The 57671-nt window shown below is 74.3% G+C and carries 47 protein-coding genes; 15 read left to right on the top strand and 32 right to left on the bottom strand.

What is annotated here, in order from left to right; translation table 11 throughout:
* Positions 1-156: 156 nt before the first annotated feature.
* Both ACLE50_RS20645 and ACLE50_RS20640 read left to right on the top strand, forming a co-directional pair.
* A complete protein-coding gene (locus ACLE50_RS20645; RefSeq protein ID WP_410945268.1) occupies positions 157-447 on the top strand; it encodes a DUF485 domain-containing protein in 291 nt (96 codons plus the stop codon).
* Positions 444-2078, top strand: a complete 1635-nt coding sequence (locus ACLE50_RS20640; RefSeq protein WP_410945247.1) for a solute symporter family protein — start codon at positions 444-446, stop codon at positions 2076-2078. The genes ACLE50_RS20645 and ACLE50_RS20640 overlap by 4 nt, the downstream gene beginning before the upstream one ends.
* A 164-nt stretch (positions 2079-2242) precedes the next feature.
* Here ACLE50_RS20640 and ACLE50_RS20635 read toward each other — a convergent pair whose 3' ends face one another.
* The 3 genes from ACLE50_RS20635 to serS form a co-directional block, all read right to left on the bottom strand.
* Complete coding sequence (locus ACLE50_RS20635; RefSeq protein ID WP_410945246.1) at positions 2243-5686, bottom strand: ATP-dependent helicase; 3444 nt, start codon at positions 5684-5686, stop codon at positions 2243-2245.
* Positions 5687-5753: 67 nt separating this feature from the next.
* A complete protein-coding gene (locus ACLE50_RS20630) occupies positions 5754-6611 on the bottom strand; it encodes a glycoside hydrolase family 16 protein (protein ID WP_410945267.1) in 858 nt (285 codons plus the stop codon).
* 429 nt (positions 6612-7040) lie between these two features.
* Positions 7041-8291, bottom strand: coding sequence for a serine--tRNA ligase (gene serS / locus ACLE50_RS20625; protein ID WP_410945245.1), 1251 nt, complete (start codon positions 8289-8291; stop codon positions 7041-7043).
* 160 nt (positions 8292-8451) lie between these two features.
* Here serS and ACLE50_RS20620 point away from each other — a divergent pair, with 160 nt between their 5' ends.
* Positions 8452-9144, top strand: coding sequence for a phosphatase PAP2 family protein (locus ACLE50_RS20620; protein WP_410945244.1), 693 nt, complete (start codon positions 8452-8454; stop codon positions 9142-9144).
* An 18-nt stretch (positions 9145-9162) separates the two neighbouring features.
* Here the strand turns inward: ACLE50_RS20620 and ACLE50_RS20615 are convergent, their stop codons facing one another.
* Positions 9163-12672, bottom strand: coding sequence for an ATP-dependent helicase (locus ACLE50_RS20615; RefSeq protein WP_410945243.1), 3510 nt, complete (start codon positions 12670-12672; stop codon positions 9163-9165).
* Positions 12673-12716: 44 nt separating this feature from the next.
* Here ACLE50_RS20615 and ACLE50_RS20610 point away from each other — a divergent pair, with 44 nt between their 5' ends.
* Positions 12717-12998 carry an MGMT family protein gene (locus ACLE50_RS20610; protein ID WP_410945242.1) on the top strand — a complete coding sequence of 94 codons (282 nt, stop codon included), beginning with the start codon at positions 12717-12719 and terminating at the stop codon, positions 12996-12998.
* Between the two features lie 317 nt (positions 12999-13315).
* Here ACLE50_RS20610 and ACLE50_RS20605 read toward each other — a convergent pair whose 3' ends face one another.
* From ACLE50_RS20605 to ACLE50_RS20545, 13 genes are all read right to left on the bottom strand, one after another.
* The gene (locus ACLE50_RS20605) at positions 13316-14239 is read right to left on the bottom strand and encodes a class I SAM-dependent methyltransferase (RefSeq protein ID WP_410945241.1); all 924 of its coding nucleotides are present in this window, start codon (positions 14237-14239) and stop codon (positions 13316-13318) included.
* Between the two features lie 19 nt (positions 14240-14258).
* Positions 14259-14972, bottom strand: a complete 714-nt coding sequence (locus ACLE50_RS20600) for a sirohydrochlorin chelatase (RefSeq protein WP_410945240.1) — start codon at positions 14970-14972, stop codon at positions 14259-14261.
* A complete protein-coding gene (locus tag ACLE50_RS20595; RefSeq protein ID WP_410945266.1) occupies positions 14969-16108 on the bottom strand; it encodes a uroporphyrinogen-III synthase in 1140 nt (379 codons plus the stop codon). Before ACLE50_RS20595 ends, ACLE50_RS20600 begins: the two co-directional genes overlap by 4 nt.
* Positions 16109-16272: 164 nt before the next feature.
* Positions 16273-16770 carry a nitrite reductase small subunit NirD gene (nirD, locus tag ACLE50_RS20590; RefSeq protein ID WP_410945239.1) on the bottom strand — a complete coding sequence of 166 codons (498 nt, stop codon included), beginning with the start codon at positions 16768-16770 and terminating at the stop codon, positions 16273-16275.
* Positions 16767-19385, bottom strand: a complete 2619-nt coding sequence (nirB, locus tag ACLE50_RS20585; protein WP_410945238.1) for a nitrite reductase large subunit NirB — start codon at positions 19383-19385, stop codon at positions 16767-16769. Before nirB ends, nirD begins: the two co-directional genes overlap by 4 nt.
* Before the next feature lie 11 nt (positions 19386-19396).
* Positions 19397-20827 carry an FAD-dependent oxidoreductase gene (locus tag ACLE50_RS20580; protein ID WP_410945237.1) on the bottom strand — a complete coding sequence of 477 codons (1431 nt, stop codon included), beginning with the start codon at positions 20825-20827 and terminating at the stop codon, positions 19397-19399.
* Positions 20828-20951: 124 nt separating this feature from the next.
* Complete coding sequence (locus tag ACLE50_RS20575; protein WP_410945236.1) at positions 20952-21320, bottom strand: hypothetical protein; 369 nt, start codon at positions 21318-21320, stop codon at positions 20952-20954.
* Positions 21321-21452: 132 nt separating this feature from the next.
* Positions 21453-23612: a molybdopterin oxidoreductase family protein gene (locus tag ACLE50_RS20570; RefSeq protein ID WP_410945265.1), complete on the bottom strand. Its 2160-nt coding sequence runs from the start codon at positions 23610-23612 to the stop codon at positions 21453-21455.
* On the bottom strand, positions 23609-24982 hold the full coding sequence (locus tag ACLE50_RS20565) for a nitrate/nitrite transporter (protein ID WP_410945235.1): 1374 nt from the start codon (positions 24980-24982) through the stop codon (positions 23609-23611). Before ACLE50_RS20565 ends, ACLE50_RS20570 begins: the two co-directional genes overlap by 4 nt.
* A gap of 156 nt (positions 24983-25138) precedes the next feature.
* Positions 25139-25966: a TIGR02569 family protein gene (locus ACLE50_RS20560; RefSeq protein ID WP_410945234.1), complete on the bottom strand. Its 828-nt coding sequence runs from the start codon at positions 25964-25966 to the stop codon at positions 25139-25141.
* Positions 25967-26271: 305 nt separating this feature from the next.
* The gene (locus ACLE50_RS20555) at positions 26272-29745 is read right to left on the bottom strand and encodes a hypothetical protein (protein ID WP_410945233.1); all 3474 of its coding nucleotides are present in this window, start codon (positions 29743-29745) and stop codon (positions 26272-26274) included.
* Positions 29746-30003: 258 nt separating this feature from the next.
* Positions 30004-31176, bottom strand: coding sequence for an adenylyltransferase/sulfurtransferase MoeZ (gene moeZ, locus ACLE50_RS20550; protein ID WP_410945232.1), 1173 nt, complete (start codon positions 31174-31176; stop codon positions 30004-30006).
* A 76-nt stretch (positions 31177-31252) separates the two neighbouring features.
* Positions 31253-32302, bottom strand: a complete 1050-nt coding sequence (locus ACLE50_RS20545; protein ID WP_410945231.1) for an alpha/beta fold hydrolase — start codon at positions 32300-32302, stop codon at positions 31253-31255.
* Between the two features lie 153 nt (positions 32303-32455).
* Here ACLE50_RS20545 and ACLE50_RS20540 point away from each other — a divergent pair, with 153 nt between their 5' ends.
* Genes ACLE50_RS20540 through ACLE50_RS20530 form a run of 3 tightly spaced genes read left to right on the top strand, consistent with a single transcriptional unit; the run spans position 32456 to position 36173 of the window.
* Entirely contained in the window at positions 32456-33364 is a 909-nt protein-coding gene (locus ACLE50_RS20540; protein ID WP_410945230.1) for a hypothetical protein, read from the top strand.
* Positions 33328-35508: a hypothetical protein gene (locus ACLE50_RS20535; protein WP_410945229.1), complete on the top strand. Its 2181-nt coding sequence runs from the start codon at positions 33328-33330 to the stop codon at positions 35506-35508. Before ACLE50_RS20540 ends, ACLE50_RS20535 begins: the two co-directional genes overlap by 37 nt.
* Positions 35509-35543: 35 nt before the next feature.
* Positions 35544-36173, top strand: coding sequence for a TetR/AcrR family transcriptional regulator (locus ACLE50_RS20530; protein ID WP_410945228.1), 630 nt, complete (start codon positions 35544-35546; stop codon positions 36171-36173).
* A 63-nt stretch (positions 36174-36236) separates the two neighbouring features.
* On the opposite strand, the gene ACLE50_RS20525 is transcribed toward ACLE50_RS20530, so the two are convergent.
* Both ACLE50_RS20525 and ACLE50_RS20520 read right to left on the bottom strand, forming a co-directional pair.
* A complete protein-coding gene (locus tag ACLE50_RS20525; RefSeq protein ID WP_410945227.1) occupies positions 36237-37142 on the bottom strand; it encodes an alpha/beta fold hydrolase in 906 nt (301 codons plus the stop codon).
* Between the two features lie 167 nt (positions 37143-37309).
* Entirely contained in the window at positions 37310-38233 is a 924-nt protein-coding gene (locus ACLE50_RS20520) for an AurF N-oxygenase family protein (RefSeq protein WP_410945226.1), read from the bottom strand.
* An 82-nt stretch (positions 38234-38315) separates the two neighbouring features.
* Here ACLE50_RS20520 and ACLE50_RS20515 point away from each other — a divergent pair, with 82 nt between their 5' ends.
* Both ACLE50_RS20515 and ACLE50_RS20510 read left to right on the top strand, forming a co-directional pair.
* Positions 38316-39032, top strand: a complete 717-nt coding sequence (locus ACLE50_RS20515) for a TetR family transcriptional regulator (RefSeq protein WP_410945225.1) — start codon at positions 38316-38318, stop codon at positions 39030-39032.
* The gene (locus tag ACLE50_RS20510) at positions 39025-39387 is read left to right on the top strand and encodes a DUF4873 domain-containing protein (protein ID WP_410945224.1); all 363 of its coding nucleotides are present in this window, start codon (positions 39025-39027) and stop codon (positions 39385-39387) included. Before ACLE50_RS20515 ends, ACLE50_RS20510 begins: the two co-directional genes overlap by 8 nt.
* Before the next feature lie 162 nt (positions 39388-39549).
* Here the strand turns inward: ACLE50_RS20510 and ACLE50_RS20505 are convergent, their stop codons facing one another.
* Both ACLE50_RS20505 and ACLE50_RS20500 read right to left on the bottom strand, forming a co-directional pair.
* Positions 39550-39780, bottom strand: a complete 231-nt coding sequence (locus tag ACLE50_RS20505; RefSeq protein ID WP_410945223.1) for a DUF3107 domain-containing protein — start codon at positions 39778-39780, stop codon at positions 39550-39552.
* 84 nt (positions 39781-39864) lie between these two features.
* Positions 39865-40527: a ferritin-like fold-containing protein gene (locus ACLE50_RS20500; protein WP_410945222.1), complete on the bottom strand. Its 663-nt coding sequence runs from the start codon at positions 40525-40527 to the stop codon at positions 39865-39867.
* A 398-nt stretch (positions 40528-40925) separates the two neighbouring features.
* Here ACLE50_RS20500 and ACLE50_RS20495 point away from each other — a divergent pair, with 398 nt between their 5' ends.
* The 4 genes from ACLE50_RS20495 to ACLE50_RS20480 all read left to right on the top strand — a co-directional run bounded on the left by ACLE50_RS20495 (position 40926) and on the right by ACLE50_RS20480 (position 46116).
* Positions 40926-42737, top strand: a complete 1812-nt coding sequence (locus tag ACLE50_RS20495; protein WP_410945221.1) for a DEAD/DEAH box helicase — start codon at positions 40926-40928, stop codon at positions 42735-42737.
* 2 nt (positions 42738-42739) lie between these two features.
* A complete protein-coding gene (locus ACLE50_RS20490; protein ID WP_458788563.1) occupies positions 42740-43993 on the top strand; it encodes an Rv3212 family protein in 1254 nt (417 codons plus the stop codon).
* A gap of 55 nt (positions 43994-44048) precedes the next feature.
* Positions 44049-44654, top strand: coding sequence for a PadR family transcriptional regulator (locus tag ACLE50_RS20485; RefSeq protein WP_410945219.1), 606 nt, complete (start codon positions 44049-44051; stop codon positions 44652-44654).
* 103 nt (positions 44655-44757) lie between these two features.
* Positions 44758-46116, top strand: a complete 1359-nt coding sequence (locus ACLE50_RS20480; protein ID WP_410945218.1) for an FAD-dependent oxidoreductase — start codon at positions 44758-44760, stop codon at positions 46114-46116.
* Between the two features lie 26 nt (positions 46117-46142).
* Here ACLE50_RS20480 and ACLE50_RS20475 read toward each other — a convergent pair whose 3' ends face one another.
* The 5 genes from ACLE50_RS20475 to ACLE50_RS20455 all read right to left on the bottom strand — a co-directional run bounded on the left by ACLE50_RS20475 (position 46143) and on the right by ACLE50_RS20455 (position 49739).
* Positions 46143-46634, bottom strand: a complete 492-nt coding sequence (locus ACLE50_RS20475) for a hypothetical protein (RefSeq protein WP_410945217.1) — start codon at positions 46632-46634, stop codon at positions 46143-46145.
* A gap of 95 nt (positions 46635-46729) precedes the next feature.
* Positions 46730-47611, bottom strand: coding sequence for a RecB family exonuclease (locus ACLE50_RS20470; RefSeq protein WP_410945216.1), 882 nt, complete (start codon positions 47609-47611; stop codon positions 46730-46732).
* 27 nt (positions 47612-47638) lie between these two features.
* Complete coding sequence (locus ACLE50_RS20465) at positions 47639-48514, bottom strand: PHP domain-containing protein (RefSeq protein ID WP_410945215.1); 876 nt, start codon at positions 48512-48514, stop codon at positions 47639-47641.
* 507 nt (positions 48515-49021) lie between these two features.
* A complete protein-coding gene (locus tag ACLE50_RS20460) occupies positions 49022-49582 on the bottom strand; it encodes a PH domain-containing protein (RefSeq protein WP_458788562.1) in 561 nt (186 codons plus the stop codon).
* A gap of 4 nt (positions 49583-49586) precedes the next feature.
* Entirely contained in the window at positions 49587-49739 is a 153-nt protein-coding gene (locus tag ACLE50_RS20455) for a hypothetical protein (protein ID WP_410945213.1), read from the bottom strand.
* 103 nt (positions 49740-49842) lie between these two features.
* On the opposite strand from ACLE50_RS20455, the gene ACLE50_RS20450 reads away from it, so the two are divergent.
* A complete protein-coding gene (locus tag ACLE50_RS20450; protein WP_410945212.1) occupies positions 49843-50259 on the top strand; it encodes an NUDIX hydrolase in 417 nt (138 codons plus the stop codon).
* A gap of 55 nt (positions 50260-50314) precedes the next feature.
* Here ACLE50_RS20450 and ACLE50_RS20445 read toward each other — a convergent pair whose 3' ends face one another.
* Entirely contained in the window at positions 50315-50818 is a 504-nt protein-coding gene (locus tag ACLE50_RS20445; RefSeq protein ID WP_410945211.1) for a MaoC family dehydratase, read from the bottom strand.
* 345 nt (positions 50819-51163) lie between these two features.
* Between ACLE50_RS20445 and corA the strand changes: the two genes are divergently transcribed.
* Positions 51164-52279, top strand: coding sequence for a magnesium/cobalt transporter CorA (corA, locus tag ACLE50_RS20440; RefSeq protein WP_410945210.1), 1116 nt, complete (start codon positions 51164-51166; stop codon positions 52277-52279).
* Between the two features lie 88 nt (positions 52280-52367).
* Here corA and ACLE50_RS20435 read toward each other — a convergent pair whose 3' ends face one another.
* The 5 genes from ACLE50_RS20435 to ACLE50_RS20415 all read right to left on the bottom strand — a co-directional run bounded on the left by ACLE50_RS20435 (position 52368) and on the right by ACLE50_RS20415 (position 57590).
* Positions 52368-53345 (bottom strand): class I SAM-dependent methyltransferase, encoded by a 978-nt coding sequence (locus tag ACLE50_RS20435; RefSeq protein WP_410945209.1) that lies wholly within the window; start codon positions 53343-53345, stop codon positions 52368-52370.
* A gap of 90 nt (positions 53346-53435) precedes the next feature.
* Positions 53436-53951, bottom strand: coding sequence for a general stress protein (locus ACLE50_RS20430; protein ID WP_410945208.1), 516 nt, complete (start codon positions 53949-53951; stop codon positions 53436-53438).
* Positions 53952-54256: 305 nt separating this feature from the next.
* Positions 54257-55453, bottom strand: coding sequence for an acyl-CoA dehydrogenase family protein (locus ACLE50_RS20425; RefSeq protein WP_410945207.1), 1197 nt, complete (start codon positions 55451-55453; stop codon positions 54257-54259).
* 64 nt (positions 55454-55517) lie between these two features.
* Positions 55518-56492 (bottom strand): HpcH/HpaI aldolase/citrate lyase family protein, encoded by a 975-nt coding sequence (locus ACLE50_RS20420; RefSeq protein ID WP_410945206.1) that lies wholly within the window; start codon positions 56490-56492, stop codon positions 55518-55520.
* A 153-nt stretch (positions 56493-56645) separates the two neighbouring features.
* Positions 56646-57590, bottom strand: a complete 945-nt coding sequence (locus tag ACLE50_RS20415) for a PhzF family phenazine biosynthesis protein (protein ID WP_410945205.1) — start codon at positions 57588-57590, stop codon at positions 56646-56648.
* Positions 57591-57671 lie beyond the last annotated feature (81 nt).

The raw sequence follows: 57671 nt of genomic DNA, 5'->3' as shown, positions 1-57671 counted from the left end.
CCGAACGTGAGCACGACCGAGTCCGACGACGGCGGGGAGCAGATCCCCGCAGGCGCCGCGGGCGCAGTGCCGGCAGGCACGCCGGGCGCAGTGCCGCCGGGCACCCAGGGTGCGGGAACTCCGGCGGTCGCCGCCGGTGAGACCGACTGGGGCGCCGTGCAGTCCGGTGCCGACTTCCAGCGGCTGCGCAAGCTGCTGCGCGGGTTCGTCTTCCCCGTCACGGCGGCGTTCCTGGTCTGGTACCTGCTCTACGTCGTGCTGGCGAGCTTCGCTCCCGGCCTGATGGCGACGCCGGTGCTGGGCAACATCAACCTGGGCCTGATCTTCGGCCTGCTGCAGTTCGTCACCACGTTCGCGATCACGGTCGCCTACGTGCGGTTCGCGGGCAACACGCTGGACCCGCTGTCGTCCAAGATCCGCGACGAGGTCGAGGGAGGCCGTTCGTGAACCTGGCCGCTGGGGTGGCGGGGGCCAGCCCCGTCCTGAACATCTCCATCTTCGTCGCGTTCGTCGTGGTGACGCTGGCGATCGTGCTCTATGTCAACAGCCGCAACGCGAAGAAGACCGCCGCCGACTTCTACACCGCGGGCGGCGGTTTCTCCGGTGTGCAGAACGGGATCGCCATCTCCGGGGACTACCTGTCCGCGGCGTCGTTCCTCGGCATCGCCGGTGCCATCGCGCTCAACGGCTACGACGGCTTCCTCTACTCGATCGGCTTCCTCGTCGCCTGGCTGGTGGCTCTGCTGCTGGTCGCGGAGCTGCTGCGCAACACCGGCAAGTTCACGATGGGCGACGTCCTGGCGTTCCGGATGAAGCAGCGCCCGGTGCGGGCAGCGGCCGCGGTCTCGACGCTGGCGGTGTCGTTCTTCTACCTGCTTGCCCAGATGGCGGGTGCGGGCGGCCTGGTGTCGCTGCTGCTCAACGTCGAGGGCGGCTTCTCGCAGGGTCTGGTCATCGCGGTCGTCGGCGTCGTCATGATCGTCTACGTGCTGGTCGGCGGCATGCGCGGCACCACCTGGGTCCAGATGATCAAGGCGGTGCTGCTGATCATCGGCGCGGTCGTCATGACGGTCTGGGCGCTCGCGCTGTTCGGCTTCAACTTCTCCGCTCTGCTCGGTGCGGCGGCCGACCGGGCCGGGGACACCGGCAGGGCGCTGCTGGCGCCGGGCCAGCAGTACGGCAAGAGCACCACGTCGAAGATCGACTTCATCTCGCTCGGCATCGCGCTGGTGCTCGGCACCGCGGGCCTGCCGCACGTGCTGATGCGGTTCTACACGGTCCCGACGGCGCAGCAGGCGCGGAAGTCGGTCGAGTGGGCGATCTGGCTGATCGGCCTGTTCTACCTGCTCACCCTGGTCATCGGGTACGCCGCGGGCGCCCTGGTCGGTCCGGAGACCATCAAGGCTGCGCCCGGCAAGGCCAACTCCGCGGCGCCGCTGCTGGCCTTCGAGCTCGGCGGCCCGATCCTGCTGGGCGTGATCGCCGCGGTCGCGTTCGCGACGATCCTCGCCGTCGTCGCCGGCCTGACGATCACCGCGTCGGCGTCGTTCGCGCACGACGTCTACATCAACGTGATCAAGAAGGGTGAGGTGCAGGACGAGGCAGGCACCCAGGTCAAGGTCGCGCGCCGGACCGCGGTCGTCATCGGCGTCATCGCGATCGTCGGCGGCATCCTGGCCCGCAACCAGAACGTCGCGTTCCTGGTGGCCCTGGCCTTCGCGGTCGCGGCGTCGGCGAACCTGCCGACGATCCTGTACTCGCTGTTCTGGCGGAAGTTCAACACCACGGGCGCGCTGTGGAGCATCTACGGCGGCCTGGCGAGCACGATCATCCTGATCGTCTTCTCGCCGGTGGTGTCCGGCAAGCCGCCGACGGCGACCACGCCCTCGATCATCAGCGGGGTGGACTTCGCCTGGTTCCCGCTGGAGAACCCGGGCCTGGTCAGCATCCCGCTGTCGTTCGTGCTCGGCATCGTCGGCACCTACGTCGGTCAGAAGGGCCACGACCACAGCAAGTTCGCCGAGATGGAGGTCCGGTCGCTGACCGGCGTCGGCGTGGAGAAGGCGCTCGACCACTGAGCCACACCTGATCCGTCGCAGGTCCACGGGCCCGCGTCCCCTCCCGGGGCGCGGGCCCGCTGCATGTCCGGGTCCGCTGCATGTCCGGGTCCGCTGCACCGTGGCGCGCCCGGGGGTTCGCGGGGTACGGCGGCGCGCGGGGTGCGGCGCGCGCGGACGGGAGGTCAGCCGGTCGGTACCCCGGCGACGAGCTCGTGCAGGCCGGCGGCGTCGAGCAGGTCCGCGGGGCGCAGGGTGACGCCGTCGCGGACGTAGTGGAACGCCGCCCGCACCCGCTCCGGCGGCACCTCCTGCAGCGCCGCCCACGCCAGCCGGTACGCGGCCAGCTGCACCCCGACGGCCTGCTCCCGGTCGCCCTCGGGCAGCGCGCCGGTCTTCCAGTCCACGACGGTCCAGCCGCCGTCGGGGTCGGCGAACACCGCGTCCATCCGGCCGCGCACCGCGACCCCGGCCAGCACCGTCTCGAACGACACCTCGACGTCGACGGGCATCCGGTCGGCCCACTCCGAGGCCAGGAACGCCTCCTGCAGCACGGCGAGGTCGTCGGCCTCGGCCGCACCGGCGGACTCGTCGGCGGCGCCGGGCAGCTCGTCGAGGTCGAGCAGGCGCTCGGCGCCGAAGCGCTGCTCCAGCCAGGCGTGGAACGCGGTGCCGCGCCGGGCGTGCGGGTTCGGCGGGACCGGGACCGGGCGGCGCAGCCGGGACGCCAGCCCGCCCGGGTCGTCGGCCAGCTCGACCAGCCGGCTCACCGAGAGCCGGTCCGGCAGGGCGACGGTCGGGCGGGCCGCGGCCGCGGCCCGCTCGGCGAGCAGGACGTCGACGTCGGCGGCCCAGCCCTCCGGGTCCGCGTCGGGCTCCGGCGGCTCCCCGGGGTCCAGCGGCGACCCGGGTGGCGGCTCGGGCGGCGGTTCCGGCGGGGCGACGTCGAGCAGGGTGAGCTGGTCGGCGTCGCCGCGACGCGGGCGGCGCGGCCGCCGTGACGACGGACGGGTGCGCTCCCGCAGCGCGGCACGGACCAGCGCGGCCCCGGCCCGGACGTCGTCGGCGCGGCTGCCGAACGGCTCCGGTGGCCAGGACGCCGTCCGTTCCTGCCCGCTGATCGGGTTGCCGGTGTCGAGCTCCGGCGGTGGCGCCCAGCGCTCCAACACCCCGATCTCGGAGCCGCCCGGGCCCTCGAGGATCTCGGCGAGCTCGGTGAGGAACACGCTCGGTTCCTTCGGCTTCTCGCCCGTCGCGGGCCAGCGGTGCCCGGAGACGAGCAGGGTGTGCTCGGAGCGGGTGAGTGCGACGTAGAACAGCCGCCGCTCCTCGGCCATCCGCCGGTCCTCCAGCGCGGCGTCGTGCGCGTCCAGGGCGGTCTCGACGGCCTTGCGGTCCGCGCCGGCCGGCGGCAGGTCGAGTCCGGGCAGGTCGTCGGCGTCGCCGCGCAGCGGGACGGGCAGCTCGGAGGGGTCCTTGAGCCAGCTCCCGGACATCTTGCGGCCCGGGAACACCTGGGAGACCAGGTGCGGGACGGCGACGATCTCCCACTCCAGGCCCTTGGCGGCGTGCACGGTGAGGATCTGCACGGCGTCGCCGGAGACGTCGACCTCGGGCTGGGCCAGGCCGTTCTCGGCGCGCTCGGCGGTGTCGAGGTAGTCGAGCAGCGACAGCAGCGACGGGACCTCGGCGCCGCTCGCGAACTCGGCGACGACGTCGGCGAACGCGTCGAGGTGCGCGCGGCCGGTGGCGTTCGGGCGGGACACCGTCTCGACGTCGAGCAGCAGGGTGCGTTCGACGTCGGCGACCAGGTCGGTCAGCGGCGCCGACGCCCGCGACCGCAGCTGCGCGAGCTCGCGGCCGAGCCGGCGGATCCGGTCGAACCCGGCCGGGGAGTAGCGCTCCGGGCCGCCCGGGTCGTCGAGCGCGTCGACCAGGCCGGCCTGCTGCGCCTCCTCCCCCGGCAGCGCGCCGAGGGCCAGCTCGGCGGCGGTCAGCGGCCCGGCCCGCGACGGCCGCGGCGGCACCAGCTCGCGGGCCCGGTTCCACAACGCGGCCAGGTCGGCGATGCCCAGGCGCCAGCGCGGGCCGGTCAGCAGCCGCACCGCCGACGGCCCGGCCAGCGGGTCGGACACCACGCGCAGCGCCGAGACCAGGTCGCGGACCTCCGGGGTCGAGAGCAGCCCGCCGAGGCCGACGACCTCGACCGGGACCTGCCGGTCGCGCAGCGCGGAGGCCAGCGCGTCCATGTCCCCGCGGCGCCGGACGAGCACGGCCGCGGTCGGTGGCGTGCCCCGGTCGTCGTGGATGGCGTGCCAGCGGGACGCGACACCGTCGGCGACCCAGTCGATCTCGGCGGCGACGTCGGGCAGCAGCGCGGCCCGCACGTCACCGGGACCGGCGGTGGGCAGCGGCCGCAGCTCGCCGACCCGGACGGTGCCCGGTGCGGTGCGCAGCGGCTCGGAGATCCGGTTGGCCAGGACGAGCACCTCGGCGGGGTTGCGGAAGCTCGTCAGCAGGCCGTGCACCGGGGCGGGGTCGCCGCGCGGGGTCGGGAAGTCGGTGCGGAACCGGGCGAGGTTGCCTGCGCTCGCGCCGCGCCAGCCGTAGATCGACTGGCAGGGGTCACCGACCGCGACGACCGAGCGGTGGTCCTCGGTCGCCGGGTCCGGCGCGAGCCCGGGCGGGGTGCCGAACAGTGCTCGCAGCAGGACGCGCTGGGCGTGCCCGGTGTCCTGGTACTCGTCGAGCAGGACGGCGTGGAACTGGCCGCGCTCGATCCGCCCCACCTCCGGGTCGGCCTCGGCGATCCGGGCGGCGAGCGCCATCTGGTCGGCGAAGTCCATGGCCTGCTCGGCCTGCTTGCGGCGGCCGAACTCGGCGATCAGCGGCAGCAGCTCCAGCCGCATCCGCTGCGCGGCGACCCGGGCCTTGTACCCGGCCGACGGCTCGGCGCGCTGGCGCTTCCCGGGCGGGGCGTGCTCGAGCACCGGAAGCATCCGCTCGGTGAGCGCCTCGATCTGCTCCGGGTCGACGAGGTGCTCCCCCAGCTCCCCGGCCAGCGCGAGCAGGTACTCGGTGACGGTCGCCGGGACCCGGTCGACCTCCAGGTCCGCTGCCCAGGTGGAGACGACACGGTGCGCGAGCTGCCAGGTGGCGGTGGGGCTGAGCAGCCGGTTCGCCGGTTCGGCCGGCAGCCGCAGTGCGTGCTCACCGACCAGTCGCCCGGCGTAGGCGTGGTAGGTGGACACGGTGGGTTCGCCGGCGAGCAGGTGCGCGCGCCGCGCCCCGGAGGGGTCGAGGTCGTCGAGCAGGCGGGAGCCGGCGAGGCGCCGCAGCCGGGACCGGACACGGGTGCCGAGCTGCTGCGCGGCCTTGCGGGTGAAGGTGAGCCCGAGGACCTGCTCGGGCAGCACCCGCCCGGTGGCGACCAGCCAGACGACGCGGGCGGCCATCGTCTCCGTCTTGCCCGCCCCCGCCCCGGCGACGACGAGCGCGGGGCCGGGCGGTGCGGCGATGACCGCGGCCTGTTCCTCGGTCGGCGGGTGCAGGCCGAGCGCGACCGACAGCTCGGCGGGTGAGAGCTCGCCCACCTGTGCGCCGGGCGGGGCGGCCGGGGTCGTGGTCACGCGGACCGTTCTACCGGCACCCACCGACAGGAATCCGCGCAGGCCGCCCTCCCGGGACGGGCAGGCGTCAGCGGGCGGCCTTGTAGATCCGGGCGTGGTCGACCTGCAGCCGCACCTTGTCCGGGGTGGAGGCGTCCGGCGCGGGAATCCAGTTCCGGGCGGGACCCTGGTCGAGCTGGATGCACAGGTGCATCGGCTTGGTCGGGATCACCTTCTTGTCCCGGACCTCCCACTTCTTGACGCCGTCGACGTACCAGGTGATCCGGTCCGGCAGCCACTCGAGCGCGAAGTCGTGGAAGCGGGTGAAGTCGCCCCGCGTCGCGCTCTGGACGAGGTCGTTGCGCTTGCCGTAGTGCACGAAGGCGTGGGCCGCGGTCCGGGCGGCGGTGGGGATCTCCATCATGTCCACCTCGCCGTCGTCGGGGAACTTCTCCGAGTCCGGCCAGAGCAGGATGGCGGGGCTGTAGCCCTTGCCGGCGTCGGTGCGGGCGCGGAACTCCCAGCGGCCGTAGAGCTGCCCGGGGGCCTTCATCGCGATGCCGCCGGAGACGCCGACCTTCTCCGCGCGGGGCTGCGCGGTGATCGTCAGCAGGCCGCCGCCGACGCCGACCGCGGACGGGCGCCGCAGGCCGTGGCCGAAGCCGCCTGCGGAGTTGTAGACGTTCCAGCGGGCCGGGTCGAGGCGGTTCCCGGCGAACTCGTCGCCGCCGGCCGGGACCCACTTCACCGCGGGTGCGGGCGCCTCGGGGCGGACCTGGTTCTGCAACGCCGACGTGGCCGACTCCGACGCCGCAGCGCGGCCGGTTCCGCCGGTGCCGGGCGGGACGAACAGCGTCCAGGACAGTGCGGCGACGGCGGTGAGCGCCAGGGAGGTCATCCCGATGCCGCGTGCGGCCCGCTGCCTCCGGTGGTGCTTGCCGTGCATCGTCTTCACGTCTCCCGTCACGGTTGGTCGACGTCCGGTCCGCGGCGGGGTTGCGCCGGGGTGATCCGCGTCCCTGCGCACCGGAGGCCGGTGGTCGGCACACGCACCGTATCCGCAGGTCCCGGGAGGAGTGAGTCCCGATCACCCGGTCGTGGTCGTCACTGCACGGATCCGGCCGTTCACCGATACGGACGGCGCAGGACTCTTCCCGTTCGTGCCGGCGTCCGGGCGCGCAGGTCGGCGGCGCCGCGGACGGGCCCGGGCGCCGGACGCGACCAGAACCGGGCCGCGGCCCGGAACTGTTTCAGTTGCTGAGGCACTTCCCGGATGTGGCACCCCGTGCCGTGCTGGGCCGTGCCGTGCTGTGCCGTGCCGTGCTGAGCCGTGCCGTGCTGAGCCGTGCCGTGCTGAGCCGTGCTGCGACCGCGCTCAGGCGCGCGGCGCCCCCACGGTCGCGGGCGCGCCGTGGCGCTGCAGCACCTCGGGCACGGTGACGGTGCCGTTCGCGTCCTGGAAGTTCTCCATCACCGCGAGCATCGCGCGCGCGGTGGCGCCGGTGCCGTTGAGGGTGTGGACGTTCTCGGTCGGGGCGCCGGCCTCGCGGCGGAACCGGATGTTCAGGCGTCGTGCCTGGTAGTCGGTGGTGTTGGAGCAGGAGGTGATCTCCCGGTAGCGCTCCTGCACCGGGAACCAGGCCTCGATGTCGTACTTCTTCGCGGCCGGGTTGCCGAGGTCGCCGACGGCGATGTTCTGCACCCGGTACGGCAGCCCGAGGGCCTGCACGATCGACTCCTCGTGCGCGAGCAGCCGCTCGTGCATGTCCTTCGAGTCCTCGGGCAGGCAGTAGACGAACATCTCGACCTTGTCGAACTGGTGCACCCGGAACATGCCCTTGGTGTCCTTGCCCGCGGCCCCGGCCTCGCGGCGGAAGTTCGTGGAGAACGCGACGTACTTCGCCGGGAGCTCGGCGACGTCGACGATCTCGTCGGTGTGGATCCCGGCGAGCGCGACCTCGGAGGTGCCCGTGAGGTACAGGCCGTCCTTCTCCAGCTGGTAGAGGTTCGACTCCTCGGTGGGGAGGAAACCGGTGCCGTACATGGTCTTCTCGTTGGACAGCACCGGGCCGAGCACCGGCATGAAGCCCTCGCCGACCAGGGTGTCCATCACGTAGCGGAACATCGCGATCTCGAGCATCGCCACGTCACCGAAGCGGTAGGCGAACCGGGATCCGGCCATCCGCGCGCCGCGGGCCATGTCGACCCAGCCGGTCGGCGAGCCCAGGTCCAGGTGGTCCTTCGGCTCGAAGTCGAACGACGGCGGCTCGCCCCAGGTCCGGACGGTGATCGCGTCCTCGTCGGCGACGCCGTCGGCGGCGGTGGGGTCGGGCAGGTTCGGGATGCGGGCGAGGAGCTCGGTGCGCTCGGCGTCGGCGGCGGCGAGCTCGTCCTCGGCGCCGCGCAGCTCCTCCTTCTCCTTCTTGAACTGCTCGACCTGCTCCGGGGTCGGCTTGCCCTTGGGCCGCTGCTTGGCCGCCGCGCGCAAGCCTCCGACGCGGTCGGTCAGCTCCCGCCAGCGGGTGTCGACCTCCAGCAGGGCGTCGAAGTCCGCGGACGCGCCGCGGCGGGAGAGCGCCGTGCGGTACGTGTCCGGGTCCTGCCGGGCCGCCTTGAGGTCGATCACTGCACGTCCAGCCTTTCGAGGTTCGCGGAACCGCCATCGTAGAACCGGGAATGATCGCGCCCGCGCGGTGGTGGACGCCACCGGCTCCCCGGTGGCCGACACCGGGATCGTGAACGCGTGACCGGCCGCCGGTCCGCGCGACGCGGTTAGCCTGGGACGCGTGCGACCCGCCCCACCCCCGCCCTCCCTGCTCGGGCCGCTTCGCCGGCCCGCCCCGGTGATCATCGCGGTGGCGGTGCTGGTGTTCGCCGTGCTGGCCTGGCGCTACGCCGGTGACGCCGGGGCCGGGCGGGTCGACGCCCGCGCCGACTCCGCGGTCGACGCGGTCACCGGCGGGCGGAAGGCGCTGCTGATGCGGGTGACGTCGTTCGGGTCACCGCCGTCGGTGGTGCTGTGGGCGGCGCTGCTCGCCGGAGCCGCCCTGCTGCTGCGCCGGCGGCGGCTGGCCCTGCTCGCGGTCGTCGGCCCGGGGCTGACAGGGCTCGCGACGACGGTGCTCAAGCCACTGATCGGCCGCACGATCGGCGGCGGCGCCGGTGAGGCCGGGTACGCGTTCCCCAGCGGCCACACCGGCGGGGCGTCGTCGATCGGGCTGGTCGTGGCGTTGCTGCTGGTCGGGCTGATCCCGGTGGCGCGCACCGGACCCGCGGTGGCGATGGTCGCCGCGATCGCGCTCCTCGCCGGGGGCGCGGTCGGCGCCGGGATGGTGAGCCTCGGCGCGCACTACGCGACCGACACCATCGGTGGGTTCTGCGCCGCCGTCGCGATCGGGCTGGGATCGGCGATGGTGATCGACCGGATCGCGGCGACGCGGACGGCGAAGCAGACGCCCCGGCCGCCGAGGGTCCGCTAGTCGGTCCACGGCGATCAGTCAGTCCACGACGGTCCGGCCGGTCTCGACGGCGGGGCAGGCGATCCGCACCGGGCAGCGGTCGCAGTCCGGCCCCGCGCGGGCGACGAACGCCGCACCCGCCGAGTCCTCGGCGCACTGCATGAGCACGTCGCGCCAGTGCCCCATGTCCTCCGGGCGCAGCGGGTCCTGCTGCGGCTCCTTCGCCTCGCCGTTCGCGCGCCGGTCGGCCAGGAACAGCAGGCGCGCACCGCCGGGCTCGGCACCGGCGCCGACGACGTCGTCGAACGCGCCCAGGGCGGCAGCCAGCTGGTAGACGGCGAGCTGGTGGTGCTCGGCCGTCGCGCGGGTGGTGGTGGCGGTCTTGCCGGTCTTGACGTCGACGACGACCGGGCGGCCCTCGGCGTCGCGTTCGAGCCGGTCGACGCGCCCGCGCAGCCGCACCCGGCGGCCGGGCTGCTCGCCCGGGGTCTCGTCGGTGGCGTCGCCGAGGGTCTCCGCGGCGGCGCCCGGGTCGTCGTCGGGCGGGGTGTCCGGGGGCGGCTCGCCCTCCAGGTCCAGCTGCATCGGCTGCTCGACCTCGACCAGCTGCAGCCCCTCGGCGCGGCTGCGGCGCACCCAGTCGTCGAACGCGGCGAGCATGTCGCGCACCCGTTCCAGCTCACGGCGCCCGAACCAGGGCGCGCCCGCGTCGAGCCGCTTCCACGCCGAGCGCAACGCCTCCTCCAGCTCGACAGGGTCGGCGCCGGCCGCGCGGGCCTGCACCAGTGCGTGCACCAGCGTCCCGGTGACCGCGGACAGTGCGCCGGTCTCGTCGCCGCCGTTGCGGGTCAGCACCCAGCGCAGCGGGCAGCCGGCGATCGTCTCGACGTCGGACGGGGAGATCGGCACCAGCTCGCCGTCGGCGCGCAGCGGGGTGAGGTCGGAGACCTCGGGCAGGCCGTACCAGTCGTCGGGGCCCGCGCCGGGGACTCCGTCGGCGGCGAGCCGGGCGAGCTGGGTCGCGGCGCGGCGCCGCCGGTCGGCGAGCACCGGGTCGCCGTGGTCGGGGGCGGTGACGGCGCGGCGCAGCTCCCCGACCAGCTCGGCCATGACCAGTGACCGCTCGGGGCGGTGCACGGGGCGGGCCTCGGCGGCGTCGGCGGGGCGCGGGTCGAGCTCGTCGAGGAACCGGGACGGCTGTTCGTCCTCCCCCTGCACCGCGCTGACCAGCAACGTCCGCTCGGCGCGGGTGCAGGCGACGTAGAACAGGCGGCGTTCCTCGGCGAGCAGCGGCGCGGTGCGCGAGACCGCGTCACCAGGCGCGGCGACGCCGGCGACCAGGTCGACGAGCTGCTCGTGCCCGAGCAGCGAGCCGCGCAGCCGCAGGTCCGGCCACAGCCCCTCCTGCACACCCGGGACGGCGACGACCTGCCACTCCCGGCCGCGCGCGGCGTGCGCGGACAGCAGCTCGACCGCGCCCTCCCGCGGGGCCTGCGGGGCGAGCGTGTCGCCGGGCAGCTGCTGGTCGGTGAGGTACTCGAGGAAGCCGCCGACGTCGGCGCCGGGCAGCCGGTCGGTGTAGCGGGCCGCGGCGTCGAACAGGGCGAGGACGGCGTCGAGGTCCCGGTCCGCGGCCGCACCGCCCGGGCCGCCGCGGGCGCTCGCCTCGCTCCACCGTTTCGCCAGCCCGGTGCGCCGCCAGATCCGCCAGAGCGTCTCCTCCACCGAGTCGCCCTCGCCGATCGAGCGGGCCGCGTCGGCGATCAGCCGGGCGACGTCGCGCAGCGGCGCGGACTCGGCGGGCGACAGCAGCGTCAGCGGGTCCGGGCGGCCGCCGACGGCGTCGCGCAGCACCTCGACCAGCAGCGGGTCGCTGCTCGCGGTGGCCGGGTCCTGCACCTCGTCGGGCGGGGGCTCGGTGTCGGGGAAGGTCCGGACGTCGTGCCCGGCGGCGGCGTGCATCCGCAGCAGGCCGCGGCGCAGGCGGCGCATCCGCATCGGGTCGCCGCCGCCCAGCGGGGAGGTGAGCAGCGCCGTCGCCAGGTCCGCGTCGATCGAGGACGGCCGCGACGCCGCCCGCAGCACCAGCAGCAGCGGGACGACGGCGGGCTGCCGCGGCAGCGGGACCTCGTCCGGCGGGGCGGTCAGCGGGACCCCGGCGGCGGCCAGCGCCCGGCGCAGCGCGGGCAGGGTGCGGCGCGCGGAGCGGGACAACACGGCCATCTCCGCCCACGGGACGCCGTCGACGAGGTGGGCGCGGCGGAGCCGGTCGGCGATCCAGGCGGCCTCCTGCGACGGCGACGCGAACACCCGCACCTGGACGGGATCGCCGGTGCCCGGGTTCGCGTCGGGCGGGACGGTGGTGCTCGCGGGGGACGCGACGTCGTCCGGTTCGGCGCGGTCCGGTTCGGCGCGGTCCGGTTCGGCACCGTGCGGGGTGGCCGCGCCGGGGCCGTGCCGGTCGCGCGTCACGCCCGCGCCGGGCAGCTGGTGCGCGAGCCGCAGCCCGGCGGCCCGCACGGCGTCGCTCTGCCGGTGGTCGACGGTCAGCACCTCGGTCGGGGCCTCGACCGACTGGAGGCCGCGCGGGTCGGCGCCGCGGAACGTCAGCACGGCCTGGTCCGGGTCCCCGGCGAGCACCGTGGAGTCGGCGTCCTCGGCGAGGGTCGCGACGAGCTCCATCTGCTGCGGGTCGAGGTCCTGGGCGTCGTCGACGAACAGATGCCGCACGCGGTGTCGTTCCTGGTCGCGCAGGTCGGGGTCGGCGGCGAGCACGTCGAGCGCGGCCGAGACGAGCTCCGCGGAATCCAGTGCGGGCGCGGTCGCCTGCGGGGCGCTGCTGCCCGCGGCCCCGCGCAGCAGGGTGACCTGTTCGTAGGTGCGGAAGAAGCGGGCGGCGGCGATCCACTCGGCGCGGTCGTAGGTGCGGCCCAGCTCGTCGAGCTCCTCGGGGCCCAGGCCGCGTTCGGCCGCTCGGAGCAGCAGCTCGCGCAGCTCGGCGGCGAAGCCGGGCAGCCCGAGCGCCGGGTCGAGCTGCTCGGGCCAGCCGGAGCCGGGCACGGAGGCGTCCTCGATCTCCCCGGCCAGCAGCTCCCGGACGACGACGTCCTGCTCGGCCGAGGCGAGCAGCCGCGGCGGCGGGTCGTCGTGGTGCGCGGCGTAGAGGCGCAGGACGCCGAACGCGTAGGAGTGCACCGTGCGGACCAGCAGTTCCCGGGTGGTGCGGACGCCGAAGTCCTCGGCGAGCCCGCGCCCGGCGTCGGTGAGCAGCGCGGTCAGCCGGGCACGCAGTTCCTCGGCGGCGCGCCGGCTCCCGACGAGCACCAGCACCGACCCCGGCGCGGCTCCGTCGCGGATCCGCCGGACGACGGCGTCGAGCAGCAGGCTGGTCTTTCCGGTCCCGGGGCCGCCGAGCACCCGCAGCGGGCCGCGCTCGTGGGCGAGCACCCGCGCCGCCGCACCGGTCCACACCCGCTCCGGCGCGGCCTGCTCCGCGGCGCGCACCAGCCGCGGGCCTGCGGCCTCGGCGGGGGTGCGGGACGTCGTCATGCACCGATTCGACCACGGCCCACCGACAGCGGGAGGATCGGCGGGTGGACGAGGAGACCCTGGAGCGGGTGCGCGACGTCGTGGCCGCGATCCCGCCCGGTGAGACCAGCACCTACGGCGACGTCGCCGCCCGCGCCGGGATTCGTTCGGCCCGCCTGGTCGGCCGCATTCTCGCCGAGGACGGCGCCGACCTGCCCTGGCACCGCGTGCTGCGGGCGAACGGAACCCCGGCCCCGCACATCGCTGCCGAGCAGGCCGCGCGGCTGCGCGCCGAGGGCGTCCTGCTGGTCGACGGGCGCCTCCCGAAAGATCATCGCCGCCGCTGAGCGAGGGGCCGGGGCGCGCGGTACCGGGGCACTCCGTCCTGCCTTTGCTCTGCTCACTCCCACGCATCACCCCAGCTCGGAGAGGTTTCAGGGCCTCGCCGGCGGGGTCGGACGGAACCGGCGCCGGACCGCGGATGTGTAGCTCCACGCGGAGCACTGCGCCGAGGTGAGCAGAGCCGGACCGCCCCTGTCCGACGGGTGCTGCGTATAGGTGAGCAGAGCAAAGCCTGGTTCCTGACCTGGGGTGATGCGTGGGGGTGAGCAGAGCAAAGGGGCCTCACAGCGCCCCTGCCCGAGCGCTCCCGCGATCAGCCGGGTTAGGCCGTTCGGGTGAGGCAGCCGGTGACCCAGGTTGCGTCCCGGTCGTCGTCGGAGCCGATCTCGGCGCGGAGCCCGTGCCGGGCGAGCTCCTCCGCCAGGACGGGGGCCTGGGCGGCGCCGGTCTCGATCAGGACGGTGCCGCCGGGCGCCAGCCACGCGGCTGCCCCGGCGGCGACGCGGCGAGCCGGGTCGAGGCCGTCGGTGCCGCCGTCGAGGGCGAGGCGGGGCTCGTGGTCGCGTGCCTCGGGCGGCATGCCGGCGATCGCGTCGGCGGGCACGTAGGGCGTGTTCGCCACGAGTACTCCGACCCGGCCTCGCAGCGATCCGGGCAGCGCGTCGAACAGGTCGCCGGTGTGCACGGTGCCGACGCCGGCGAGGTTGGTCGCGGCACACGCGGTCGCGACCGGGTCGACGTCCGCGGCGTGCAGCTCCACCGGCCCGGCCCCGGACCACGCGGACCACGCGGCGGCGGGCTGCGCGGCCTCGGCGGACGGTGCGGCCTCGGCGGGATGCGCCACCCCGGCGGGACGCGCGACCTCGGCGGGACGCGCAGGCCACGCGGCCCCCGCGGCCCGGCGGACGACGGCGAGCCCGATCGCGCCGCAGCCGCAGCACAGGTCGACCACGACCGTCCCGGGCACGGTGAGCGCCGCGGCGGCGTGCACGAGCGCCTCGGTACGCCGGCGCGGGACGAACACCCCGCCGGTCACCGCGACCCTCAGCCCGTCGAACTCGACGTGCCCGAGCAGGTGCTCCAGCGGTTCCCCGGCGGCCCGGCGTGCGACCAGCTCCGCCAGCCGGGCGCCATCGGCGGCCGCGGTCAGCAGGCGGGCCTCGTCCTCGGCGAACACGCACCCGGCCCGGCGCAGCCGCGCCACCACGGGCTCGACCGGCGGAACCGGCTCCGCGACGGGATCCATCCCGCCGATGATGCCCCGCTCAGGCCGCGTGCGGCAGGGCGGCCAGCCCCGTGCGGTACCGCTCGACCAGGGTGTCGACGACGTGGTCGTGCACCCCCAGCGGCTCGGCGACGACGTCGGCCCCCGAGGCGAGCAGCCGGTTCTGGAACACCCCGGGCGCGAGCAGCCAGGACGCGACGGCGACCCGCTCCTCCCCGGCGGCGTGCAGGCTCTCCACCAGCGACGTCACCCCGGGGGTGCCGGTCGCGGCGAACCCGACCCGCACGCGTCGCCCGACCAGCGGGGTCAGCATCTCCGCGGCGCGGTGCACCTCGACCATCGCGTCCGGGTCCGACGATCCGGCTGCGGCGAGGACGACGGCGTCACCGGGGCGCCATCCGGCGTCGACGAGGCGGGCGTGCGCGGCGCGGGCCAGCAGCGGGTCCGGGCCCATCGCGGGGGTCGCCCGGAACATCTCGACGTCGGCGCCGGACTCGTGCAGCTGTTCGGGCAGGTCGGTGCGCACGTGGTAGCCCGACGCCAGGAACGCCGGCACGACGACGGCACCGCCGTGCCCGCGGTCGCGCAGCGCGGCGACGGCGTCGACGACCTTCGGGCCGCGGACGTCGACGTAGCAGACCTCGACCTGCGGACCGCGCTCGGCGACGGCGTCGGCGAGCGAGCGGATGACCGCGTCGGCGGCGTCCGAGCGGGACCCGTGCGCCACGAGCAGCAGCGGCGGGGAGCCGGTCATCGCTCCTCCCCCGGCACGTCCAGGCAGTGCCCGCCGTGCCCGGGCTCCAGCGCCAGCCGGTACCCGCGCCGGACGACGGTCTGCACCAGGTCCGGCACGCCCAGCGCGGCGCGCAGCCGCCCGATCGCGTTCTCGACGGCGTGCTCGTCACCGGCACCGCCGGGCTGCGCGGCGAGCAGCTCGGCGCGCGACACGACCCGGCCGGGCCGCTTCGCGAGCGCCTGCAGCAGCGCCATCGGCGTCGGCGGCAGCGGGCACAGCTTCCCGTCGACGAGGACGGCGTGACCGCGCAGCTCCAGCTCGTGCCCGGCGACCGGCAGCCGTCGCGCCCGGCTCGGTGCGACGGCCTCGCAGGTGCGCACCATCGCCCCCAGCCGGGACCGCTTGGGCTGCACGGTCGGGATGTCGAGGTCCTCCAGCGGCGCGGCGGTCACCGGGCCGACGCACAGCGCCAGCACCGGCCCGCGCAGCGCGGCCAGCAGCTCCTCGCGCACGCCGCGCTCCTCGGCGCGCGAGAGCAGCCCGGCCGCCGCGGGCGCGGAGGTGAACGACATGATGTCGATCCCGCCGGCCAGCGTGGTGTCGATCAGCCGGTCCAGCGGGGCGATGTCCAGCGGCGGCGCCCAGCGGTACACCGGCACCGTCACGACCTCGGCGCCGGCCATCTCCAGCGCCTCGACGACGTCGGGCAGCGGCTCGCCGTGCAGCTGCACCGCGATCCGGCGGCCCTCGACGCCCTCGTCGAGCAGGTGCTCGAGCACCTCGGCGGTGGACTCCGACTCCGGCGACCACGCGTCGACCAGCCCGGACGCGCGGATCGCGCCGCGCGCCTTCGGGCCGCGGGCCAGCAGCTCCGAGCTGCCCAGGGCGCGCAGCAGCTCTTCGCCGAGACCCCAGCCGTCGGCGGCCTCGATCCAGCCGCGGTAGCCGATCCCGGTCGTGGCGACGGTGATGTCCGGCGGCCGCGCGACGAGCTCACGGGTACGGACCTCGAGGTCGGCGTCGTCGGCGAGCGCGACGATCCGCAGCGCGGGCCCGTGCTGGACGGTGGCGCCGCGGCGCTCCAGCATCGTGGCGAGTTCCTCGGCCCGGCGGGCGGCGGTGATCCCGACGGTGAACCCGGCGAGCGGGGGCACGGGGCGCTCGTCCGGCTCGGCCGAGACGTCGCGCGAGGTGTCCTCGGTGGCGGTGGGCCGGGTCACCGGTCCTCCGTTCCTACGGGTGCGCGGTGCGGGCCGGCGGTGCGTGGCCGGCTGCCCGGAAGGCCCGTTCGTGGTGGTGGCGGGTCGGGTCGGGCTCCTCACCGTATCCCGACCTGCACCTCTCCGCCCACGTCGCGGACGTGGAACGCGGGCAGGCTCACAGTGTCGTCGTCGAGGCAGCGCCCGTCGCGCAGCGCGAACTTCTGCTTGTAGATCGGCGACGCGACGGTCGGCTCGCCGCCCCGGTCCCCCACGAGTCCGCGGGACATGACGCCCGCGCCGCTGAACGGGTCGATGTTGCCGACGGCGAACAGCGCGCCCGCGTAGCCCTCGGGCGCCTCGGGCCCGGTGGGCAGCCGGAACACCGCGACCTGCACGTCCCCGACGAGTGCGGCGGCGCCCCGGTTGGGCTGGAGCCGGTCGAGCGCGCAGATCGGCAGCCAGTCGCGGACGTCCTCGCCGAGGGTCGCGGGGGCATGCGTGCCGGGGCCGGTCACGTCACCGGGCAGGGCCTCGGCGGCGAGCTCGGCCGGGGCCGCGGTGTCGGCGGGGTCCGCGGTGTCGGCGGACTGCGTGGTGGGCAGCGAGCGGGTCATCGGGCGGACACCTCCGGGAGTCCGATCAGCACGGGTTCGTCGGGCCGGCCGGGTGCCGGCACGTTCTGCCCGCGCTCCTCGACGAACCGGACGGTCGGGTCCGGGGCGTCGGGGGCGTTGACGAAGGACACGAAGCGGGACAGCTTCTCCGGGTCGTTCAGGACACCGGCCCACTCGTCGGCGTAGGACTCGACGTGGCGCTGCATGGCCGCGTCGAGCTCGGCGCAGATGCCGAGCGAGTCCTCGACGATCACGGCGTACAGGTGGTCGAGGCCGCCCTCCATCGCCTCGATCCACGGCGCGGTGCGCTGCAGCCGGTCGGCGGTGCGGACGTAGAACATCAGGAACCGGTCGATGGTCCGGATCAGCGTCTCGGAGTCGACGTCGGAGAGCAGCAGCTCGGCGTGGCGCGGGGTGAACCCGCCGTTGCCGCCGACGTAGAGGTTCCAGCCGTTCTCGGTGGCGATCACGCCGAAGTCCTTGGAGCGGGCCTCGGCGCACTCGCGGGCGCAACCGGAGACCCCGGACTTGAGCTTGTGCGGGCTGCGCAGACCGCGGTAGCGCAGCTCCAGCTCGACGGCCATGCCCACCGAGTCCTGCACGCCGTAGCGGCACCAGGTGGTGCCGACGCACGACTTCACCGTGCGCAGCGACTTGCCGTAGGCGTGCCCGGACTCGAACCCGGCGTCGACCAGGCGCTTCCAGATCGCCGGCAGGTCCTCGACGCGGGCGCCGAACATGTCGATCCGCTGCCCGCCGGTGATCTTGGTGTAGAGCCCGAAGTCCCGGGCGACCTCGCCGATGACGATCAGGCCCTCCGGCGTGACCTCGCCGCCGGCGATCCGCGGGACCACGGAGTAGGTGCCGTTGCGCTGGGTGTTGGCCAGGAAGTGGTCGTTGGTGTCCTGCAGGGTCGCGCGCTCGCCATCGAGGACGTGCTCGTTGTAGAGCGTGGCCAGGATCGACGCGACGGCCGGCTTGCACAGGTCGCAGCCGGTGCCGGTGCCGTACCGGGCGATGAGCTCGGAGAACGAGCGGATCCCGGCGCCGGCCACGATCTCGAACAGCTCCGCGCGGGAGTGGTCGAAGTGCTCGCAGATGGCCTTGGAGACCTCGACGCCCTGCTGGGTGAGGATCTTGGCCAGGGTCGGGACGCAGGACCCGCAGGTGGTGCCGGCGCGGGTGCAGGCCTTCAGCGACGGGACGTCGTGCGCGCCGTCGGCGATGGCCGAGCAGAGCGCGCCCTTGGTGACGCCGTTGCAGGAGCAGATCTGCGCGGAGTCCGGCAGCGCACCGGCGTCCGGCTCGGCGCCGCCCTTGGAGATCAGCGTGACCGGGTCCTCGGGTAGCCGCGCACCGACCAGCGGGCGCAGCGAGCCGTAGCGCGACGCGTCGCCGACGAGCACACCGCCGAGCAGCGTGCCGGCGTCGGTGTCGATGCCCGCTCCGCCTGCGCTCCCCGGGGGGTCGATGCCCGCTCCGCCTGCGCTCCCCGGGGGAGACACGACGAGCTTCGAGTACGTCCCCTCCACCGGGTCGTTGACCACGATCTCCAGCGCGCCCTCGGTGGCCGCGTGCGCGTCACCGAAGCTGGCGACGTCGACGCCGAGCAGCTTGAGCTGGGTGGACATGTCCAGCTCCTCGGGCGTCATCGTCGCCTGCCCGCCGAGGAGCTGGTCGGCGACGACCTCGGCCATCGCGTAGCCGGGCGCGACCAGGCCGTAGGTGCGGCCCTCCAGCGCCGCGACCTCGCCGACCGCCCAGACGTGGGCGTCGCCGGTGGAGCGGCAGCGGTCGTCGACCAGGACGCCGCCGCGCTCGCCGACCGGCAGGCCGCAGTCGCGCGCCAGGCCGTCGGCGGCGCGGATGCCCGCGGAGAACACGACCACGTCGGCGTCGAGCTCGACGCCGTCGGACAGGCTCGCGAGCAGCCGGCCGCGGTCCTCGGCGACGCCCTGCAGCGACACCCCGGTGCGCACCGCGATGCCCTGGTCGGTGACCAGGCGGTGCAGCAGCGCGCCGCCGCCCTCGTCGACCTGCACCGGCATCAGCCGCGGCGCGATCTCCACGACCTGCGGGGACAGCCCGAGCAGGCGCATCGCCCGCGCGGCCTCCAGGCCGAGCAGCCCGCCGCCGACGACGACCGCGGACGGCCGCCCCTTGCGGTGCGGGTCCGCCGCGGCCGCGGCGGCCGCGGCCTTGATCTCGTCGAGGTCGTCGAGGGTGCGGTAGACGAAGCAGCCGGGCAGGTCGCGGCCGGGGACCGGCGGGACGAACGGGTAGGAGCCGGTGGCCAGGACCAGCTCGTCGTAGTCGACGACGGTGCCCGACGCGGTGACGACGCGGCGGGCGTCGCGGTCGATGGTCTGCACCGCGTCCCCGAGGTGGTAGGTGACCAGCGGGTCGCCGCGCAGCTCGTCGTCGTCGAGGCGGAGCTCCTCCTCGGTCTTGCCGTCCACGTAGGACGACAGTGCGACCCGGTCGTAGGCGCGGCGGGTCTCCTCGCCGAGGACGGTGATCTCCCAGTCCCCCGAGGTGTCGCGGTCCCGGAGCGCGGACACCAGCCGGTGCCCGACCATCCCGTTGCCCACGACCACCAGGTGGCGGCTCGCCATGTTCTCTCCCCTCACGCCGCGTCCTGCTGCGGCGGATCGACCTCGTCGAGCCAGTCACGGATGCCGCAGACGACGTCCCTGCAGCTCCCGCAGCCGGTGGCGGCGCGGGTGCGGCGGGACAGCGCGTCGACGTCGCGGGCGCCCTCGCGCCACGCGGTGACCAGTGCGTTCTTCGTGACGGTGTTGCAGCGGCAGACGACCGCGGAGCCGGGCAGCCGGCCCGGGTCGGCGGTCTCGGCGGCCCCACCCGGTGCGGCGCGGCCGAGCAGCAGTGCCAGCCGGTCCTCGGGGGCGGGTGCGCCGGAGTCGTAGAGCCCGGTGATCGTCGCGGCGGCGTCGGGCAGGCCCATCAGCACGGCGCCGACGACGCGGTCGTCGCGCAGCGCGAGGACCCCGTAGCGGCCGCGGCGCGGGTCGGAGATCCGCAGCTCCTCGTCGCCCGCCGCGGGGTCGCCGACGGCGGCCAGGTCGATCCCCGTGGCCTTGAGCCGGGTGACCGGGCGGGTGCCGCGGTAGCGCGCGGCCGGGTCGGTGCCGGTGAGCAGGTCGGCGAGCACGGCGGCCTGCTCCCAGCCGGACTGGACGAGCCCGCCTGCGGCGTCGACGTGCTGGGCACAGTCGCCGATGGCGTGCACCCGGCCGTCGTCGGTGGCCAGGCGGTCGTCGATCAGGATGCCGCGGTCGCAGGCGAGCCCGGCGTCGGCGGCCAGGCCGGTCTCGGCCCGCACCCCCGTGGCGACGACGACGGCGTCGGCGGCGACCCGGCTGCCGTCGTCGCAGTCCAGGCCTGCGTCGGGGTCCCAGGCCTTCGCCGAGACCCCGCAGCGGACGTCGACGCCCATCTCGCGCAGCGCCCCGGCGAGGACGTCACCGGCGCCGGCGTCGAGCTGGCGTTCCATGAGGTGGGTGCAGGGGTGGACCAGCGTGACGGCGACGCCGCGCCCGGCGAGCCCGCGCGCGGCCTCGACCCCGAGCAGCCCGCCGCCGACGACGGCGATCCGCGCGCCCGGAGCGGCCACGGACAGGATGCGCTCGCAGTCGTCGAGGTCGCGGAACAGCGACACCCCGCGCGCGGGGGCGCCGTCCTCGGCGAGCCCGTCGATCGGCGGGAGGACCGCGCGGCTGCCGGTGGCCAGGACCAGCTCGTCGTAGGGGTGCTCGGCGCCGTCGTCGGTACGTACGACGCGGGCGGCCCGGTCGATCGCGGTCGCCGCGACCCCGGTGTGCACGTCGACGCCCTCGGCCAGGGGCAGCGCGACCATCTCCGGGCGCAGCCCACCGGCCAGCACCGTCGACAGCAGCACCCGGTTGTAGGCCGGTCGCGACTCGGCGCCGAGGACCGTCAGCGCCAGCCGCGCACCGTCCGGATCACGCCGGCGGACCTCGTCGGCGAAGCGGGCACCGACCATCCCGTGCCCGATCACCACCACGCGCCTGCTCATGGTGCCGACGGTAGGAACGGGGCGTTACGCGCCAGGTGTGTGCGATTGCCGCGGCGTTACGAGGTCCTCATTCTCGCTGCCGCGCGACCGTGAGGACCGGCCCGCTGACGTGCGGATCCGTGACTCACAACGGGTGTGGCAACACCGCCGCGACGCGCTGCGACCAACGTTCGTGCGCGGACTGGCGGGTGATCCCGGCGGCCCGCCCGACGGTCTCCCAGCTGACCCCGATGCGCCGGAGCCCGACCAGCTGGGGCAGCGGGTCGAGGCCGGCGGCCAGGGCGATGCGGAACGCGGCGAGCTGCCACGCGGTCTCCCGGCGGGCCGGGGCGTCGGTGCCCTGTTCGGCGTCCCACTCGGGGGTGCCGGGCAGCGGTGGGACGCCGGCGATCGCGTCGGCGCGGCGGTCGAGCTCCGCGACGGCGGCCGCGGTGACGGCGCGGGCGGCCCCGGTGACGTCGGCGGTGAGGACGTCGTGCTCTGCAGCAGTCATGGCGTCAGGTTAACCCTGACGCAGTGCTCCGTCCCACCGGATTTCCGGACGCGCACCGGTTGCGGCGACGCGCACCTGATCCGGTGCGCGTTCCCGCAAACACGTGCGCGTTCGCCGGCGGGACCGGGCCGGTCAGGCCTGCGCGGCGTACTCGGGCACCGCGGCGGACCCCGCCCCGGGAGACCGAGCGGGCGGCGCAGCGGGCGACGCAGCGGCGACCGGCTCCAGCCGCACCGCGGCGACCTTGAACTCCGGCATCCGGCTCGTCGGGTCCAGTGCCGGGTTGGTGACGTTGTTCGCCGCGCCCGAGCCGCCGAAGTGGAACGGCAGGAACACCGTGTCGGTCCGCATCGACGGCACGCAGCGCACCCGCGCCGTCGTCTCCCCCCGCCGGGACGCGACGACGGCCATGTCGCCGTCGGCCAGCCCGCACCGCGTCGCGGTGTCCGGGTGGACCTCGACGAACACCTCCGGCGATACCGACTCCAGTGCCTCGACCCGGCGGGTCTGCGCGCCGGACTGGTAGTGCACCAGCACCCGGCCGGTGGTGACGGTCAGCGGGAACTCCCCGTCGACGCCCTCGTCGGGCTCGGCGTGGTCCACCGGCACCATCCGGGCGCGGCCGTCCGGGCGGGGGAAGCCGTCGGCGAACAGCCGCGGTGTCCCCGGGTGATCGGTGCCCGGCACCGGCCAGTGCAGGGCCTCGCCGGCGTCGAGCCGCTCGTAGGTCACCCCGGAGTAGTCGGCGATCCCGCCGGCCGAGGCGCGGCGCAGCTCCTCGAACACCGGCGCGGGGTCGGCCGGGAAGTCCCCCGGGGCCTCCAGTTCGGCGGCCAGCCCGGAGATCACCTGCAGGTCGGTGCGCACGCCCGGCGGCGGGGCCACCGCGCGGCGGCGGCGCAGCACCCGTCCCTCCAGGTTGGTCATCGTGCCCTCCTCCTCGGCCCACTGGGCCACGGGCAGCAGCACGTCGGCACGTGCCGCCGTCTCCCCCGGCAGCACGTCGGCGACGACGAGCAGGTCGAGCGCGTCGAGTCGTTCGGCGACGGCGCGGGCGTCGGGTGCGGAGACCAGCACGTTGGAGCCGAACACCAGCAGCGCCTTCGGACCGCCGGGGCGTCCCAGCGAGTCGAGCAGCTCCACCGCGCTGCGCCCCGGCCCGGGGATCGACTCCTCCGGCACGCCCCACACGCCGGCGACGTGTGCGCGGGCGGCCGGGTCGGTGATGTGCCGGTAGCCGGGCAGCTGGTCGGACTTCTGGCCGTGCTCGCGTCCGCCCTGGCCGTTGCCCTGGCCGGTGATCGTGCCGAACCCGGAGCCGGGGCGGCCGGGCAGTCCGAGCGCCAGCGACAGGTTGATCCACGCGGTGACGGTGTCGACGCCGTGCGCGTGCTGCTCGGCGCCGCGCGCGGTGAGCACGTAGCGCCGCGTGGTCCCGGCGAGCCACCGGACGACGGTCCGCATGTCCGCGGCGGCGACCCCGCAGACCCGTTCCGCACGCTCGGGCCACCACTGCGACGCGAGCGCCCAGACGTCGTCGAAACCGGTGGTGCGCTCGTCGACGTAGGCCAGGTCCAGGTGCCCCTCGGCGACGGCGACGTGCAGCATCCCCAGCGCCAGGACCAGGTCGGTGCCCGGCCGCGGCGCCAGGTGCAGGCCGCCGGAGGCGACGGCACGCTCGGCCGTCGGCGTGCGACGGGGGTCGATCACGACCAGCCTCGCCGAGGTCAGGTGCGACATCAGCGGCGGCATGGTCTCGGCGACGTTCGCCCCGGCGAGCACGACCAGCTCGGCGTCGTCGAGGTCGGTGACCGGGAACGGCATGCCGCGGTCGACGCCGAACGCGCGGTTGCCCGCGGCGGCCGCGGAGGACATGCAGAACCGGCCGTTGTAGTCGATCTGGCTGGTGCCCAGCGCGACCCTCGCGAACTTGCCGAGCAGGTAGGCCTTCTCGTTGGTGAGCCCGCCCGCGCCGAAGATCGCGACGGAGTCGGGGCCGTGCTCGGCCCGCAGTGCCGCCAGCTTCTCCGCGACGCCGGACAGGGCGTCGGCCCAGGTGGCGGGCAGGAACTCGGCGTCGCGGGAGGCCCGGACCAGCGGCGTCGTCAGGCGTTCCGGATGGGTGAGCAGAGCCGCGGACGTCCAGCCCTTCTGGCACATCCCGCCGCCGTTGGTCGGGAACTGCCGCGCGTCGACCTCACCCTCGGCACTCACCCACTGCCCGCACTGCAGGGCGCAGTACGGGCAGTGGGTGGCGGTCCGGTTCTCCGGATCCGGGGTGTCCACGGTCAGACCCGGGCCATCGCGGCGGCCTCGGTGCGGCCCCCGACGAGTACCGGCAGCGGGCGCAGGTACACCGCCCAGGTCACCCCGATGCAGACGACGTAGAAGATCAGGAACGACCAGAACGCCGGGGTGCCGGAGTGCACCGTCTGGAACGACTGGCGGAACGCCAGGTTGATCAGCAGGCCGCCGACCGCACCGACCGAGCCGGCGATGCCGATGACCGCGCCGGAGATCCGGCGGGCCGTGCCGAGCTCGGTGTCGCGGTCCGCGCCGTCGGCGATCGCGGTGCGGGCGCGCCCGGTGAAGATCGCCGGGATCATCTTGTACGTCGAGCCGTTCCCGATGCCCGACAGCGTGAACAGCAGGATGAAGCCGAGCGTGAACAGCGCGAGCGACTCGATGCCCGACGCGAAGATGATCAGCAGGGTGGCCGCGACCATCGCGGCGAAGTTGACCAGGGTCACCTTGGCGCCGCCGAAGCGGTCGGCGAGCCTGCCGCCGTAGGGCCGGATCAGCGAGCCGATCAGCGGGCCGATGAAGGTGACCATCGCGGCCTGCAGCGGGGTGCGGTCGAACTGGTTCTGCAGCACCAGGCCGAAGGCGAAGGAGTAGCCGATGAACGAGCCGAACGTGCCGACGTAGAGGAACGCCATGATCCAGGTCTGGCGGTCCTTGCAGGCCTCGACGAACGCGCCGGTGTCGTTGGACATCACCGCGATGTTGTCCATCCGCCTCCAGGCCAGGAACGCCGAGAGCACGATCAGCGGGACGTAGATCGCGAGCAGGACCCGCGGGTGGCCGGCGCCGAGGACGGCGATGACCAGCAGGCCGAGCAGCTGCACGACCGGGACGCCGAGGTTGCCGCCGCCGGCGTTGAGGCCCAGCGCCCAGCCCTTCTGCTTCTCCGGGAACAGCGCGTTCACGTTCGCCATCGACGACGAGAAGTTCCCACCGCCGACGCCGGCGACCGCGGCCACGACCAGCAGCGTCGTGTACGAGACACCCGGCTCCATCACGACCAGCGCGAGGATCGTCGGGACGATCAGCAACGCCGCGGAGAAGATCGTCCAGTTGCGGCCGCCGAAGCGGGCGACGGCGAACGTGTAGGGCAGCCGCAGGATGGCGCCCACCAGCGTCGGGACGCCGACCAGGAAGAACTTCTGCGCCGGGGTGATCCCGTACTCGGGGCCCATGAACAGCACGAGCACCGACCAGATCGTCCAGATCGAGAAGCCGATGTGCTCGGAGAAGATCGACTGCCAGAGGTTGCGGTCGGCGATCGTCTTCCCGGTGCGCTCCCAGAACCCCGGGTCCTCGGGATCCCAGTGCTCGATCCAGCGGCCACCGAGACGGCGGGTGGGTTGCGTCGTGCTCACGGCGTCACTCCCAGAAGGCGTCGGTCCGACCGGACGAGTCCGATCAGTGGCCGGTGACGCTAAGGAGCCGTGATTGCGAGGACGTGGCCTCGCGTGACGCCGACGATACGGGTCGCTCACATGCCGTCTGGGCGGTATGTGAGAACGCGGGGAGGGTCAGAGACGGCGGCTGAGCAGGCCCGCGACGCGCTCGAGACCGGACAGCGAGTCCACGGTGGCGTCCGGGTGCTGGGCGTGCAGCGCAAGCCGGTACAGCACCGCGCGCAGCATCGCCTGCGGCCACTCGGGCAGCTCCGACCAGCGCTCGACCAGGTCGTCCTCCGCACCGCCCCACGCCACGGCGTCGACGACGACGACCGCCGCGGCCCACTCCGCGGGCCGCCAGAACGGCACGAGGTCGAGCAGCGCGGGCCGGCCGTTCGGGTCGAAGAGCATGGCGCCGAACAGCTCACCGTGCACGACCTGCGGGGTCAGCCGGATGGTGCGGCGGTAACCGGCGAGGTCGTTGAACAGGTTGCCGCCGGTCTCGGGGTCGAGGTCCAGGCGGCGCTCGCCGAACGCGGCGGCGGCGCTGCGCGAGAGCAGGTCGTCGCGGTCGTCGAGCAGGCGCGGGCGCAGCACCGTCGCGGTGGCGGCATGCAGGCGCAGCGAGGCGGCGACGACCTCGTCGTGCCGAGGCTCGGGGGTGCCGGGGACGTAGCGCGAGGCGGCCCATCCGCCGACGACCCAGCGGCCGTCGCTGGAGCGGACGGGGCGGGCGAGGCGGACGCCGTCGACCTCGAGGTTCTCCATGACCGTCGCCGACCAGGCCGCGACGACGTGGTCGGACACCGGGCGCAGCAGTACGTCGCCGCACTGCCAGGCACGCTGGCCCGCCCACACCACGGGGCGGGGAACGGTCTCGTGGACACCGAAGGCGACGCGCACGTGCTCGGGCAGCGCATTCGCGGCCGGCGCGGTGGCGATCGGGCGGGCAGCGGTCACAGCGGGGACGGTACCTGCGTGACCGGGATCCATGGTCTGCGCCACGCCCGGGACGACGCGCGACCCGGTCACCATTACGGGTGACGGCGCCGGGCGGCCCGGTCGCCGTCGACGCCCCGGATCCGCTCCCGGGGGCCGTCCGGTGGCTCTGTTGGTCGGCGAGTTCGGCCAGTTCCCGGTGATCGCCGCCCCCGGTCGTCGGCCGCTGCTCGGCCGGCCGGGCCCGTCCCCCGGTGATCACCGGTTCAGGAGCGGAACGCACGCTCAGCGGTTCGAGAGCTCCGCAACCGATGATCACCGAGGGATCAGCTGCCCTCGCCCGAGCCGCTCCGGTCGCCGGACCCGCCGGAGTCACTGCCCTGGTTGCCCGACCCACCTGAGTCGCCACCCTGATCCTCGGAGCCACGGGCGTCCTTACCGCCGGAGTCCCCGCCACCGGACTCATCCCCGGAGCTCCCGGATCCGCTGTCGTCCGCGTTCTTCTGCTCGTCGTTCTTCTGCTCGTCGGAGCCGCCGCTGCCGGACCCGCCGCTCTTCGACCCGCCGTCGGATCCGGTGTCCTTCGAACTATCGCTGCCGTCCGAGCCATGGCCCTTCGAGCCACCGTCGTCCGAGCCGCCGCCCTTCGAACCACCGTCGTCGGAGCCGCCGCCCTTCGAACTATCGCTGTCGTCCGAGCCATGGCCCTTCGAGCCGCCGTCGTCCGAGCCACCGCCGGAACCCTCGTCACCGGATCTGCTGCCGGAGCCACCGCCGCTGCCGGTGCCGGAGCCCCCGGAGCCACGCTGCCCCGACCCGGTGGAGTCCGACCCGTCGTCCGTGCCCGGCCTCGACGCGCCCCGGGACTGCTCCGCCTCCTGGCGGTCGGCCTCGTCGAGCACCTTCTCCGTGCCCTCGCCGTCGCCCATGACCGCGCGGACCCACGGCTCAGCGGCCGCGCGGGCGATGCCGCTGCCGTCGCTCGAGTCGGAGCCGCCGGACCCGCCGTCCTGCGACTTCGGCGACGGTGCGTCGTCCTGCGGCTTCTCCGACGGGCCGTCGACCTGCGACTTCTCCGACGGCGAGTCGTTCCGCGACTTCGGGGAACCCCCCTTGTCCTGGGCCTTCGGGGACTCCTCCGCCTTCGGAGACTCCTCCGCCTTCGGAGACTCCTGGGCCTTCGGGGACTCCTGGGCCTTCGGGGGCGATCCTTCGTCCTGCGCCTTCGGAGACCCGCCACCGTCCTGCACCTTCTCCGACGGTCCCTCGTCCTGGGCCTTCGTCGACGGGCCGCTGTCGTCCGACTTGTGCGGCGATCCGCCGTCGTCCGGGGTCGGCAACGGCAGCGCCTCCCGGGGCTTCTCCGACGGCGACGAGTCGCCCCCGGACTCGTCGTTCTTCTCCTCCGTCGACGGCGAGCCGGCACGCGGACGCTCCACCGGGCCGGACCGGTCGCTGTCGTCGCCGCCCTGCCGGTCACGCTGCGGACCCTGCTGCCGGTCGGTCACCGGCCCGTCGTCGCGGGACCCGCCCTGCGTGTCCGCCGAGCCGCTCCGTTCGGACTCGTCGCGCCCGGGGTCGTCACGCTGCGGAGTCCCGACCTCGGGGGACGTCGGAGTCGGGGCGTCGATCTTCGGCCGGGCATCCGAGGACTGCCCGGGCTCCGCGGCCGGCGAGCCGCCGCCCTGCGGGCTGCGGTCCTTACGACCGCCCTCCTGCGCGTCCGCTTTCCCGTCGTCCGGGTTCGCGTCCTTCGCCTCGGGACGCGGCACGGCGCGGCGGTCATCGCCGCCGGGCGCGAGCGTGTCACCGACATCCTGCACGGTGCCGCCGACCGTGTCGCCGACCTTGCCGACCGGGCCGTCGTCGCCACCCGGCTTCGCCTCGGGCGTCGCCGGCGAGGGGCCCGCGGCGCCGTCGTTCCCGGTCTCCGGCGCGGCGGGGGTCTCGGCACGCGGGCCGCGGCGCGTGTCCGGGGTCCGCTCCCGGGCGTCGTCGCGGGTCGACGCACCGCCGTCGCGGTCCGCGGAACGCTCCTGCGACGGACGCGGGCCGCCACCGGTGATCTTCTCGACGCCGTCCGATGCGTCGGACACGGCTCCGCCGAGCTGCTCACCGGGCGACTGCGTGGCAGGGGCGAGGTCACGGGCCTTCGGCTTCTCCGCACCGTCCGGCCCGGACGCCGGACGCTCGGGGCCGTCGGCCTGCGGCTGCGGAGTCGGAGAATCCTGCGTCTGCGGGGCCCGGGCCTGGGGAACCCCAGCCTGCGGGGCCTGCGTCTGCGGCACCTGCGCCGACGGCGTGGGCTCGGGTGTGGGCTCGGCGGAACGCTGCTCGGGCACCGACGGAGCCGACGGGCCGGCGGACGCGGGAGCGGGCGGGCCCTGCACCGGGGCGGGGGTCGTCGTCTCGGGTCCCGCGGCGCGGGCGTCGGCGGCGTCCTCGCGTGGTGCGGTCTCGTCGCGCGGACCGCGCGGGTCCGGCGGGCCACTGGTGCCGACGTCGTCGGCGGGCCGGTCCCCCGACGTCTCGCGCCCGCCCTGCAGCACCTCCGGTTGCGTGCGGATCTGCGGGGGCGCCTCCGGCGCGGGCGTCTCACCACGGCTGAGCGCGAGCACCGCACCGGCGAGCTCGTCGGTACGGCTCGTGTCCTCCGGCAGCGGGGACGCGACGGCGTGCTGGATGCCGTCGTCGAGGGCGCGCAGCGACTCCGCGGCTGCGTCCCGGCGACGCGCGCGCAGGTCGCGCTGCTCCTCCAGCGCCGCCACCGAGGCCGCCTGATCCACGGTGCGCTTCGCCGGCGGCGGCAGCTCCGCGACGACCTGGTCGAGCTGCGCGAGCTGCTGGTCGGCGAGCGCGAGGTCGTCGCCGACCTTCTGCCGGGACCGGTAGTCGTCGAGCTGGGCCTGCAGCGCCGCCTTCTGCTGGAGCACGGTCGCGCGCTGCTGGCGGAGCCGGACCACCGGTGCGGGCACCGGCACCGAGCTGGGTGCCGGTGCGACGGACTCCGGGATCGCACCGGCCGTGGTCTTGTGCTGCATCGTGTCCCACGCCCGCTCGCTGCGTTCGAGGGTCCGGAGCTGGCCGTCGAGCCCGGCCAGCGCGATCCGCGCCGACGCCGCCCACTCCTCCGCGGTCCGCGCGTGCGGCACGTTGTTCTCGGGCGACTGCGGCGACGTACTCAGGGCGTAGCCACCGACGAGCGTGGCGGTGGCCGCGATCAGTGCCCACGCACGCGGGTGGCGCAGCAGGGTGCGCGGGGCGGTGAGCCGACTGTCGCCGCGACGGCCGTCCCCGGTGCCGGACCGCCCGGCCCGGCGGGTGGCCCGGGCGGACGCGACGCGGGGCCCCGCGGGGCCGCGGACCGCCGACGAGCGAGGGCCGCGGTGCGGCGCCGGGCCCGTCGTGGGCGTCGGCTCGGGGGCGGCCGGCTCGGGGGCGGCCGGCTCGGGCGCCGTGCTCGCGGGGGTGGCGGACTCGAGGGCCGCCGGCTCCGGGGAACCGTCCGTGCCGGCGCCGGCCGCGTGCTCCTCGGAGTGCTCCTCCCCGGAGGGCCGGACCACGGCGTCGGTCGCAGCCGTGCCGTCGCCCGGAACGGAGCCGTCGGCCGGCTCGCGCAGCCACGGCAGCGTCTCGGCGGCCCGGGCGTTCTCCGCCCGCTGGGCCTCCATGCGCCGCAGCTGGCGGGCCCGGTTGCGATGCGCCGCACAGCAGAAGCGCCGGGCGGGACGCCCGTACTCCGGCACGAGCGGTTCGTCACAGCCGTCGAGGGCACACACGCCCGCCGATTGCTCGACCACCCGAGACCTCCGCCCCGACCGGTCACCCGCCGGTCTCATGCGATCCGCTTGTCGTGACGTGGAACGCCCACGTTTCACCGAACCGGGCAGTAATACGGCGGAACGGACGGAGTTACGCCGAGCGCCCTACTTCGCTGCTCCAGCCGGACGCACGAACGGCCGCCGTCCCGCAGTGGGACGACGGCCGTTCGGGACGGGTGCGGTCGCGAACCGCGCCGGTGCCCGGCTGTGCCGGCCGGGCACCGGATCAGGCGACGATCAGTACGTCGGCTGCGACGGGTCGATCTGCTTGACCCAGGACAGGACGCCGCCACCGACGTGTACGGCGTCGCCGAAGCCGGCCTTGTGCAGCGCCGCGAGAGCCTCGGCGGAGCGACCGCCGGACTTGCAGTGCAGCACCACCGGGCGATCCTGGGAGATCTCCGAGAGCGCCTCGCCCGAGAGGATCCGGTCCTTCGGGATCAGCGTCGAGCCCGGGATCCTGACGATCTCGTACTCGTGCGGCTCGCGGACGTCGATGAGCTGGAAGTCCTTGCCCGCGTCGATCATCTGCTTGAGCTCGCCGACGGTGATCGTGTGGCCCGCGGCCGCGTCCTGCGCGTCCTGGGTCACGGTGCCGCAGAACGCGTCGTAGTCGATCAGCTCGGTGATCTTCGGCGTCTCCGGGTCCTTGCGGATCTTCACCTGGCGCCAGGTGGTCTCCAGCGCGTCGTAGATCACCAGGCGGCCGAGCAGCGGCTCACCGATGCCGGTGATCAGCTTGATCGCCTCGTTGACCATGATCGAGCCGATCGACGCGCAGAGCACGCCCAGCACACCGCCCTCGGCGCAGGACGGCACCATCCCGGGCGGCGGCGGCTCGGGGTAGAGGTCGCGGTAGTTGAGGCCCTGCCCGTCCGGCGCGTCCTCCCAGAACACCGACGCCTGGCCCTCGAAGCGGAAGATCGAGCCCCAGACGTAGGGCTTGCCGAGCAGCACCGCGGCGTCGTTCACCAGGTAACGGGTGGCGAAGTTGTCCGTGCCGTCGAGGATCAGGTCGTAGTCCCGGAACACGTCCAGGACGTTGTCGCTGGTCAGGCGCTCGTTGTGCAGCCGGACCTCGACGTAGGGGTTGACCTCGCGGATCGAGTCGCGCGCGGACTCGGCCTTCGGGCGGTCGATGTCGGACTGCCCGTGGATGACCTGGCGCTGCAGGTTCGACTCGTCGACGACGTCGAACTCGACGATGCCCAGCGTGCCCACACCGGCGGCGGCCAGGTACAGCAGCGCGGGCGAGCCGAGCCCACCGGCGCCGACGACCAGGACCTTGGCGTTCTTCAGCCGCTTCTGCCCGTCCATCCCGACGTCCGGGATGATGAGGTGGCGGCTGTACCGCTCGACCTCTTCCTTGGTGAGCTCGGCAGCCGGCTCCACCAGCGGCGGTAGCGCCATCTCGTCCACTCCTCCGTGCTTGTGGGGTGTCTCGGGCGTGTCAACGCAACGTTCGTCCCGCATCTTCCCGCACGGGTCAGACGGTCTCGTCCCACAGCCCTGCGACGGCGGCGGCGACCGCGTGCGGACGCTCGATCTGGGCGACGTGCCCGGCGTCCGGGACGACCGTCAGCCGCGCACCGGGCAGCGCCTCGGCGGTGCGCCGGGCCAGCCTCGGGGACACGACGCGGTCCGCACCGCCCCACACGACCAGTGACGGGACCTGCACCTTCGCCGCGCGCGCCCACACCGAGCGGCCGCCCCAGAGGGCGAGCAGCCCGCGGGTGGCGGCGTCGGTGGCCTCCTCGGCCCAGGGCAGCGTCGCGCGGAAGCGGTGCTCGTCGACCAGCTCGTCGAGGCGGCGGTCGGTGCCGCGGGCCGGGTCGGCGAAGCAGAGCCGCAGGACGCGCTCGGCGCGCGAGCGCAGCGGCTCGGACTCCAGCGCGCGCCGGGCGCCGCGGCCGAGCATGGGCACCATCGCCAGCGCCATCCGCGGGTCCGACAGCCGGCGCGGGTCGGGACGGCGGTCGGGCACCGCGGGGGACACCAGCGCCAGCGAGCGGACCAGCTCGGGCCGGCGGGCGGCGACGGTCATCGCGACGATCCCGCCGAGCGAGTTCCCGACCAGGTGCACCGGGCGCCCGCGGCCGGCGAGCCAGCAGAGCAGGGCGTCGGCCATGCCGTCCGGGGTGAAGTCGCGCGACGCCGTCGGAGTCGAGTGGCCGAACCCGGGCAGGTCGACGGCCACGCCGGTGGCCCGCGGGGCGAGCAGCGCGGCCAGGTCGGTCCAGTTCGACGCCGAACCGGCGAGTCCGTGCACGAAGACGACCTCGGCGTCGTCGGCGCCGGGGGTCTCGCGCACGTGCAGCCGGACCCCGCCGGAGCTCACCGCACGACCCGGCCACGGCGGCAGGTGCGGCGGCAGCGGGGGCAGCACAGCGGTGTCGACGCCACTGAACGTGACCGCCGACGGCGGGCGGATCGGTGTCGCGGTGCCGCCGGCCGGGCGCGCGTCCACCGCCGTCGTCGCGACCGAATCGGTCGCGGTGACGGCTGGGTGAACGGGGAGCGTCGTACCGGCGGACATTCGACCAGGATGACGTGTCGCAATCCCCCGCGTCGAGCCGGGGCGGGCGTGGCGCGGGCCTCGTGACGCCCGGCGATCGCCCACCTACCGAGCGCAACGCCGTCGGCGGTCACGCGTTGTATTCGTGGGACGACGCTCCGGAGGTGCGCGCCGATGAGGCGGATCGCGGGATCGGCCGGCACCCGGCTCGCCGGGTTCGCCGCGGCCGCCGTGCTGGTGTTCACCGGTGCCTGGACGGCCGGAGCGGTCGCGGGCGGCACCCCGGTCGGCTCGCGGACCGTCGTGCAGGCCGGGACGGAGACCACGAGCGCGGCCTCGTTCGAGGGGGTGCCCGGCGGGGTCCTCGGCACCGGCGCCGGCTACACGCTGACCCCGGTGCGGACGGTGTTCCCCTGGCGCAAGCGCGCCGAGGTCGCGTTCACCGTCACCGGGTCCGACGGCCGGCCGGTGACCCGGTTCGACACCCCGCCGGGCGGGGCCCCGGTGCTCGACGCCGCCCTGGTCCGCCGCGACGACGCCGGCTACACCCGGCTGCACCCCGTACTCGGCCCGGACGGTGTCTGGCGGGCACCGGTGACCTTCCCCGGGCAGGGTGTGTGGCGGCTCTATGCCGGGTTCACCCCGACCGGCGGGCCCGCGCTCGACCTCGGTACCGACGTGCACGTCCCCGGGACCTACGGGGCGTTCACCTTCCCCTCCGACGAGCGCAGCGGGCGCTGCCACGGCTCGGACGAGCAGGTCCGGCTCGACGGGGCGCTGCTCGCCGGCGGGGAGTCCCGGCTCTACGCGACCGTGAGCCGCGCCGGACGGCCGGTGACCGACCTGGAACCAGCCGGCGGCGGGGCGTTCGGGCTGATGACGGCCGTACGACAGGGGGACCTCGTCCGTGTCCCCGTGCAGCCGCAGGTCACCGGGGCGCACGCCGGGGACCGCGCGGGACCGGGCGTCGCCTTCACCACGACGGTGCCGGCGCCGGGCTCCTACCGGCTGTTCCTGGACTACCGCTCCGGCGGGACGCTGCGGTCGTGCGAGTTCACCGTGTCGACGGCGGCGCGGAGCTGAGCCGGGTGCGCACCCGCGACCCGTGGGCCCAGGGCGCACTCGCGACGGCCGCCCTGGTCCTGCCGATCACGACGGTGTGGGCCCCGCCGGGGGTCACCCCGCTCGCCGCACCGGTCGTGGGAGCGCTGTGCTGCGTGCTCGCCGGGATCGTGGTGCTCGGCGGCGGACGCGCGGTGCACGTGTCGGCGCTGTGTGCTCTGCGGGCGGGGACGACGAGCGCGGCTCTCGGGGTGTCGGTGCCGGCGCTCGCGGCGCTGGGCTGGTCCGCGTATGCGGTGGTGGAACAGTTCCCGGCGGTGGCGAGCGGGGCGCCGGGCGGGGCCGCACCGATGGTGCCCTGGGCGCTCCTCGACGGGACCGCGCTCCTCCCCGGCGCCGCAGCGATGATCATGGTCCCGGCGGTGGTGTCGACGACGCCGTTGCGGCACAACGGACACGGTGGGCGCTTTGCTCTGCTCACCCATACGCATCACCCGCTGCCGAGCTCCGCCGCACCGCCCGGTGCGGCTCTGCTCACGCATACGCATCACCCCTCCCCCGCCGACCTCCGGTGCTCGGTCCTGCTGCCCGCCGCGGCGCTGCTCGCCGTCGCGGTCGCCGGGTTCCGGATCGGGTTCGGCGCGACGGTCACCGAGGCGGTTCCGGCCGCGCTCGCCGTCCTGCTCGGGTCGAGCCCGTGCGCACTGCTCGTCACGGTGCCCTCGGCGGTGCGCGCCGCCGACCGCGCGGGCGGCCCGGACATCCGGCTGCCGCTGCCCGCGACGTCGCCGGGAACACCCGGCTCCGATCCGGACGGCCGCCCGGGACCGCTCGCCGGGCCGCGGGCCGCGGGCCGGGTCGACGTCGTCGTCCTCGCCGGCACGGATGCGCTCACCGGCCGCGGCCCGGGCGTTGTCGCCGTGCAACCGGATGCGGACACGCGGCCGACCGAGGTGCTGCGGCTGGCCTCGGCGGTCGCGGCCGCCGCGGCGCCGGGCAGCGACCTCGCGCCGTTCGCCCGGGCGCTGAGCGCTGCGACACCCGGGGACGTCCCGGTCGTCGCCGAGCCCGACGAGCAGCCCGGCCGCGGGCTGTCCGGGCTGGTCGCCGAGCTGCGGCCGGGATCGGGCGGCGACGACGGCACGGGCGGGGCGACCGCCACCGTCGTCGCCCATGCGGTGCTGCTCGGGTCGCCGCAGTGGCTGCGCGAGCACGGCGTCGCGCTGCCGGCCGAGCTCGCAGGAACCCGGGACCGCGCCCTGGCCGCCGGGGAACCGGCCGTCGCCGTGGCCTGGGACGGGTTGGCCCGCGCCGTGCTCACCCTGTCCCGGTGCCCGGCTCCGGGGACCGCCGCCGGGCTGCGCGAGCTGCGCGCGGCCGGCGTCACCCCGGCTCTGCTCACCCCCGACGACGACGGCCCCGCCCACGCCCTCGCCGCCGCAGCCGGTATCGACACCGACGGTCTCGACACGGACGGACACGACACCCACGGACCCGGCGCCGACGGACTCGCCGCACCCGGACCCGACGACGCACCCCGGCTCGGCGCGGGCGGGCTCGACGTCGTGCGGTCCCGGCTCGACGCGGCGGGCCGCGCGGCCGCGGTGACCGCGCTGCGGGCACGCGGGCACACCGTCGCCGTCGCCGCCGACCCGCTCTGCGACGCGGCGGCGCTCGCCGCCGCGAACCTCGCGATCACCGTCGTCCCCGGCGAGGTCGCCCGTCCCGCCGCACCCACGACCATCACCGTCCATGGTGGACTCGACGTCGTGGCGCGGGCCCTGGTCCTGGCCCGCCGCACCGAACGGGCCGTCGTCGCCGGACTGCGGGTCGGCACCGCGGCGACCGTCGTCGGCGCGCTCGTCGCCGCAGCCGGCCTCCCAGCTCCCGTCGCGGCGGCGATCCCGCTGGCAGGCACCGCGATCGCCCTGGTCACCACCGTCGGGGGCGTCCGCCCGTCGCTCCGCCGACAGGACCGGAACGCGCCCTCCGGAGCGGCACGGAGGGGGCCCGGCCGGCCCGGTACGAACCGGACGCGGCGCGCCGGTCACCCCGATGGCAGGATGATCGCTCACCCGCCCCGGGGGCGACGCCGCCTCGCAGCCACCGCCCGTCCGGCGCAGTCTGAGTTCACACGGTGTTCGTCATCCGGGGTTACTTGCTAGTAGGGTGACCGCACACCGGGTGAAAGGTAGGGGCGATGACCGGAACCGCCACGCCACGGGGAGCACGGCTCTCGCGCGGCGCCCGCCGGGCTCAGCTGTTGCTCGCCGCCCGGGACGTCTTCGCCGACCAGGGTTATCACGCCGCTGCGATGGACGACATCGCCGAGCGCGCCGGGGTCAGCAAGCCCGTTCTGTACCAGCACTTCCCCGGGAAGCTGGAGCTGTACCAGGCGCTGCTCACCACCTACGCCGAGGAGCTCGTCGAGCGGGTCTCCGGGGCGATCGAGCGGACCCAGGACAACAAGGAGCGCGTGCAGGCCGCGGTCGCCGCGTACTTCGACTTCGTGGCCGGCGAGGGCCGCGCCTACCGGCTCGTGTTCGAGTCGGACCTGCGCGGGGACCCCGAGGCCGCCGCCGTCGTCGAGAGCGCACTGGACCGGTGCATCGACGCGATCGCCGGCGCTGTCACCACCGACGCCGGCCTGGACACCGACCGCGCGCGGCTGCTCGCGGTCGGACTGGTCGGGCTGAGCCAGGTCGCAGCCCAGTTCTGGCTGGACTCCGAGCAGCGCGTCCCGCGCGACGAGGCCGTCGCCCTGATGACCTCGCTCGCGTGGCGCGGCATCGCCGGGTTCCCGAAGCAGGACCTCGGCGAGCAGCAGTGAGCAGAGGCGAGCGCAGCAGGTAAGCAGAGCCGGTGGGGCACCGCCGCGACGCCCCACCGCAGCTCAGGCGGCCTGCGGCACCGTCGCACGGTGGGCCAGCGACGCGATCCGCGCCGCCACCTCGCTCACCCGCTCGAGGGGCAGCATGTGCCCCGCACCCGGGAAGTAGGTCGTGCGCGCGGTCGGCAGGTTCGCCGCGATCCGGCGGGTGAACCGCGGCGGCGTCAGTCGGTCCCGGGTGCCGACCATCAGCTCGACGGGCAGCTCGGCGAACGTGGCCAGCGCGGCGTCGCGCTCGTGCGTGGTGAGCGTCGGGGTGAAACCGGAGATCGTCGTCGGACGGCAGTCGGCGATCTCCTCGCAGGTCGCCCGCACCGCCAGCTGCCCCGGCCTGCGCCCCAGCAGCAGCGCACGCATCCCCGGCACGAGCAGGCGCGGGTGGGTGGTCAGCGCGCGGCGGTCGACCCAGAGGTCGCTGCGCTCGAGCCGGTCCTTGCCGGCCAGGAACACCTGTGCCGGACGGCCGGTGAGCCCGAGCGTCGCCGCGGCACCCAGCCCGCCGCTCGCCGTCGCGACGAGGGCGACACCCGCGACGCGGGACGCGACGACACCGGGGTGGCGCTGGGCGAGCGCCATCGTCGTCATGCCCCCCATCGAGTGCCCGGCGAGCACCAGCGGCCCGGACGGGCACACCTGCTCGATGACCTCGGCCATGTCGTCGGCGAGCTGGTCGATGGTCTTCGACGCGTCCGGGGTGTCGTCGGAGCGGCCGTGCGCGCGGTGGTCGTAGCGGATGACCCGCATCGGGCCGGCGCCGCCGCGGCCGAGGATCTCCGCGACCGGTGCCCAGGACCGTCCGTCGAGAGTCCAGCCGTGCGCGCAGAGCACGGTCACCGCGGCGTCGCGCGGGCCGCTCTCCTCGACGTGCAGGCCGGTCCCGTCCCGGGTCACGACTCGTCGGCTGATCATCTTCTCGGGTTCCTCCGGTCCGTGCCGGCGGCGGTCGCGGTGCGCTCCGCCGCCCCTTTGCTCTGCTCACCCATGCGCATCAGGCCTGGTCACCGGCCCGCACCTGCTCTGCTCACGCATACGCATCACCCCGCCCGCACCCGGCGGGCGGGGATGAACCGCGCTGCTCACACCAGGTGCGCACGCTTCCACAGCAGCTCGCTGGGGCCGCCGATGACACCCTGCTCGCGCAGGAACGGCACGAGCTTGCGGGCGGTCCAGCGCAGGCTCTCGCGGTGGTTCGGGTTCGCGTCCGCGGCGGCCCGGCCGACCCGCGGGTCGATCCCGACGCTGCGGTACACCTCGGGATGGATCAGGTTCCGGGCGACGACGTGGGCGATCGCCGCGGTCAGCGTGCGGGCCAGCTCGCGCTGCCGCCGGTTGACCTTGGGCATGATCCGCTGCAGCTCCTCGCGGGCGTAGCGGACGTGCCGGGCCTCCTCGGTCACGTGGATCTTGTTGACCATCCGGGACAGCGGCTGGACCCGGTCGTCACGCATGCTCTCGCGCTGCAGCTGGTCGAGGACCTCCTCGACGAACAACGTTCCGGCGAACATCGCGGGCCCGGTGCCGACGGTCTTCATGATCCGGCCGAGCTCGTGGGTGAGCGTCGTCGGCGCGTAGTCGGGGACGCCGTAGCGCTCGGTGGCCTTGGCGAACATCATCGAGTGCCGGCACTCGTCGGCGATCTCGACCAGGGCGTACTGGATGTGCGCCCGACGGGGGTCGCGGTCGTAGGCGTAGCGCAGCAGCATCTGCATGAGGATCATCTCGAACCACAGGCCGATGCGGGCGACGCTGCAGAACTCGTGGATCGACAGCGTGATCCGCTGTTCCTCGCTCATCTGCTCCCACAGCGCCGTGCCGTACAGCGAGACGCGCTCCGGGGCGACGCCGTAGCGGCCCTCGACGAGCGGGGCGTCCCAGTCGATGTCGATCGACGGGTCGTAGGAGGTGGTGACCGAGCTCCGGAGCAGCCGCGTCGCGGTGTCGTCACGGTCGGCCACCCGGTCCTTGCTGCCGGTACGTCGCGGTGCGGCGGGAGCGCTCACGGCACGGTCCTCTCGTCGTCGAGGGGCAGTCCACCGGCGACGGGACTTGTTGCTACCGCCGGTAGCTGTTACCACTGGTAACGTGGCGCAGCAGTCGAACGATGTCAAGCCCGACGCACGCGAGGCCCGGCGGGCCGAGCGGCGGGCCGAGATGGTCACCGCCGCGATGGACGCCATCCGCGAACACGGGCCCGGGGTCTCGGTCGCCCAGATCGCCGCCGAGGCCGGCATCACCAAGCCCGTGCTCTACCGGCACTTCGCCGACCGGGCCGACCTGCAGCGTGCCGTCGGCGAGGCCGCCGCAGCGATGCTGATGGAGCGGATGAACCCCGTGCTCGCCATCGAGGCCGAGCCGCTCGAGCAGGTCGCCGCGATCATCGACGCGTTCCTGCACGGCATCGAGGACGAGCCGCAGCTCTACCGGTTCGTGGTGCACAACCCGGCCGAGCCGACACCCGGTGTGGAGATCGTGCAGGACGTCCGCGGGCAGATCGCGCAGCTGCTCGCCGTCGTGCTGGGCGACCGGCTGCGCGCCGAGGGCCGTGACTCCGGCGGCGCCGAGGTCTGGGCGCACGGCCTGATCGGCATGGTCCAGTCCGCCGGGGACTGGTGGCTCGACCGGCGCACGATGAGCCGCGAGTCGCTCACCAACTACCTGTCCGCGCTGATCTGGGGCGGGCTCGCCGGCGTCGCAGGCATCGACACCTCGACCGCCAACGCCGACATCCTGCGGATCGTCCCCGACCCGCACACCGCGACCGACCCCGACACCGGCGCTCCCGAGCAGAACCGTGGCTGACGCCTCCGGGCAGGCCACCCCCGAGCACGCCACCGACGAGCAGGCCACCGACGACGAGGGCTACACCGGTCCCGCGACCCTCGTCGTCGCCGGTGAGGAGATCACCGTCGAGGTGCTGCTGACCGCCCGCAACGAACCGTTCGACGGCCGTCTGCACTGGTCGGGACGGGTCCGGGAACACGAGCGGGTCACCACCCTGCTCGACGGCGGCACCGGCACAGCCGAGCTGCGCACACCCGGGCACACCGCGACCGGGACGCTGTCGGACCCCGACACCTGGGGCCGGTACCGGATCAGCGGGATCGGCAGGCCGCCGTTCGCGCTCGACGAGATGCCGCCGCCCGGGAGCGACTGAGCACTCCCCCACCGACGCACTGTCCTACCGACGACGACGGGCCCGGCTCCCCAGAGGAACCGGGCCCGTCGTTCACATCCGGACGGCTCAGCCGCGGTACCGATATGGCGGCTCAGCCGCGGTACCGATATGGCGGCTCAGCCGCTGTACCGATATGGCGGCTCAGCCGCCGAGACCGAAGCCGACCTTGCGCTCCTCGGCCGGGCCGATCTCGACGTAGGAGATCCGCGCGACCGGGACGACGTAGCGGTTGCCCTGGTCGTCGGTGAGGTCGAGCAGTCCGTCGTCGGACTTCATGGCCCCGCTCACGAGCTGGGCGACCTCGTCCGGCGAGCGGTCGCTGGACACCACGAGCTCCCGCGGGGTCTCCGCGATGCCGATCTTGACCTTCACCGGTGAACCTCCCGATCCGTGCACTGCTTGCTTCCGCCGTCAGGCTAGACGAGCCGCAGCCCCCCGCGCCGGGAGACGGGCCGGTCAGGACAGGCCGAGCCGGCTCATCCGCTTGCCGTGCGCGGACTGCACCGTCCGGATCAGCCCGGCGACCCCGCCGCTCTCCCCCGACCCCAGCACGATGAACTCGGCCAGCTCGTCGCGCTCGGCCACCACCCGCTGGGCGTGCGTGACGGCCTCGCCCAGCAGGCGTCGTCCCCAGAGCGCGAGCCGGTCACGCTGCTCGGGCTGGGCCTCGCACGCGGCGTGGACCTCCCGCTCGGCGAACGCGCTGTAGCCGGTGTCGGCCAGCACCCGCTGCACCAGCTCACCGGTCGCCGGGTCCACCCAGCGCGCGACCTCGCGGTAGAAGTCGGCACCCAGGCCGTCGCCGAGGTAGGCCTTGACCAGCGACTCCGGCCAGCTCCGCGGCGCGGTCGAGGCGTGGTAGCTGTCGATCAGGGCGACGAACGGAGCCATCGCGTCGGCGACGTCGACGCCACTGGCCGCCAGGTGCTCCTCGATGACGCGGAAGTGGCCGATCTCGGCCGCGGCCATCGTCGACAGCTGGGCACGGCCGGCCAGCGTCGGGGCCTGCCGGGCGTCCTCGGCGAGACGGTCGAACGCGGACAGCTCCCCGTAGGCGAGCACACCGAGCAGCTCGACCGTCACCGGGGCGGGCGCCGCGGGACCGGCGTCGGTGGTCATGACGTCACCCTAACCGGACGGACGGGGCCTGCGGGACGGGCCGGACCGGGCACCGGTGGGGCGCAACCACCACCACGTCGGGCACCGATGGGACATCTCACCACATCGCGCAGGCGGTCGGGCGTCGTCGCGCCTGGACGGGGCGGGTATCATGCGGGACAGCGCGCGGCCGAACTCGGCCGACGCGCCCACCGCGCGGATCCGGGTAACGGGGCGGGCGGACCACGGACCGGTGTCAAGGCCGGGACCCCGGGGCCCGCCACATCTCACCGGGACCGCACCCGACCTGGTGCGCGCAGCGCCCCGGCGGCTCTCCCGCCCCGTCCGGCTCCCGGACGCGGGGGCGGTCGACGAGCTCCTCCGGTTCCTGTGTGCTGAGAGAGGCGATCACCCTGTCCGTGTCCGAGAGCAACACCGAGTCCCCCGATACGGCCGACCCCGGCTTCGAGGCCACCGGCATCACCCCGGTCGAGGCCCCCGAGGGCGTCGTCAACCCCGGCGGCGAGAAGCTCCCCCCGACCTTCGCCGAGCTGGGCGTCCGCCCCGAGATCGTCTCCGCGCTCGCGGAGAACGACATCGTCCGCACCTTCGCGATCCAGGAGCTGACGCTGCCGCTGGCCCTGGCCGGCGAGGACGTCATCGGCCAGGCCCGCACCGGTACCGGCAAGACCCTGGGTTTCGGCGTGCCGCTGCTGCAGCGCGTCACCCCGCCCGGTGAGCAGCCGGCCGCGACCGCCGAGGGCGAGGCGGCGGACCGCACCAAGGACGTCCCGCAGGCGCTCGTCGTCGTCCCGACCCGTGAGCTGTGCGTTCAGGTCGCCCGGGACATCGCCGCCGCGGGCAAGAACCTCGGCATCCGCGTCGTCGCGATCTACGGCGGCCGGGCCTACGAGCCGCAGCTCGAGGCGCTGCGCAAGGGCGTCGACGTGGTCGTCGGTACTCCGGGCCGGCTCCTCGACCTCGCCGAGCAGCGTCACCTGGTCCTCGGCCGGGTCAAGGCGCTCGTGCTCGACGAGGCCGACGAGATGCTGGACCTGGGCTTCCTGCCCGACGTCGAGCGGATCCTGCGCATGCTCCCCGAGGAGCGGCACACGATGCTGTTCTCGGCGACCATGCCGGGCCCGATCGTGCAGCTGTCGCGGGCGTTCCTGACCCGCCCCACGCACATCCGCGCCGAGGAGTCCGACCAGGGCTCGATCCACGAGCGCACCAAGCAGTTCGTCTACCGCGCGCACGCGATGGACAAGGTCGAGCTGGTCACCCGGGTCCTGCAGGCCCGCGACCGCGGCCTGTCGATGATCTTCACCCGGACCAAGCGGACCGCGCAGCGCGTCGCCGACGACCTGGCCGAGCGCGGGTTCGCCGCCGCGGCCGTGCACGGCGACCTCGGCCAGGGTGCCCGTGAGCAGGCGCTGCGCGCGTTCCGCGCGGAGAAGGTCGACGTGCTCGTCGCGACCGACGTCGCCGCCCGCGGCATCGACGTCTCCGGCGTCACCCACGTCATCAACTACCAGTGCCCGGAGGACGCGAAGACCTACGTGCACCGGATCGGCCGCACCGGCCGCGCCGGGCGCGAGGGCGTCGCGGTCACCCTCGTCGACTGGGACGAGATCCCCCGCTGGAAGCTGATCTCCGACGACCTGAACCTCGGGATGCCGGAGCCGGTCGAGACCTACTCGACCTCGGCGCACCTGTTCACCGACCTGAACATCCCGACCGACGCGTCCGGGCGGCTGCCGCTCTCCGCGCGCACCCGCGCCGGACTCGACGCCGAGTACATCGACTCCGACGGCGACCACGGCACCCGCAAGCGCTCCGGCCGCGACCGCGACTCCGGGCGTGACTCGGGGCGCGGCGGCCGCGGCCCGGTTTCCGGGTCCGGCAGGTCCGGCTCCGACTCCGGCTCCGGCTCCGACGGCGAGGGCACCCGCCCGAGCCGTAACCGCCGTCGCCGCGGGCGCACCCGCGGTGGCGTCGCCGTCGACGGCGAGGCGAAGGCCGAGGGCAGCAACGCTTCCGGCGCCGCGACCGAGAGCACCTCGTCCGGCTCGGCCGATGGTGAGCAGAGCAGCACCGGGCCCGCGGGCTCCGGCTCGGAGGACTCGACCGGCTCGGGCGAGGGCCGGCCGCGCCGCCGCCGTCGTCGCGGGGGTCGCGGACGCTCCGGCGGTGGCGGCGAGTCCGCCGGCGCCGACGCCGCCGCCAGCTGACCTTGCTGCGCTCCCGGGACCGGGCCGGGCACAGCCCCTGGGCCCCGGTTCCCGCCGAACGACGTCACCGCGGCGACCTCCTGGTCGCCGCGGTGATCGTTGTTCTGCTGCTGGTCGTGGGCCTGGCCTACGGCTTGAACAGCCCCGCCGCGCGCACCGAGTCGGTCACCGCGACCGGCTCGCCGACGCCGGTCCCCGTGGCCGGTCCCGTCCCGGGCGGGTTCACCGAGCTGTGGCGGGCGCAGAGCCCGGCGACACCGGTGCCGGTCGCGGGCGGGCCCGACGTCGTCGTCGCCGAGGGGTCGCGGGTCTCCGGACGCGACGCCGTCACCGGCGCCGAGCGCTGGAGCTACACCCGTGCCCTGCCGCTGTGCACCGTCGCCGGCGCCTACGACCGGGTCAACGCGCTGTACCGCAACGGCGAGTACTGCTCCGAGCTCAGCAGCCTCACCCCGACGACCGGGGTGCGCGGGCCCTCCCGCACCCTCGACGCCCGTCCGGGGGTCCGGCTGATCGGCGAGGACCCGGTGCTCGCGACCGGGCCCGACTACCTGGAGACGTTCCGCTCCGATCTCGTGCGCACCGCCGAGTACGGCACCGTGTTCGCGCTCAAGGAGCCCGGCGACCAGCCGCGGACCGGGTGTTCGTTCCGTTCGTTCGCCGCCGCCAGGGACCGCGCCGGCGTCCTGGAGAAGTGCCCCGGCGACGCCGGGGAACGGCTCAGTGTGCTGCGCCCCAGTGGCACCGACGGCGACAAGCCCGCGTTCGACGCGACCGTCGTGCTGCCCGGTGTCGCGGGCGCACAGCTCGTCGCCGTCTCCCCCGAGCGCGCCGCGGTGCTGCTGCCCGGCGCCCCGGCACTCGCCCTGTTCGACCGGGGCGGCCGCCGTGTCGGCACCGCGCCCGTCGAGGCCGGGCCCCGGCTCAACGTCCCGGCCGACGGCGTCGCCCGCACCACCACCGACCCCGCCGCCCGCTACTGGTGGACCGGCAGCGCGACGATCGCGCTCGACGCGACGACACTCGCCCCGCGCTGGACGCTGCCGGACACGCTGGGCCCGGGCACCCGCTACGGCGACGACCTGCTCGTCCCCACCCCCACCGGGCTGGCCGCCGTCGACCCGGCGAGCGGCGCCGTCCGCCGGTCCGTCCCGGTCGACCGCGGCGGCTGGACCGGCCCGGTGCAGCTGGCGACCGCCGGCGGGCTGCTGGTGGAGCTGCGTGGGACGGAGCTGGTGGTCCTGCGGCCTGCGTGACGGCCCGGCCTCGCCTCCCTTGCCTAGTGTCGTAGACACTAGTAGCTTCAACACTATGACCCAGCGGTCCGGCCTCGCGCTCGCCGTGCTCAGCCTGCTCACCGAAGCGCCGCTGCACCCGTACCGGATGCAGCAGCTCATCCGTGAGCGTGGCAAGGACGACGTCGTCAACGTCGGACAGCGGTCTCAGCTCTACAAGACGATCGACCGTCTCGCGCGCGACGGCCTGATCACCGAGCACGTCACCGAACGCGAGTCCGCCCGCCCGGAGCGGACCGTCTACACCGTCACCGCCGCCGGGCGCGAGGTCGCCGAGGAGTGGGTCCGGGACATGCTGGCCGCTCCCCGGCCGGACTTCCCGGAGTTCCTCGCCGCGCTCGCCCACCTCGCCGGGTTGCGCCCCGACGACGCCGCGAACGCGCTGGGCTCCCGGCTCGACGTCCTCCGACGGCGCCTCGGCGCGGCCCGGGCGAGCTACGACGCCGTCGCCGGTGTGCTGCCGCGCGTGGTCGTCGTCGAACTGGAGTACTCGATCACGATGCTGGAGGCCGAGTCCTCCTGGGTCGCCGCGCTGGTGTCCGACCTGCGCGACGGCAGGCTCACCTGGAATCGCGCCGAGCTGGAGCGTCTCGCCGAGGCGCAGCTTCACCGCACCGTCTGAGCCGGACCGCTCACTCCCACACCGCCCACTCCCACACCGTTCGCCTGCGGCGGCCCTCCCGACCGGGAGCGGCCGCGCTGCCGCCTGCCCCACGGAGGACGCCATGTCCGCACGTGCCCCACGAGTGATCATTGCCGGAGCCGGGACCGGAGGCCTGTGTCTGGCGCACGGGTTGCGCCGGGCCGGAATCGAGGTCGTCGTCCTGGAACGGGACCGGCACCGTACCGGTGGCCTGCAGGGCTACCGGGTCGGAATCTCCCCGAACGGTGCCCGCGCACTGCGCGCGTGCCTGCCGCCCCAGTTGTACGCCCTGTTCGAGGCGAGCACCGGCGACGCCTACGACGGCATGCTGATGTGCACCGAGCGCTATCGCGAGCTCCTGGCATTGCCGTACGCGGAGCTCCCCGGAGGCGGCGACGACGAGCACAACGTCAGCCGGGCGACCCTGCACCAGGTGCTGCTCCGCGGCCTGACCGACGTGGTGCACTTCGGCCGCACCGTCACCGGCTACGCGGAGAACCAGGACGGCACGGTCACCGTGCACGCCGACGGCGGTGCGGACGTCACCGGTGACCTGCTCGTCGGTGCGGACGGGGCGAACTCCCGGGTCCGGCCCCGCCTGCTGCCCGGGGCCGGGCACACCTCCACCGGCCTCGTCGGGATCGGTGGCAGGGCACCGCTCGACATGCGGACGCTCGAGCTGCTGCCGGGCGGCCCGTCGTCGGGCATCACTCTGCTGTTCGACCGGCACGGCGGTGTGGGCATCACCCACGTCATGCGGATGCGCTGGGACGACGAGCATGTGCCCCGAACAGGCATCGAGCCTCGGCACGCTGCCGCGCTGGCAAGTCCGCTCGGCCGTGAGCTGCTCGCCGCGGACACCACGACGGACTTCGTGTCCTGGGGCCTGACCGTGCCGGCCCACTGGTTCCCGGACGGACCCCCGAGCCGGGACGACACCCCGGGCGTGTTCGCCGACGTCGGCCGTCTCACCTCCGGATGGGATCCGCGCTGGCAGGAGCTGGTGCACCGATCCGCACCGGAGTCCGCGGTAGTGATCGACATCCGGACCTCGGATCCGCTGCCGGACTGGACCCCCGGCCCGGTCACCCTCCTCGGCGACGCCGCGCACACCATGACCCCGGGGCGCGGTGCCGGCGCGAACACCGCGTTACGGGACGCACGCGAGCTGCGCGACCGCCTGGTCCGTGTGCGCGACGGGGAGCTGGATCTCCGGACGGCCGTCGGCGAGTACGAGGCACTGATGCGCCGCTACTCCGCGGTTGCCGTCCGCGAGTCCCTGGAGTTCCTCAACGACGACGTCGCCCGCCGCTCCCCCGCCGCTCAGGCCGTCGCAACAACCGTGCAGCGGACCGGGATGCGGCTGGTCAACCACGTACCGGCGCTGCGGAGGCGGATCGCGCGCGGCATGCAGCGAGTCCGGGACTCCGAGTTCGTCTGATCCGCGTCGTCCCGACGGGTTCCCGCTCAGAAGAACCAGCAGAACCCGAGCACCAGCACGACGACGGCGAGCACCACACCCGCCGCGATCGTCCCGGCCCGGTCCCGGCGCCGGTCGGCCACGACCTGCCCGCCGACCGCGACGAGGGCACCCACGACGTGCGCGGTCACGGTGCCGCTGCCGGGGCCGGCCATACCGTTGCGCGAGGCGACCCAGGCGACGACGAGCAGCGCGACCGTCAGGACGACGAACCCGCCGGTCAGCACGCCGGTGAGCCCGCGCAGCAGCCGGCCGCCGACACCCGGGCGGCTCTGCTCACCCCTGTCCCGGCCGCGGTCCGCACGGCTCTGCTCACCACGCCCGCGACGCTCGCTGCGCCGGGCCCCGCGGTCGTCCGCGCGCGACGCCGGGTGCGCCTCCGGCTCGTCGTGCCGACCGCCGCCCGGCGCGGTGCGCGGCCGCTCCGCACGCTGCGGACGGGTCGGCTGCTCGGACCCGCCGAACGGCCCGGGCGGCACGGCGGGTCCCCCCGACGCGCGCATCGGCCGCGTCGGCGGAGCAGGGGCGGTCACCCGGGCCGGCCGGGGGGCCTGCCGGGACTGACGATCGGCGTTCACGGTGCGAGCAGCTCCCATGGACGGGGCTCGGGGGTCGCGGCACGACCCTCGGGGCAGTGCCGGCGTACGGGGCAGGTGCCGCAGTGCCCGCCGGTACGGACCGGGAAGAGCGCGTCGGCGTCGCCACCGGCGTCCAGCGCGGCGGTCGCGTCGGCGGCGGCCGACGCCGTCGCCTCGGCCGAGGCGACGTGTTCGGCCAGGGAGGCGTCGTCGTGCTCGGCGACGGCGATCCGTCCGCTCGGCAGATGGAACAGCTCCACGACGCGGCAGTCGCGGTGGAACACGTGCGCGGCCGCGACGGCGTAGAGGGCGAGCTGGCGCGACGCGGCGGCGTCGCCGTCGTCGGGGACGCGGCGACCGGTCTTGAAGTCGACGACGGTGAGCTCGCCGTAGCGGTCGTCGAGCCGGTCGATGCGGCCCTCGACCAGCAGCGACCCGACCGGGGCACTGACCCACCTCTCGACGGCGACCGGGTCGTCGCTGCCGACCGTGCCCTCGGCGGCCTCGGCAACCCACTCGCGGGCGCGTTCCTGGTAGCGGGCGGCCTGGTCGTCGTCGGCGAAGCCCTCGTCGGACCAGTGCTTATTCACCAGCGCGGCGGCCTCGGCCGGGGTGCGGCGGTCCGCGGGCAGCTCGGCGAACGAGCGCAGCGCGAGGTGGACGACGGCGCCGAGCGTGGTGTGGGCGAACCCGCCGCCGCGCGACGGGGCGGGCTTGTCGACGTGCAGCATCCGGTAGCGACGCGGGCAGGTGTCCCAGGTGTCGAGCTTCGCCGGCGTCACCCGGTGCAGCTTGGTGGCCCCGAAACCGGGGTCGAGGAGGTCCAGCCCGAGCTGGCCGTCCTGGCACCCCGTGGCGGGAGTGGTGGTCCGGGCCATCCGCTCACGGTACAGCGCGGCCGGTGATCACCCGGTGACGACCTCGGCACCGCGCGCGCGGACGAGAAGAGCGTCCAGAACGTCCGGATCCGTGGTCTCCGCGGCGAGCGGGGTCGGCTTGTTCGTGCCGTGGTAGTCCGATGATCCGGTGGCCAGCAGCCCGTGCTCGGTGGCGAGCCCGCGCAGCAGCGCACGGTCGGCCGGCTCGTGGTTCGGGTGGTCGACCTCGACACCGGCCATCCCCCGCTGCGCCAGGTCCACGATCACCGAGGGTTCGACGACGCGGCCCCGGACCCGCGCCAGCGGGTGCGCGAACACCGCGAGACCACCGGCCGCAGTGATCATCTCGACGGCGGTCTCCACCGGAGTGTCCGCGCGCGGCACGTAGTACGGGCTGTCGTTGTGCAGCAGCTCGGCGAACGCGTCGCTGACCGTCTCGACGACCCCGGTGGCGACGAGCGCACGGGCCAGGTGCGGCCGTCCGGCGCTGCCGCCCTCGGGCAGGTGGGCGAAGACCGAGTCGACGTCGACCGGGTACCCGTCGGCCGCCATCCGCCCGATCATGGTGCGCAGCCGCTGCACGCGTTCCACGCGGAGCCGCTCCTGCTCGGCGACGATCGCGTGGTGCTCCGGGTCGAACAGATAGCCGAGCAGGTGCACCGAGCACCGCGGCTCCCCATCGCGACCGGTCGGGCTCAGGCAGGAGAACTCCGCGCCGCGCACGAGCCGCAGCCCCGGTGGCACCGCGGCGGCCGCCTCGGCCCACCCGTTCGTGGTGTCGTGGTCGGTGATCGCGACGACGTCGAGCCCCGCGTCCGCGGCGGCCCGGACCAGCCCTGCCGGGCTGTCGGTGCCGTCGGAGGCGGTCGAGTGGGCGTGCAGGTCGATCACGGGCCGGGACACGCTTCCGACCCTAGCCCGCGGTGTCCAGGAGAGCCCCGGTCGAATCCGCCGGCCGGACGACGACAATGCGGCCGTGGGGGCGGGCGACGAGCCGCGTGCGAGCACACCGCCCCGTACCGGGCTTTGCTCTGCTCACCCCCACGCATCACTGCAGGTCAGCGGCGACGTCAGCCTCAAGACCACGGCACAGCGGCCCGGACGACGACCGGCACCGCCGGCCGGTCCCGGGGCTGGCGACCACGCGGATCGCACCCCGCCCGTCGGGCGGGCTCGGCCCACGGCCGAGGGGGATGCGTGGAGGTGAGCAGAGCCGGGCCGTGCCCGTGAGCTGGGGTGATGCGTGGGGGTGAGCAGAGCAAAGCGACCTCCCGAACCCCGTCCGCGGACTCGACGAGACGCGTCCGACCGCCGCAACGAAGATCGATTGCGAGCGGCCGGGGCACGACGAGAGGCGGGTGGTGTGCCCGTCGGCACGCCACCCGCCTCGTCGTAGCAGAGAATCCGGTGTCAGCGCCGCCAGCGCGGCTTGGCCAGGGCACCCGTCGCGCGGGTCTTGCCCTTCTCACCGAACACCAGCTCGGAGAGCGCCTCGTAGATCTCCTCCGGGCGCGGCATGTAGTCGATCTGGTTCAGCGCCTGGATCTGACCGGCGGACTCGACCACCATCGTGCCGAAGCCGAGCATGCGCCCGGACAGCGTCCGCCGGAACGTCAGGTCGGTGACCTTGCCCAGCGGCATCATGCCGACGTTGTGGACGATGATCCCCTGCGCGATCATCACCCGCTTGTCGGTGATCACGATGCGTTCGATCCACCAGAGGATCGTGTTCGCGGTGAACCTCAGCACGGCGACGAGCGCCAGGTAGAACGCCACGTTGTCGACGATGACGTCCGCGCCGGCCGGTAGGTGGCCGTACTGGTCCAGCGCCTGCTCGACGCCCATGACGACGAGCAGGAACAGACCGGTCTGCAGCATGTGGTTGGCCATGACGGCCCAGTGCTGCCGCACGCGGATGACACGTCGCTCCGTTGGCAGGAGGTACTCGTCGATCTCCCGAGGAGCGAGCACGCGATCAGACCAAGCTGGTGACGAACGTGGAGACCGACTGAGCCGCGTTGTACAGGATGTTGCCCACGTTCTGGACCGAGCCCGCCGCCGCCTGCGGCGCGGTCACGACCAGAAAGATCCCCAGCGCTACCGCTAACAAGATCAGGAACTTGCGCACGTCCAGGACCATCCGTTCCGACCCGTTGGAACAACCTTCATCATTGGTACCGGACACCGGGGCACCCCGGTACCGGCACCCGAGCAGCGTACCGTCATTTCGAATGACCGACAGTAGCGAACATGTCGCCTGTGTGGGGGGAATCCTGCATGCCCCGGATGGGCGACTACTGCTGGTGCGCAGGGCGAACGCCCCCGGACGGGGGTTGTGGTCCATTCCGGGGGGCCGGGTGGAGGCCGGCGAGGACGACCACACCGCCGTCGTCCGGGAGATGTTCGAGGAGACCGGCCTGCACGTCGTGCCCGGCCGCGTCGCCGGTCGGGTCGTGGTCGGGCCCTACCGCATCGTCGACTACGTCTGCACGCTCGCCGGGCCCGCGCCCACGGCCACCCCGCTCCCGGTCGCCGGCGACGACGCCGCCGACGCCCGCTTCGTCGACCTCGCCGCCTTCCGTGACCTCCCGCGCACCGAGGGCCTCGAGGAGGCCCTCACCGCCTGGGGCTGCCTGCCGCGCCACTGAACGACAGGCGGCCGCTGAACGACGGGCGACAGCAGGCGCGCCCCGGCGGGGACGCTCAGAGCTGCGGTTCGGGACGCCCCGGCTGCTCGCCGCCGCGGGTGTCGCCGTACTTCTCCTTCGGCACCATGACCTTGCGCCGGAAGGTGCAGACGACCGTGCCGTCCTGCTTGTAGCCGCGCGTCTCGACATACACGACACCGCGGTCGTCCTTGGACTTCGACTCGGTCTTGTCGAGGACCTCGGTCTCGCCGTAGATCGTGTCCCCGTGGAAGGTCGGCTTCGTGTGCTTGAGCGACTCGACCTCGAGGTTCGCGATCGCCTTGCCCGACACGTCGGGCACCGACATGCCCAGCAGCAGCGAGTAGATGTAGTTGCCGACCACGACGTTCTTGCCGAAGTCGGTCGTCTCCCCGGCGTAGTGCGAGTCGAGGTGGAGCGGGTGGTGGTTCATCGTGAGGAGGCAGAACAGGTGGTCGTCGTACTCGGTGACCGTCTTGCCGGGCCAGTGCTTGTAGACCGCACCGACCTCGAACTCCTCGTAGTAGCGCCCGAACTGCACCGTTCACGCTCCCATCACACCGTCGATCAGTTGCGGGGGTAATCTATCGGGCGGCCCGCGCCGCGTGGCGCGGTCCGGCTCACACGTCCGCGGTCGGGGATCTCACAGTTCCCGATCATCCCGACACGTTTCGGCGCGGGTGTGCGACACAGAGAACGGCACGACCGGCAGCAGGGAGGTGAGTGCGGTGTCGTCTGAACCTCAGACACCGGTGAGTAGTACGTGCCGCCTCCCGCTGCCGATGGCCCGGACGTCGTCCGAAGGCTGATTCCCGTGGGAGGCGAGGCACACGCCCGGCGGTCGCACGGCGACCGCGCGTCCCGGCCCGTTCGCGGAGGTCCCTCCATGATGCCGTCGTTCTCCCAGCTCCGCCCGGCCATCCGGCCGAGCACCGTGCGCAGCCGCCGTGCCGAGCGGCGCGCCGCCGCCGAGGGTCCGGCCCCCAAGCTCCGCGTCCCGCTCTCGGCCTACGTCGTCGACTGCGGCGTCTACATCGACGGTGAGCGCCTGCCCGGCCGATGGCTGCACGACGAGGCGATCGCCGAGGTCCGCGAACGCGGCGAGGGCTTCGTCTGGATCGGCCTGCACGAGCCCGACGCCGAGCAGATCTCCGGCGTCGCCGACACGTTCGGCCTGCACGAGCTGGCCGTCGAGGACGCGGTGCACGCGCACAACCGCCCCAAGCTCGAGCGTTACGACGACACCATGTTCATGGTGTTCAAGACGGTCCGCTACGTCGGGCACGCCGACCCGACGACGACGAACGAGATCGTCGAGACCGGTGAGGTCATGGCGTTCCTCGGGCGCGACTTCGTGGTCACCGTCCGGCACGGCCGCTACTCCGGCCTGCGCGAGGTCCGGCGCCGCCTGGAGGAGGACCCCGAGCAGCTCGCGCTCGGCCCGGCCGCGGTGCTGCACGGGATCGCCGACCACGTCGTCGACACCTACATCGAGGTCTGCAGCCAGATCGAGGACGACATCGACGCCGTCGAGGCCGAGGTGTTCTCGCCGCGCTCGATGATGAACCCCGAGCAGATCTACGTGATGAAGCGCGAGGTCCTCGACCTGCGCCGCGCGGTGATGCCGCTGGTCGGGCCGATGCGCAAGCTGTCGGAGGGGTACAGCTCGCTGGTGCCCCACGACGTGCGCTCCTACTTCCGCGACGTCGACGACCACCTCGGCGGCGTCGCCGAACAGGTCGCCGGCTTCAACGAGCTCCTGACCACGCTGGTCGACGCCGTCCTGGCCAAGATCAGCATGCGGCAGAACAACGACATGCGGAAGATCACCGCCTACGCCGGCCTGATCTCGGTGCCGACGATGATCGCCGGTGTCTACGGCATGAACTTCGACAACATGCCCGAGCTGCACTGGGACTTCGGCTACCCGATGGTCCTGCTGGTCATCGCCGCGATCTGTGGGCTGCTGTACCGCAACTTCCGGCAGAACGGCTGGCTGTGAGCAGAGCCGGGGCCGCGTGCTCCGGGCGGTAGGTGAGCAGAGCCGCGGAGCCGCTCGGACCGACAGGTGAGCAGAGCCGCGGGGCCGCTCAGACCGAGGGGGATCCCTGCGGTGGGGTCGCCTCGTCGTCGTCCGGCCGGTCCGCGGCGCCACCGTGTCCCTGGCGCGGGCCCTGGTCGCCCGGGTGCGCCTCGTCGGTGTACGTCTCCTCGGAGCGCGCCTCGTCCGGGCCGACGTCGTCGGGCTGTGGAACCCCGACGCCGTCCGCGGCCTCCCGAGACTCGGCCTCCGCCGCGGCGGCCCGGGCCCGCGAGCGGGCCCGCTCCCCCACGACGTCCGGCTCGTCGGGACGCCGGCCGAGGAACGTGTGCACCAGGTGCTGCTGCACCCCGCCCATGGTCTGCACCCGGACGTCGACGAAGCCGGCCCGCTGCATGCGGTGCACCATCGTCGCGACGCCGCCGGCGGAACGGACCCTGCGGTAGCGGTAGCGCGAGAGCAGCGGCGCATGCCAGCGCAGCGACGCCATCGGCAGCAGGTAACCCCACGACGCCGACGCCCACCGGCTCCGGCTGCGGGCCCCGCCGACGGCGTAGTCGTGCACGGCGATGGGCGCGCCCGGCTTGAGCAGGGTGAGCAGCCGGCGCAGGCCGATCTCGGCGTCGGGCAGGTTGGACACCAGGTAGGCGGCGAGGATCCCGTCGAACGGACCCTCCACCCCGGCCTCGGCGAGGGTCTCCAGCCGGGAGTGCACGAACGTCACCCGCGGCGGCCAGTTCTTGCGGCGCGCGATCCCGAGCATCTCCGCGGACGCGTCGGCGGCGACGACCTCCGCTCCGGGGGCCGCGGTGAGCAGGGCCTCGGTGGAGGCGCCGGTGCCGCAGCCGACGTCGAGCAGCCGCAGCCCACCGCCGGACAGGCCCATCCGCGACGCCGACACCCGCAGGTGCGCGTGATAGCCGGGGATGGTCCGGACGTAGCCGTCGAAGAACTGCGCGACCCGGCCGTAGGCCCGGTGCACGGTGGCGGGGCGAATGTCCTCGCTCTGCCGTCCGTCAGCGTTCACACCGCGATCCTGCCTCGCGCGGCGCCGTGCCGGAACCCCGACGCGCCCGGGCCGCGGATCACGACGCGACGGTGCAGCGGCCAGGACAGGTCAGTGGCCCTGGCCGGGGGTGCCCATGGCGAGCCGGGCGAGCATCTCGCGGGCCCGCTCGGCGTTGCGGGGCTCGCAGAGCACGTCGTAGCGGCCGGCGACCATCTGGCTGGCCGACTGGAAGTCGCGGCGACCCTTGCTGGCGCTGTAGCCGGCCGCGGCGAACGCGAGCCCGAAGACCGCGCCGGAGACCAGGCCGACCAGGATCTGCAGGAACCCGCCGTCGGGCAGGAACAGGCTGAGCAGCAGGCCGACGAACAGGCCGAACCACGCCCCGGACGCCGCACCGGAGGCCAGCACGCTCCCCCAGGTCAGCCGCTTGATGATCCGCTCGACCAGCATGAGGTCGACGCCGACGATCGTCACGTCGCGCACCGGGAAGTCCGAGTCGGCGAGGTGGTCGACCGCGCGCTGGGCCTCCTCGTACGTCGCGTAGGACCCGACCGGCCACCCGGTCGGCGGGGTGGGCAGCTGCGGCAGGCCGGGTGCCGGCCGGCCGCCGATCGGGTTCGTCATCGTGCTCTCTCCTCGCCTACGACCCCGCCGGCGGGCGGGGGTGCCACTGCTCGCGGCGACCGGGATCGCCCGGTTCGCCCACCGTTGCAACGAACGACGGGTTCCGCGAGTGCCCGCCGAGCGTAGCGAGGGCCGCCACACCACGGCCGGGCGAGCACGGCCGCACCGGCGGGCGGGTGAGCACGCTTTGCTCTGCTCACCCACCCGTCTGCTCTGCTCACCTGCCGCCGAACGAGTGCGTGAGCAGAGCAAAGCGCGCCGGCACGTTCCGCCGATCGTGTGGGTGAGCAGAGCAAAGGGCGCTGCTAGCGCAGCTTGTAGTCCTTCAGCAGCCCCCGCGAGATGATCGTCTTCTGGATCTCCGAGGTGCCCTCGCCGATCAGCAGGAACGGCGCCTCGCGCATGAGCCGCTCGATCTCGTACTCCTTGGAGTAGCCGTAGCCGCCGTGGATGCGGAACGCGTCCTCGGTGACCTCCTTGCAGTACTCCGAGGCGATCATCTTGGCCATGCCGGCCTCGACGTCGTTGCGCTCGCCGCGGTCCTTCAGGCGGGCGGCGTTGACCATCATCAGGTGCGCGGCCTCGACCTTGGTCGCCATCTCGGCGAGCTTGAAGCTGATCGCCTGGTGCTGCGCGATCGGCTTGCCGAAGGTGGAGCGCTGCTGGGCGTACTCGATACCGAGCTCGAAGGCGCGGATCGCGATGCCGCAGGCGCGGGCCGCGACGTTGACCCGGCCGACCTCGACGCCGTCCATCATGTGCGCGAAGCCCTTGCCCCGCTCGCCGCCGAGGATCTGGTCACCGGAGATCCGGTAGTCCTTGAAGACGAGCTCGGTGGTGTCGACCCCCTTGTAGCCCATCTTGTCGATCTTGCCGGGAACGATGAGCCCGGGTGCGACCTCGCCGTAGCCGGCGGGCTTGTCGACCAGGAACGTGGTGAGGTTCTGGTACGGCTTCTCCGCACCCTCGTCGGTCTTGACCAGCACCGCGGTCAGGTTCGAGGTGCCGCCGTTGGTCAGCCACATCTTCGAGCCGTCGATCGTGTACTCGTCGTCGCCGGTCTCGACGGCCTTCGTCTTGATCGCGGCGACGTCGGAGCCGAGGTCGGGCTCGGACATCGAGAACGATCCGCGGGTCTCGCCCGTGGCCATCTTCGGCAGGTAGTGGTCCTTCTGCGCCGGGGTGCCGTGCTGGCGCAGCATGTACGCGACGATGAAGTGCGTGTTGATCACGCCGGAGACGCTCATCCAGCCCCGCGCGATCTCCTCGACGACCAGCGCGTAGGTCAGCAGCGACTCGCCCAGACCGCCGTACTCCTCCGGGATCATGAGGCCGAACAGCCCCATCTCCTTCATCCCGTCGACGATGTCCTGCGGGTACGCGTCCTCGTGCTCCAGCGTCGTGGCGTGCGGAATGATCTCCTTGTCCACGAACTGGCGGACCGTGGAGAGGATCTCCTCCTGGATCTCGGTCAGTCCGGTGGTACGGGCGAGCCGCGCCATCTGTGGTTCCTCCTGAGCGTCTCTGGTCAGTACGGGGTCGGCGGTGCCGGGGCACCGCGGCGGCTCACGCCTCCGGCGGGGTCCACTTGTCGTTGCGCGACATGCCCGCCGCGCGGCCCTTGCCGGAGATGACCAGGGCCATCTTGCGGCTGGCCTCGTCGATCATCTCGTCGCCGAGCATCGCGGCGCCCTTCTTGCCGCCGGCCTCGGAGGTGAACCACTCGTAGGCGTCGAGGATGTTCTCGGCGTGGTCGTAGTCCTCCTGCGACGGGGAGAACGTCTCGTTGGCGGCGTCGATCTGGCCCGGGTGCAGCACCCACTTGCCGTCGAAGCCCAGCGCGGCGGCGCGGCCGGCGATTCGGCTGAAGCCGTCGACGTCCTTGATCTGCAGGAACGGGCCGTCGATGGCCTGCAGGTCGTGCGCGCGGGCCGCCATCAGGATCGACATGAGGATGTAGTGGTAGGCGTCGCCGACGTCGTAGCCGGTCGGCTGCTCGCCCACGACCAGCGACTTCATGTTGATCGACGCCATGAAGTCGGCCGGGCCGAAGATGATCGTCTCGATCCGCGGCGACGCGGTCGCGATCTCGTTGACGTGGGTCAGGCCCAGCGCGTTCTCGATCTGCGCCTCGATGCCGATCTTCCCGACCTCGAGGCCGTTGGCCTTCTCGATCTGGGTCACCAGCAGGTCCAGCGCCACGACCTGCTGCGGCGTCTGCACCTTCGGCAGCATGATCGCGTCGAGGTTCGCGCCCGCACCCTCGACGACCTCGATGACGTCGCGGTAGGTCCACTCGGTCGTCCAGTCGTTGACCCGCACGACGCGGGCCTTCTCGCCCCAGCCGCCCTCGTTGAGCGCCTCGACGATCGTCGTGCGCGCCCCCGGCTTGGCCAGCGGGGCGCAGGCGTCCTCGAGGTCCAGGAAGACCTGGTCGGAGTTCAGCGTGCGCGCCTTGTCGATGAACTTCTGGCTCGAACCGGGTACGGCCAGGCAGGACCGGCGGGCGCGCTGCACACGGGATCCGGGGGTGGTGCTCACAGGCGGGCTCCTCGTCGAGTTCGTCCTCGCCCGCGCCGCCACCGACGGCACGGGCATCGCGTGATCCGTGACTCTGGCACGACCGCGCGCGACGCGCCCTGCCCAGGTGATTGGTTTCTCACCCGCAGGAGGTCAGACCCGGTTACTTGCGAGTTAGCCCTGTTCGGGAGGTGGGGTCAGGGAACCGCTGGCCACGGCCACGACCGAGCCGCCGACCCAGGTCCCGGTGACGCGCCCGTCCTCGGTCCGCACGCCCGCGTACAGCGTCGAGGGGCGGCCGATCTCCGCGCCCTGGCTGACGACGAAGTGGTGCTCGCCGTCGTCGGAGACCAGGCCGCGGTCGGCCAGGAACACCCCGAGCGCGACGGCGGCGGAGCCGGTCGCCGGGTCCTCGTCGACGCCGATGCCGTTGCCGAACATCCGCGCGTGCACCCGCTCGGCGGTGGCGTCGACCGCGGCGACCAACAGGCCGGTGCAGCCGCCGGTGGCCGTGGCGAGCGCGGCCGGGTGCGCGGCGGCGCGGGCCACCGCACCGGGCTGCACCAGCAGGATCGCGTAGTCCACGCCGGCGCCGGCGATGCCGGGGGCGGCGGCGCCGTCGACGTCGTCGGGGTCGAGCCCGGCCGCGGCGGCCAGCGCACCGGCGTCGAGGTCGCCGCCCAGGTGCGGGACGCCGCCCTCGATCCGGGCGCCGGTGCCGTCGACCTCGATCGGGAGCAGCCCGGCGCCGCACTCCTGGACCCGGTCGCCCGGCCCGATGGCGCCGTCGCGGGCCAGCACCCACGCCGTCCCGACGCTGGGGTGCCCGGCGAACGGCAGCTCCGCACCCGGGGTGAAGATCCGGACGCGGTAGTCGGCGTCGCCGGTCGGGTCCAGCGGGAACGCGGTCTCCGACAGGTTGAACTCGCGGGCGATCGCCTGCATCCGGGCCGTGGACAGCGACTCCGCGCCGCGCACGACGGCGAGCGGGTTGCCCGCGTAGGGCCGGTCGGTGAAGACGTCGACCACGTCGTACCGCAGGACCCCTGGGCTCGGGGACGCAGGGCGCGGGGACGTCGGGCGCGGGGACGTGGGCTCGTCGGGCGGGGTGTCGCTCACGTCCGGCGAGCCTAGGCGCATCCGATAACCCTCTGCTCACCTCCTCTCACCTCCTCGCGCCCCCGGCACATCTAGGCTCGT

Origin of the sequence: Pseudonocardia phyllosphaerae (genome assembly GCF_046546475.1) — a bacterium.
Taxonomy (GTDB): Bacteria; Actinomycetota; Actinomycetes; order Mycobacteriales; family Pseudonocardiaceae; genus Pseudonocardia; species Pseudonocardia phyllosphaerae.
This window is presented reverse-complemented; position numbering and strand designations above follow the sequence as displayed.

What these genes read in the sequence shown, in the direction of transcription:
- ACLE50_RS20540 (WP_410945230.1), top strand. Translation starts at nt 32,456, where the DNA reads ATGAGGCGGATCGCGGGATCGGCCGGCACCCGGCTCGCCGGGTTCGCC.
- ACLE50_RS20530 (WP_410945228.1), top strand. Translation starts at nt 35,544, where the DNA reads ATGACCGGAACCGCCACGCCACGGGGAGCACGGCTCTCGCGCGGCGCC.
- moeZ (WP_410945232.1), bottom strand. Translation starts at nt 31,176, where the DNA reads ATGGCGCTACCGCCGCTGGTGGAGCCGGCTGCCGAGCTCACCAAGGAA.
- nirD (WP_410945239.1), bottom strand. Translation starts at nt 16,770, where the DNA reads ATGACCCGCTCGCTGCCCACCACGCAGTCCGCCGACACCGCGGACCCC.
- corA (WP_410945210.1), top strand. Translation starts at nt 51,164, where the DNA reads ATGATGCCGTCGTTCTCCCAGCTCCGCCCGGCCATCCGGCCGAGCACC.
- ACLE50_RS20615 (WP_410945243.1), bottom strand. Translation starts at nt 12,672, where the DNA reads ATGACGACGTCCCGCACCCCCGCCGAGGCCGCAGGCCCGCGGCTGGTG.
- ACLE50_RS20630 (WP_410945267.1), bottom strand. Translation starts at nt 6,611, where the DNA reads ATGCACGGCAAGCACCACCGGAGGCAGCGGGCCGCACGCGGCATCGGG.
- ACLE50_RS20575 (WP_410945236.1), bottom strand. Translation starts at nt 21,320, where the DNA reads ATGACTGCTGCAGAGCACGACGTCCTCACCGCCGACGTCACCGGGGCC.
- ACLE50_RS20425 (WP_410945207.1), bottom strand. Translation starts at nt 55,453, where the DNA reads ATGGCGCGGCTCGCCCGTACCACCGGACTGACCGAGATCCAGGAGGAG.
- ACLE50_RS20450 (WP_410945212.1), top strand. Translation starts at nt 49,843, where the DNA reads ATGACCGACAGTAGCGAACATGTCGCCTGTGTGGGGGGAATCCTGCAT.
- ACLE50_RS20525 (WP_410945227.1), bottom strand. Translation starts at nt 37,142, where the DNA reads ATGATCAGCCGACGAGTCGTGACCCGGGACGGGACCGGCCTGCACGTC.
- ACLE50_RS20500 (WP_410945222.1), bottom strand. Translation starts at nt 40,527, where the DNA reads ATGACCACCGACGCCGGTCCCGCGGCGCCCGCCCCGGTGACGGTCGAG.
- ACLE50_RS20480 (WP_410945218.1), top strand. Translation starts at nt 44,758, where the DNA reads ATGTCCGCACGTGCCCCACGAGTGATCATTGCCGGAGCCGGGACCGGA.
- ACLE50_RS20430 (WP_410945208.1), bottom strand. Translation starts at nt 53,951, where the DNA reads ATGACGAACCCGATCGGCGGCCGGCCGGCACCCGGCCTGCCGCAGCTG.
- ACLE50_RS20605 (WP_410945241.1), bottom strand. Translation starts at nt 14,239, where the DNA reads ATGGATCCCGTCGCGGAGCCGGTTCCGCCGGTCGAGCCCGTGGTGGCG.
- ACLE50_RS20580 (WP_410945237.1), bottom strand. Translation starts at nt 20,827, where the DNA reads ATGAGCAGGCGCGTGGTGGTGATCGGGCACGGGATGGTCGGTGCCCGC.
- ACLE50_RS20600 (WP_410945240.1), bottom strand. Translation starts at nt 14,972, where the DNA reads ATGACCGGCTCCCCGCCGCTGCTGCTCGTGGCGCACGGGTCCCGCTCG.
- ACLE50_RS20470 (WP_410945216.1), bottom strand. Translation starts at nt 47,611, where the DNA reads ATGGCCCGGACCACCACTCCCGCCACGGGGTGCCAGGACGGCCAGCTC.
- nirB (WP_410945238.1), bottom strand. Translation starts at nt 19,385, where the DNA reads ATGGCGAGCCGCCACCTGGTGGTCGTGGGCAACGGGATGGTCGGGCAC.
- ACLE50_RS20545 (WP_410945231.1), bottom strand. Translation starts at nt 32,302, where the DNA reads ATGTCCGCCGGTACGACGCTCCCCGTTCACCCAGCCGTCACCGCGACC.
- ACLE50_RS20485 (WP_410945219.1), top strand. Translation starts at nt 44,049, where the DNA reads ATGACCCAGCGGTCCGGCCTCGCGCTCGCCGTGCTCAGCCTGCTCACC.